Origin of the sequence: Cognatiluteimonas telluris, from assembly GCF_011320095.1 — a bacterium.
Lineage (GTDB): Bacteria > Pseudomonadota > Gammaproteobacteria > Xanthomonadales > Xanthomonadaceae > Cognatiluteimonas > Cognatiluteimonas telluris.
Genome location: NZ_JAANOY010000003.1, coordinates 1 through 57,671 on the forward strand (window position 1 = coordinate 1; position 57,671 = coordinate 57,671).

Here is a 57,671-nt window from a genome sequence, read left to right on the forward strand (position 1 = left end):
GAAACATCGGTGACTAGAGTACAGACGTGTGTTCATCCGATCTTGCCGGCCGCGGCGCCAGTGCCGGCACCGGCGCCGGCGCGCGCAATCCACCCGCCGGGCGCGGCCGTCGCGAGCGGCCATGCGATGGCCACCGACGCTGGATTGCAGATCCTGCGCGCAGGCGGCAATGCCTTCGATGCCGCCGTTGCGGTGTCATCGACGCTCTCGGTGGTCGAACCAATCAGTTCGGGCCTTGGCGGCGGCGGCTTCTTCCTGATGCACGATGCGAAGACCGGCAAGGACATCTTCCTCGACGCCCGCGAGGTGTCGCCCGAATCGGTGACGCCGAAGGTCTACCTCGACGCCCACGGCGCGCTGGATCCGAACCGCTCGCAGAATGGCCCGTGGTCGGCGGGCATTCCCGGCCTCCCTGCCGCGCTGGTGGAGCTGGCCGGCAAGTACGGCAGGCTGCCGCTGAAGACGACGCTGGCGCCCGCCATCCGCATCGCACGCGAGGGTTTCCCGGTCTATGCGCGGCTGGAAAAGGGGTACGCACAACGGCGCGCCGTGATGGAGCGCTACCCCGGGACCCGCGCGGTTTACCTGGCCGACGGCGATCCGCCGCGGGTGGGCGAAACCTTCCGCCAGCCCGATCTTGCGCGCACGTTGGAACTGCTGGCGGACAAGGGATTCGACGGTTTCTATCGCGGCGACATCGCCGACAAGCTGCGCCGGTCGGTGCACGACGAAGGCGGTCAGTGGACCGCGGCCGAACTGGCCGGCTACCGCGTGCGCGAACGCGCGCCGCTCCGGTTCCGCTACCACGACTGGGACATCACCACCGCGCCGCCGCCTTCCTCGGGTGGCGTGGCGCTGGCGGAGATCCTGCAGATCGCCGCCGGCTGGGACCTGCATGAACTCGACCCTGCCCATCGCGTGCACATCCTGGTCGAAGCGATGCGGCGCGCGTATCGCGATCGCACGATCTACCTCGGCGATCCGGATTTCGTCGACGTGCCGATCGAGCGCCTGATGAGCCCGCTGTACGCCGCCGGCCTGCGGGCGACGATCCATCCGGACAAGGCGACGCCAAGCGCACTGCTGTCCGCACAGCCCGCGCCGCTGGAGGACGACGAGACCACGCACTTCGCGATCATCGACCGGGAAGGCAATCGCGTGTCGGCGACGCAGACGGTGAACCTGCTTTACGGCTCCGGCCTGGTGGCGCCGGGCACCGGGGTGCTGCTCAACGACGAGATGGATGATTTCGCGCTCAAGCCGGGCACGCCCAACGCCTTCGGCGTGATGGGATTTGCCGCCAACGCGCCCAAGCCGGGCAAGCGCATGCTCAGTTCGATGTCGCCGACGTTCATGGAATCGCCAGACAAGGTGATCGCCCTCGGTGCGCCCGGCGGCAGCCGGATCATCACCGAAGTGCTGCTGGGCATCCTGGGCTACGACGATGGCCTGTCCGCGCAACAGGTCGCCGCGCTGCCGCGCTTCCACCACCAGTGGTGGCCGGATGTGATTTCGGCTGAAGCCGGGGCGCTGGACCCGAGTACGGTCGCGGCGTTGCGGGCGATGGGCCACGCGGTGAATGCGGGCGAGCCGCCCTGGGGCAACCTGCAGACGGTGGAATGGGACCGGCGCAGCGACACGCTGTCCGGCGGCAGCGATCCGCGCAATCCGATCGGCAGCGCGGGAGTGTTGTTGCAGCCTTAGTTTTTGCTGCGGTCTTCCTTAAGCAATAGCGACGGCACCTCGTCCTTCGGACGTCGCCAGATCAAGCCCAAGGCTTTCGCGCTTCGCGCGAGTGACGTTTGTCGTGGCAAAAGTCACCAAAACCGTTTGCTCCTGACAGCCGCCGGGACGGTGAAGCCGTCCCGGCGCCCTGCGCGTCTCGGCACGGACGGCACGGCGCCCAAACTCGCTGCGCTCAAACATGGGCGCCTCTGCGGCCGCCCGCGCCTGCGATGCTCGGCGGCCTTTAAGTCGCAAGAAAGCAACGGCAGGGCGGGGCAAGAGCAGACAAAAGCCGGCAACGCGGGAAAGAGCAGGAGATAGCAGGGCAGGGTGGGACCTGGGCCGCGCGAGCGACTTGCAGGCGCAAGGGCCAGCAGGATTGCGCTGGACTTCGTCGCGATCGCTTCATGCTGGTGCGGCGGGGCGGCGCTAGAATCGGGCGATGAAACTCTGGTCGATCCTGGGCAATTCGCAGAAGCTCGATGGCGGGGCGATGTTCGGCAATGCCCCGCGTGCGGTGTGGTCGGGCTGGATCGCCCCCGATGACCAGAATCGCATCCCGCTGGCCTGCCGCGCGCTGCTCGCCAGCCCTCTCAATGGCAAGACGGTACTGTTCGAAACCGGCATCGGGGCGTTTTTCGAGCCGAAACTGCGGGCACGCTACGGCGTCGTCGAAGACCGGCATGTGTTGCTGGATTCCCTGCATGCGGCGGGGTTTTCGCATGAAGACATCGACGTCGTGGTGCTGTCGCACCTGCATTTCGACCATGCCGGCGGGTTGCTTGCGCCGTGGCAGGAGGGCCAGCCGGCGCGACTGCTGTTTCCCAATGCGACGTATCTCGTCAGTGCGCGGTGCTGGGAACGCGCGCGACATCCGCATGCGCGCGATCGCGCCAGCTTCATCCCCGAATTGCCGGCATTGCTCGAAGCCAGCGGCGGGCTCGAGATCGTCGAAGGCGACCATTCCAACGCGCTGGGCGAGACCGTGCGTTTCCACTACAGCGACGGGCATACGCCCGGCCTGATGCTTTCGGAAATCGTCGGCCCCGAGCGCGTGGATGGCGAGGATCACGGCGGCGTGGTCTTCTGCGCCGATCTGATTCCCGGGCGGCCCTGGGTGCATGTGCCGATCACCATGGGCTACGACCGCAGCGCGGAATTGCTGATCGACGAGAAGCGTGCGTTCCTGGAGGACAAGCTCGCGCGCAACGTGCATCTGTTTTTCACCCACGATCCGGAATGCGCCCTGGCGCAGGTGGTCCGCGACGACAAGGGGCGGTTTTCCACCACCCACGAGATGGCGGAACTGCACGCCAGGGCGCTGGCTGCATGAAGCCCGCGGCGTGGTTTGCCGCTGCGGTCCTCATCAGCCTGTGCTTGCCCTCCACGGCGCGGGCGCAGGACGTGCCGCTGGGTGCGCCACAGCCGGCGCAATCGGTTCGCGATCCGGAATTCGGCGTGGTTGCGCGCCACTTCGGCCTCGAGCGCCGGGTCGAGATGCTGCAATGGCAGCGTCGGCAGGCAGGCTATTGGCGCGTGTGGAGCGAGCAGCCGATCGATTCGACACGCTTCGATGTCGATCGCCGGAATCCACCCGCGATCCCGCTGCGCAGTCGGCGCTGGCTTGCGGCTGCGATCACCGTCGACGGCAAGCCGCTGGATCCGGCGGTCATCACGTTGCTGGGACGCTGGCAGGCATTCCGCCCGAGTTTCTCGGCGCTTCCGGGTAATCTCGCCGCGACCTTCCAGCCGGAGGGCGATGGCCTGGGAAGTGCGGAGAACCCCCTGGAGCCGCGCATCGGGGACTTGCGGGTGCATTGGCGTGAACTGATCCTGCCGCCGCTGGACGGCCGCATCGAACTGCGCGACGGGCGCTGGCAACTGCGCTCCCGACCGCCGTCTGCAGCCATTGCCGCAGCGGATACCGATGTCAACGAATCCGTACCCACTGACGCGCCATCTCAGCGTCGCTGGTGGTGGCCAGCCGCGATCGCAGCCTTGCTACTCTGCATCGCCGCGCTGGTCGCGTGGCGCCGTCGTCAACCCCGCTGAGGCCCCCATGCCCCGCATCGCATTGCTGTTCGCTTCGCTGCACGTGTTGCTGATGCTGGTGCTGCTCGCGCGTATCTCCCGGCATCGGCATGGCCAACGCATCGGATTGGGCGATGGCGGCGACCAGGTCCTGAACCGCAAGATCCGCGTGCATGGAAATTTCATCGAACACGCGCCGATCGCGTTGCTGTTGCTGGCGCTGCTCGAACTGGCCGGGTTGCCGGCCGGCTGGCTCTGGGGATTCGGCAGCGCGCTGCTGCTCGGACGCGTCATGCATGCGATCGGCCTGTCGCGCACGGGCGGCTACAGCGTCGGCAGGTTCTTTGGGACCGCGCTGACCTGGCTGGTGCTGCTGGCCATGGCGGTGGCCGGGGTGTGGCTCGCCGTTGGGTGAGGGGGGGGAGCCAGGGTTTACGTCCGAAGAGCTCGCGCCTGGAGGCGCTCCTGCCAGCTAGCGCAGGTTGCGCGGTGCCGCTTTGGTAGGAGCGGCTTCAGCCGCGAGTTCCCGCGAGGCATGAAAAAGGCCGGGAATCCCCGGCCTTCTCCCCGCAAGGCGCGCGTCAGGCGGCTGCAGCCTGTTGCTGGCGCGGGCCCTCGAGCAGCGAGCGCCGGACCAGGTCGACCATCAGCTGCAGCTCGTCCTCGCCGATCGCGAAATGCGGGGTGAAGCGCAGCGAATTGGCGCCGCCATGGATCACGCCCATGCCACGTTCGCGCAGCCATTCCTCGGTCGAGCCGGTGCCATAGCCCTTGAACTGCGGTGCAAGCTCGCAGGAGAACAGCAGGCCGGTGCCCTGGACCTTGGTGATCAGGCCGCCGAGTTCGGCCTTGAGCGCTTCGAGCATCGCAATCGCCTGCTGGCCGCGCGTGCGGATATTGGCGCGCAGCTCCGGGGTGATCTGCTCCAGCACCGCGCAGGCGACGTCGAGCGCGCGCGGGTTGGTGGTCATGGTGTTGCCGTAGACGCCCTTGCGATAGAGGCCGGCGGCGTGCTGGGTGACGGCGAGCACCGACAGCGGGTACTGGCCGGCGTTGAGCGCCTTGGAATAGGTCTCCATGTCGGGCGCCTCGATCCCTTCGAAGCCGGGGTAGTCGACGATCGACAGCACGCCATTGGCGCGCAGGCCGGCCTGGATCGAGTCGACCAGCAGCAGCGAGCCATGCGCCTTCGTCAGTTCGCGCGCCGCGTTGTAGAACGCGACCGGGACCGAACGGCCGGGATCGCCTTCGCCCATCACCGGTTCCAGGAACATCGCTTCGATGAACCAGCCGTTGCGCTCGGCATCGCTGAAGATCTTCTTCAGCGCGTCGACGTCGTAAGGCTCCACGGTGAGCATGCTGTCCTCGCCGCGGAAGCTGGCCAGGTGCTGGATGTAGGTCTTGCGTGAGGAGTCGGAGAAAAGCGCCGGGCGCTCGGTGCGGCCGTGGAAGCTGCCCTTCACCACCAGCCGCTTGATCGTGCGGCCCGCATGGCGGCCGCCGGCGTCGGTCATCAGCTTGGAGTTGACGTCGGCGATGCGCGAGGCGAGCGACACCGATTCGGAGCCCGAGTTCAGGCACAGGAACTTCGCATACGGACAGCCGCCGCGGCTGTGTCCAACCTCGGCGCGCAGTGCGCGGTCGAAGCGCAGCTGCGACAGGTTGGGGGTCATGATGTTGGCCATCACCTGCGGTTTGGCCATCGCATCGAGCACCCGCCTGGGCGTGTGGCCCAGGCCGAGCATGCCGTAGCCGCCCGAGTCGTGGAGCACCGCGCCATTGAGGGTGACGATCCAAGGGCCGCGCGCGACCAGCGCGACATACGGGTTGACCGTGTCGTCGGAATAGAAATTGACGTAGCCGCCCTGGATGCGATGCGCCTGCTCGATTTCGTCCAGGTCCAACAGCTCGGGGAATTCGGCCGCGACGCGCGCGTGTTCGGCGACGGCGGCATCGACCGCTTCCACCAGGTCCGGATGACTGGCGGCGAAGCGCTCCAGGGTGGCGTCGTCCAGGCCGGAGGTGCGGCGGGCACCGGTGTGGGCGCGCAGCGGCGCCAGGCGGGCGGCAAGGCCGGTTGCGTGGGTCATGGGATCCTCCGGTGCTGGAACGGGTGCTGGAACGGCGATGCCCTCTATTATCCGGATCGAATCGTCGATAGACAGCGGCAATCCGCGCGGAATAACATCGCGTTTCGGCGATCTGCCGAAGGCGGGACAGCACAATGCCGATCACCCCGACCGACCAGCAGCTCCTGTCGCTGCTTCGCGAGAACGCCCGGGCCCCGACCGCCGAGCTCGCCCGACGGCTGGGCCTGTCGCGTACGACCGTGCAGAGCCGGATCGAGCGGCTGGAGCGACAGGGCCTGATCACCGGCTACACCGTGCGCGTCAGCGACGAGGCCGAGCGCGGCCACATCCGTGCCCACATCATGATCACCGTGCTGCCGCGGCAGATGGCGGCCGTGGTCCGCGCGCTGCACGCGATGCCGCAGGTGCGCACGCTGCATTCGGTCAGCGGCCCGTTCGACCTGGTCGCGCTGGGGGTGGTGCCGGGGATCGGCGAGATGGATGAACTGACCGACCGCATCGGTGCGATCGAAGGCGTCGAGCGCACCACCTCGTCGATCATCCTGTCGGCGAAATTCGAGCGCTGAGGATCCGCGGAGCGACGTCGCCCGGGTAAGCGCAGCGCACGCGGGACGCCTTGCAACCCGCCCCGGATGTGGCTGCGCCTTATCCGGGCTACTACGGGTCATGTCGTAGCCCGGGTAAGTGCAGCGCACCCGGGGTGCTTTGCAATCCACCCGGATGCGGCTGCGACCTTACCCGGGCAACTACAATCCGCGGTTCCCATCGCGCCGCCGAAATCCGTGAAGAAGTCCGACTTCCACTACGCGTTGCCGCCCGAGCTCATCGCCCAGGCGCCGCTGCCCGAGCGCTCGGCGAGCCGTTTGCTGGTGGTGCCGCCGGCGCCAATGCCCTTGGGTGACCTCGGAATCCGTGACCTGCCGCCGTTGCTAGAGCCCGGCGACCTGCTGGTGTTCAACGACACCCGGGTGATCCCGGCGCGCCTGCACGGCGCCAAGGCCAGCGGCGGGCGCGTGGAAATCCTGATTGAGCGGCTGCTGCCCGGAAACGAGGCGCGCGCGCAGATCGGCGCCAGCAAGACGCCGCGGGCCGGCAGTCGGATCCAGCTCGATGCCGGCGGCGAGGTCGAGGTGCTCGGTCGCGAGGGCGAGTTCTACCAGTTGCGCTTCCACGTCGAAGGCGCGCTGGAGGACTGGCTGCAGCAGGCCGGCCAGTTGCCGCTGCCGCCGTACATCCATCGCGCGCCCGGGGCCGAGGATGCGTCGCGTTATCAGACGGTCTTCGCACGCGCACCGGGCGCGGTGGCGGCGCCGACGGCGGGCCTGCATTTCGACGAAGCCCTGCTCGCCGCCCTCGCCGCGCGCGGGATCGAATCCGGCCACGTGACCCTGCATGTCGGCGCAGGCACCTTCCAGCCGGTCCGGGTCGACGACCTCGACCAGCACCGCATGCACAGTGAATGGCTGAACGTGGACGCCGACCTGGTGGCGAACGTGCGCCGCACGCGCGAACGCGGCGGGCGCGTGATCGCGGTCGGCACCACGGTCGTGCGCGCGCTGGAAAGCGCGATGCAGGGCGGCGAACTGCGGCCTTACGCCGGCGATACCAGCATCTTCATCCTGCCAGGCGTGCGCGTGCGCAGCATCGACGCGCTGCTGACCAACTTCCACCTGCCGGAAAGCACGTTGCTGATGCTCGTCTCTGCCTTCGCGGGCAAGGAGCGGATCTTCGAGGCGTACGCGCATGCGATCGCGCAGCGCTACCGTTTTTTCTCGTATGGCGACGCGATGCTGCTGTTCCCCCAGGCGGGGCAGGGGGCGTCGGCATGAGCCGCATGGCCTTCGAACTGCTGGGCACCGATGGCGCCGCGCGCCGCGGGCGCATGACCTTCCCGCGCGGCACGGTGGAAACGCCGACCTTCATGCCGGTCGGCACTTACGGCTCGGTCAAGGGCGTGCTGCCGGAACAGCTGCGCGCACTGGGCGCCGAGATGATCCTCGGCAACACGTTTCACCTGTTCCTGCGGCCCGGGCTCGACGTCATCGAAGCCCACGGCGGCCTGCATGGTTTCACCGGCTGGGACGGGCCGATCCTGACCGACTCAGGCGGCTTCCAGGTGTTCTCGCTGGCGCACCGGCGCAGGATCAGCGAGGCCGGCGTCACCTTCAATGCACCGACCGACGGCTCGACTGTCTTCCTGGGCCCCGAGGAAAGCATGCGCATCCAGCGCGTGCTGGGCTCGGACGTGGTGATGATCTTCGACGAATGCCCACCGGTGCAGGTCGACGGCGCGCCGGTCGGCGCTGATGTCGTCGCCCGGTCGATGGAGTTGTCGCTGCGCTGGGCGCAGCGCAGCAAGCGCGCGCACGAAGGCAACGACGCCGCATTGTTCGGCATCGTCCAGGGCGGCGTGCACCGTGACCTGCGCACGCGATCGGCCGAGGGGCTGAAGGCGATTGGTTTTGATGGCTATGCGATCGGTGGCCTGGCAGTGGGTGAAACCGAGCAGGAGCGCAACGCCACCCTCGACCACACCGCGCCGCAGCTGCCGGACGACCGGCCGCGCTACCTGATGGGCGTCGGCCGCCCGGAAGACCTGGTGGAAGCCGTCGCCCGTGGTGTGGACATGTTCGATTGCGTGATGCCCACCCGCAACGCGCGCAATGGCCATTTTTTCACCAGCACCGGGGTGGTGCGGATCCGCAACGCGAAGTACGAGCGCGACCTGCGCCCGATCGAGGAAGGCTGTGGCTGCTACACCTGCCGCCACGGCCATACCCGCGCCTACCTGCGCCACCTGGACCGCTGCAACGAGATGCTGGCGCCGATCCTGGGCACCCTGCACAACCTCTGGTACTACGAAGCGCTGATGGCGAGGATGCGCGACGCGATCGGGCAGGGAACCTTCGCCGCCTTCCGCGACTCCTTCCACGCCGCCCGCATCGCCCGGTCCCCGCAAGGGGCGTAGGGCAGGGCTTGGGCGGTGGCCCCGCCGCCCCCACTCCTCCATCCGGCGCCCGCCGAGCCTCATTCCAGGGGCGGAACGCGAGCGCCGGCATGGCATAATTCCCCGTTAATTAGCGACCGGACCTATCGATGACCCTGCTCGACCTGCTGATTCCGCCCGCCTACGCGCAGGCCGCCACCGCCCCGGCTCCGGGCGGCATGTTTGGTGGCGTGGGCGGCATGCTCCTGCCGCTGGTCCTGATCGGCGTGATGTATTTCCTGATGATCCGCCCGCAGATGAAGCGGCAGAAGGAACACCGCGCGATGCTCGACAAGCTCGGCGTCGGCGACGAGGTGATCACCAATGGCGGCATCGCCGGCGTGGTGCGTGAGATCGGTGACAGCTTCCTGCTGGTCGAGATCGCCGCCGACACCCGCGTGCGCGTGCAGAAGGGCGCGATCGCCACTGTTCTGCCCAAGGGCTCGTTGAAGTCCGCCTGAGCGTTTCCTCTTTTCCACTGATGCGCCGGCCCGGCCGTTCCAGGCAGCGGGCCGCGCGTGGGGTTCCGTGATGCTCGTTTACGGTCGATCGAAGTACATCATCGCGCTGCTGGTGTTGTTGTTGAGCACGCTGTATTCGCTGCCCAACCTCTATCCGCAGGATCCCTCGGTCCAGATCACGCCCAACCGTGGCGCCAAGGTCGACGCCGCCTTCCAGGCGCGCGTCGCCGACGCGCTCAAGGCGGCCGGCGTCACGCCGAAGAAGATCGAAATCCAGGGCGGCGGCGAACTGCTGGTGCGGCTGCCCACGCCCGATGCGCAGATCCGCGCCTCGGACGTGCTGCGCGACGCGGTCGGCAGCAACTACGTGGTCGCGCTGAACCTCGCCTCGACGGTGCCTGGCTGGCTGCGCGCGGTGGGCGCAAGGCCGATGCTGCTGGGCCTGGACCTGCAGGGTGGCGTCCACTTCCTGATGCAGGTCGACCAGAAGGCCGCGCTGCAGAAGCGCTTCGAGTCCTACGCCGAAGACCTGCGCGTGCTGATGCGCGAGAACCGCGTCCGCTACGAGTCGGTCGAGCGCAAGCCCGATAACTCGATCGTGGTGACGCTGGCCCCGGGTGCGGCGATCGCCGATGCCCAAGCACTGGTCGCCAAGAACATGCCCACGCTGGGCACCGAGGTCGCCGGCAACAGCATCGTGGTGCGGGTGCCGCAGTCGGAGATCGACAAGATCACCACCGATGCGATCGAGCGCAACGTCGGTACCCTGCGCAACCGCATCAATGAGCTGGGCGTCGCCGAACCGGTGATCCAGCGCCAGGGCAACGACCGCGTGGTGGTCGAGCTGCCCGGCGTGCAGGACACCGCGCAGGCCAAGCGCATCCTCGGCGCCACCGCGACGCTGGAATACCGCGGCGTGGTCGAAGGCAACGCCTACGACGCCGTGGCCAGCGGCAACATCCCGCCCGAAGCACGCGTGTATTACCGCAAGGAACTGGGCCCGGACGGCAAGCCGGTGCCGATCCTGCTCAACAAGCGCGTCATCGCCTCGGGTGAGCAGCTGGTCGACGCCAAGTCGGGCTACGACTCGCAGTCGGGCACCCCGATGGTGTCGATCACGCTCAACGGCGTCGGCGGCCAGCGCATGTTCGACTACACCAGCCAGAACGTAGGCAAGCCGATGGCTGTGGTGTACATCGAGCGCATCCCCGAGGTGAAGAAGGTCAACGGCCAGGAGGTCAAGACCATCCGCACCAGCGAGCAGGTGATCAACGTCGCCACCATCCAGGGCGTCTTCAGCAAGCAGTTCCAGACCACCGGGCTGGAAAGCCCGAAGGAAGCCGCGGACCTGGCGCTGCTGCTGCGCGCCGGCGCGCTCGCCGCGCCCATGGACTTCGTCGAGGAGCGCATCGTCGGCCCCAGCCTGGGTGCGGAGAACATCCAGCGCGGCGTCGAGGCGGTGGGCTATTCGTTCCTGTTCGCGCTGGTGTTCTTCCTCATCTACTACCGCATGTTCGGCATCATCACCTGCCTGGCGCTGCTGCTGAACCTGCTGGTCGTGCTGGCGATCCTGTCGTTCATGGGGGCGACGATGACCTTGCCGGGACTTGCCGGCATCGCGCTGACGGTCGGCATGTCGGTCGACGCCAACGTGCTTATCAACGAACGCATACGCGAGGACCTTCGGCTTGGATTGCCGCCATTGACGGCGATCTCGGAAGGCTACAAGCGCGCGACCGGCACCATCATGGACGCCAACATGACCACCATCCTGGCCGGCGTGGCGCTGTTCGCCTTCGGCACCGGGCCGGTCAAGGGCTTCGCGGTGACGCTGATCGTCGGCATCGTGACCTCGATGTACACGGCCGTCTCGGTCTCGCGCGGCATCGCCGCATTGATCTACGGCCGCCGGCGCAAGCTGCAGTCGATCGCGATCTAAGGGAACGCACACGATGAAACCGTTCAACCTGTTCCCGTATGACAGCAACATCGACTTCATGCGGCTGCGCTACATCTCGATCGGCATCGCCACGGCGATCATGGTGATCGCGATTGGTGCGATGGCACTGAAGAGCTTCAACTTCGCACTGGATTTCACTGGCGGCACCGTCACCGAGCTGAAGTTCGCCAAGGCCGCCGATGTCGACGCGATCCGCCAGCGGCTGGCCGCGGGCGGCTTCGAGAACGCGCAGGTGCAGCGCTTCGGCTCCAGCAGCGACCTGCTGGTGCGCCTGCAACCCAAGGGTTCGGCGACCGGCGGCACCGCGGCCAGCCGCACCGCCGAGGATGTGGTGCGTGCGGTGTCGACGCCGGAGAATCCGGCCAAGGTGACCAAGAGCGACTTCGTCGGCCCGCAGGTCGGCAAGGAGCTGGCGCTCAACGGCGTGTATGCGCTGTTGTTCGTGCTGCTGGGGTTCCTGGTCTACATCTCGATGCGATTCGAGCTGAAGTTCGCGATCGCGGCGATCATCACCACCCTGCACGACGTGATCCTGGTCTGTGGCTGGTTCGCGGTCAGCCGGCACGAGTTCGACCTGACCGTGCTGGCCGGAGTGCTGGCGGTGATGGGCTTCTCGATCAACGACACCATCGTGGTGTTCGACCGCGTCCGCGAGAACTTCCGCGGCATGCGCGTGGCGCCGATCGAGATCATGAACAAGTCGGTCAACCAGACTCTGTCGCGCACGATCATCACCTCGTTCGTGGCGTTCCTGAGCATGCTGGCGCTGTACCTGTTCGGCGGCGCCTCGCTGCGCGGCCTGGCCGAAGCGCAGATCATCGGCGTGCTGATCGGCACCCTGTCATCGATCTTCGTCGCCTGCCCGCTGCTGCTGCTGATGCACGTCACCAAGCAGGACCTGATGCCGAAGGCGAAGGACGAGGCGGCGCTGGCAAGGCGCCCCTGAGATCCGCGAAAAGCAAAAGGCCACGCATCGCGTGGCCTTTTTTTTGCCCGCTTGGAGAAGCGGCTTCAGCCGCGAGCTCTTGCAGCTCCGTGGCAAGAGCCCGGGAGCTCGCGGCTGAAGCCGCTCCTACGAAAAAAGCCGCTCCTGCGAAACAGGCCGGCGTCAGGCGAAGCTTGCGGCGTAGCCCGAACCCACGATGGTCTTCTGCAGCGGCTCGACCAACTTCAGGCCGCCGGCGATGACCTGGTTGCCGGCGGTCGGGGTGACATCCATGCGGCCCAGCGAGGCGCCGCGATAGTCACAGACACGGCCACCGGCTTCGCGCACCAGCAGCACGCCCGCGGCGATGTCCCAAGGCTGCAGGCCGGCTTCGAAATAGCCGTCCGCGCGTCCACAGGCGACCCAGGCCAGGTCCAGCGCGGCCGAACCGGTGCGGCGGATGTCCTCGGCGTCGCGCAACAACTCGCGCACGCATTCGAGCTGGGATCCCGCGCGGGCGCGTTCGCGCGGCGGGAAACCGGTGATCAGCATCGCGCCGGACAATTCCCTGCGCTCGCTCACGCGCACGCGCTTCTCGTTGAGCACCGTGCCCGAACCCTTGCTGGCGGTGAACAGTTCATTGCGCAGCGGATCGAACACGACGCCGTGCTGCGGCTCGCCGTTCTCCACCAGTGCGATCGACACGCACCAGTGCGGGATGCCGTGCAGGTAGTTGCTGGTGCCGTCCAGCGGATCGATGACCCAGGTGAAGCGGCCGCCGTCGCGCACGCCCTTGAGCTTGCCGCCTTCCTCGCCGAGGATCGCGTAGTCGGGGTTGGCGCGCTTGAGTTCCTTGATGATCTCGGCCTCGGCGAGGCGGTCGACCTCGCTGGCGTAGTCGAAGCGGTCCTTCTCGACCACGTCGATCGCATCGAGCCGGTTCATGTGCCGCAGCAGGATGTTGCCGCCGGCGCGGGCCGCCTTGACCATGACATTGACGGCAGGCTTCTGCATGACGCGACGGACTCCGGGCGTTGGGTTTCTGGGCGATGGAAAGAGCAGGCCGGCCCGAAGCCGGGCGCGGAGTTTACCATTGCCGCCATGAGCGACCTTTCCCCGGCGCCGCCATGGGCGCCCACGCCCTTCGCGCGCCTTCGCATCGTGCTGGTGGGCACCCAGCATCCAGGCAACATCGGTTCGGCCGCACGGGCGATGAAGACGATGGGGCTGGCGCGCCTGGTGCTGGTCGACCCGTCGCGCTTCCCGCACGCGGAAGCCGACGCGCTCGCGGCCGGTGCCGACGACGTGCTCGCCGCGGCGCAGGTCTGCGACACCCTGGCCGAAGCGCTGGCGGACTGCCACCTGGCATTGGGCTGCACCGCGCGCAGCCGGCGCGTGCAGCTCACCGAGCAGCCGCCGCGCGAGGCCGCGACGCGCGCGCTCGGCGCGGCGAGGGCCGGGTCCGAGGTCGCGCTGGTCTTCGGCCGTGAGCGCACCGGGTTGACCAACGACGAGCTGCAGCTGTGCCACGGCGCGGTGCACATCCCGGCCAACCCCGACTACGGCTCGCTGAACCTGGCCGCCGCCGTCCAGGTGCTGGCGTACGAGTTGCGGATGGCGCTGCTCGGCAGCCAGTCCGGGCAGGCCACGTCGCGGGACGAGCCGGCGGCGGCGCATGCCGAGCTTGAGGGCCTCTTCGCGCAGCTGGGCCAGGCCCTGGACGAGATCGACTTCCACAAGGGCCGGGCGCCGGAGTCGGCGATGCGCAAGCTGCGCCGGCTGTTCCTGCGCGCGCAACTGGACACCCGCGAAGTGCGCCTGCTGCGCGGCATCCTTGCCGATGTCCAGCGCATGGCGCGGCTGGCTGGGCAGGCCCAGGCCCGCGACGCAAGCGCAGCCTCCGGGGCGCTGTCCGAAGACCCGCGGATCGGCTAGGCTCGCCGCTGCCTTGCACGCGAGCGGGACTTCCTTGCGCCATATACGGATACGCCTCCTGGCCTGCCTGTTCGGCCTGGCCGTCAGTGCGCTGGCGCCGGCGTTTGCCGCTGGGGATCCGCATGTCCTGGTCCTGGGCTGCGTGAGCGACGACCCCAAGGCCGATTACGCCCAACTCAAGCCCCTGCTGGACTACGTGGTGCCGCGCATGGCCGATGTCGGCATCCGCGAGGGCCGCTTGTTGATGGCGCGCGACATGCAGCAGATGGGCAGTTACCTGCGCAGGGGGCGCGTCGACTGGGTCACCGGAAGCGTAGGCGCGGGTCTCCAGTTGCAGACGCGCGCCGACGCGACTCCATTGCTGGCCAGCGAGCGCAATGGCCGCGCCCGCGACCATACGGTGTTCTTCGTGCGCCGCGACAGCGGCCTCGCCGGCCTGCGCAACCTGCGCGGGCACAGCATCGCGTTCACCGACGCTCGCACGACCGGCTCGTACTTCGTCCCGGCGATGCAACTGCTCGATCGCGGCATGTCGCTGCAACGGCTGCTGTCGCCGATGGACCGCCCGGACGGGCGTTCGGTCGGTTTCGTGCTGGGTGGATCCGACCTCAACATCGCGACCTGGGTCAGCCGCGGACTGGTCGATGCCGGTGCGATGGGACAGGCGGACTTCGACAATCCACTGCTCACGCCGACCAGCCTGCGGCGCACGCTCAAGGTGATGGAAACCAGCCCGGATTATCCGTTGGCGATCGAAGTCACCCGCCCGGACCTGGACCCCAGGGTGCGGGATCGCCTGCGCGAAGTGCTGCTGGCCGCGTCGCTGGATCCTGATGCGCGCGAGGCCTTGCTGCAATTCGCCGGCACGACGCGCTTCCTCGTGATCGACCCGCCGACTGCCGTGGAGTTGGCCCGTCTGCGCGCGGGCATCGACCGCGTGCGCGCGGAGGTCGAGTGAAGTTGACGCGCCAGCTCCAGGGCCTGCACGCCCGCTTCCTGATCCTCGTCGTGGCAACGCTGGTGCTGATGCTGGCGGTGGTCGGGGTGATGCTGCAGCGCCAGTCGGGCGTGCAGCAGGAGATGGTCGGCGTCAGTCGCGCCTCGATGCGCACGCTGGTCAGCAACCGGCTGCGCCTGCATGGGGAAGCGGCGGTCGTGCAGCTGGCCGATGCGCTGACCAACCCGCTTTACTACCTGGACCTGGATGCGATCGGCGCGATCACCCGCAACGCCAGCCGCCAGCCGGACGTCGCCTACGTGATCGTCTACGACACACGGGGCGACATCATCCAGGAGGGCAGCGGCGCGGTGGCTGCCTACAGCGAGTCGATGCACGATCCGCTCGCGTACGAAGCATTGCAGGCACCGGGGCTGCACGTGCAATGGACCGACCGGGTGCTTGATATTTCCAACCCGATCCAGGTCGGTGATGCACGACTGGGTGGCGTGCGGGTCGGCTACTCGCTGGCATCGATGCGTAGCGACGAGTCGCGCGCGACCCAGTCGCTGGCCGCGCGGCTGCGCGAGATTGGCGCCAACGACCTGCTCTGGGTGGCGGCGTTGCTGGCGATGCTGGTGGCCCTGGGCGGGCTGGCGAGCCTGGTGTTGCAGCGTGCGCTGGTGCGTCCAATCCGGCAGCTGGCCGCGGTGGCGCACGAATTCGAGAGCGGCAATTACGGCGCCGTGGTCCCCGAAAGCAAGCGGCAGGACGAGATCGGTGAACTGGTGCGTGCCTTCGGGCGCATGGGTACCAGCGTGGCGCGGCACGACCGCGACATCCGGCGCATGGCTTACACCGATGCCCTCACAGGGCTGGCCAACCGGCTCGCGTTCCGCGAAAGCCTCGACCAGCGGCTGCTGCAGTTGCGCGGGGTGGGACGGCAGCTGGCACTGCTGTTCGCCGACATCGACGATTTCAAGCGCATCAACGACACCCTCGGACACGATGTCGGCGACGAAGTCCTGTTGCGCTTCGCCAACCGCATCCGCACGGCGGTCGAGCGCTACGGCAGCAACCACGCGCTGCTGGCGCGCTTCGGCGGGGATGAATTCGTCATCCTGCTGGAGGCAGGCGACGGACCCGGGGGCGACGCACGGACGCTGGCCAGCGCACTGGCCGAAACGCTGGTGGAGGAGCTGGCGCGGCCGATCCTGGTGCAGGACCGGCAGGTGTTCCTGGGCACATCGATCGGCATCACCTTGTTCCCGGATGACGCCACTGGCTCGACGATGCTGATGAAGAACGGCGACATCGCGATGTACCAGGCCAAGGTCGCCGGCAAGAGCTGCTACCGCTTCTACAGCCGCGCGATGGACCAGGCGGTCGAGCGCCGGGTACGGATGGAGCAGGACCTGCGCGGCGCGTGGGAGCGTGGCGAACTGAGCGTGGCCTACCAGCCGATCCTGCGACTGGAGGACCGCAAGCTCGTCGGGGCCGAAGCGCTGCTGCGCTGGCAGCATCCCCAGCAGGGGTTGATCGCACCCTCGGTGTTCATCGATGTCGCCGAACAGACTGGCCTGATCGAAACCATCGGTCCTCAGGTGCTCAGCGCCGCCTGCCGCGATGCGATGCGCTGGCGCAACGAATTCAGCAAGGGCGAGGGGCTGTTCGTCTCGGTCAACGTGTCTCCGCGCCAGTTGCGTACCGGTGCCTTGCCCGACCAGGTCGCCAGCATCCTGCGCGCGACCGGCCTGGCCGCGCCGAACCTGCACCTGGAGCTGACCGAAACCGCGGTGATCGGCGATGAGCTGCTGGCCAGCACCTTGCTTGCGCGGTTGCGTGCCACGGGCGTCAAGGTGTGGCTGGACGATTTCGGCACCGGGTTCTCCGGGCTGAGCCATTTGCGCCGCGTTCCGATCGACGGGGTCAAGATCGACAGGAGTTTCGTTGCCGACGTGTTGCGGGACCCGGACGACCTGGCACTCACGACGGCCATCATCGCGATGGCGCATTCGCTCGGGATCACGGTGGTTGCCGAAGGTGTCGAGCAGGAAGGCCAATTCAACATCCTGCGCGATCGCGGCTGCGACCTGGCGCAGGGCTTCCTCATGGGCAAGCCGCTGACCATGCAGGAATTCACCAGGCTGCTGGCCTAGCGCGCTGGCAGCAGCAGTCAGGATGCAAGCCGTTCGACCACGCGGGCGGCGCGGAACCGTGGCTGCGGGACGCTGCGGGGCAAGGGTCGCCGCGGAAGGCTACGAAAACACCGTCGCGAACCAGCGCATCGTGACCGCGGCCAGGTTGCCGGACAGCACGCCGAAGACCACGATCGCGGTGCTGCCGGCGATCCACCCAGCCAGCACCAGCACGCCGTCGCGTTCCAGCAATGCCAGCGCGAAGACCAGCAGCAGCGCACCGAACAGGTAGTTGGTCAACGGGATCGGCAGCGACAGCAGCAGGCCGAGCAGCAGCAGCACCAACCCGGTGAGCATCGTGGCCGCGCGTGTATCGATCAGTTGCGGCAGTCGTGGCCGCAACAGCGATTCGATCCGTGCCAGCCATGGCGAGAGCAGGCGGTCGAACCGTGCCAGTACCCGCCGGTGCGGGCCACGGCGCGAGACGAATTTCGGTAGCCAGGGCCGGTGCAGGCCCGCCAGCAGCTGGATGCCGATCAGCATCACCAGCGGGCCGCTGACCGCGCCACCGACCGGCACCGGGATGAAGGCCGGCAGGGTGGCGATGAACAGCAGCATCCCGAATGCGCGCCGGTCCAGCCCGGACAGCAGGCTCTGCAGGCTCAGGATCTCATCGGGATCGCCGGATGCGAATCCGTCCAGCAGCGCGCGCACGCCCGGTTCGCGCGCGGGGGGCGCGTGCTCAGCCACCGCTGCCGTGGTCGGCATCGGCCGCGATCACGCGCTGCAGCAGCAGCTTGTCGATGCGCGGACCGTCGAGGTCGACCACTTCGATGCGCCAGCCGTCCCAATCGAAGTGCTCGGCGGCATGCGGGATGCGCCCGAAGTGCGCGATCACCATGCCGGCGGCGGTGTGGTAGTCGTAATCGTCCTCGCCCGGCAACGCCCGGCCACCGAGCAGGTCGCGCAGGTCGTCGACCGGGAGCGAACCGTCGACCAGCAGCGAACCGTCCTCGCGCTCGACCACGAGCGCCTCGGCATCGGCGCTCTCGCCGGACTGCATGCGCCCGAGCACGGCGCCCATCAGGTCATTGAGCGTGACCATGCCGGTGACGTCGCCGTATTCGTCGACCACCAGCGCCAGCGACTGCTGCTCCTCGCGGAAGATCTCCAGCAGCTTCAGCGCGTGCGTGGACTCGGACACGAAGACCGCCTGCTTGAGGCTGGAAAACAGCTGCGGCTGGGTCTGGTCTAGGCGGTCGAGCAGGGTCTTGACCTCGAGCACGCCGAGCACGTCGGAGTCGCTGTCGCGATACACCGGATAGCGCGAGTACGGCGTCTGGCGCATCGTCGCGAGGTTTTCCTCCAGGCTTGCGCCGGCGTCGAGCCAGGCGATGCGCGTGCGCGGGGTCATCATGCTGTCGGCGGTCCGGTCGCCCAGGCGCATGACCCGGTGCATCATGTTGCGCTCGTCCGAATCGATCACGCCCTGCTCGTGGCTTTCGCTCACCAGCATGCGGATTTCCTCTTCGGTGATGGTCGAATCCCCGCCCTTGTCCAGGCCCAGCAGCCGCATCACGCTGCGGGTGCAGAACGACAGCGCCAGCACCACCGGCTTGGCCGCCTTGGCGAAGAAATCCATCGGGTAGGCGACCGCGGTGGCGATCTGCTCGGGCCGCAGCGTGCCGATGCGCTTGGGCACCAGTTCGCCGACCAGCCCGAACAGGAACAGCATCACCAGGAAGCCGGCGGCGAAGCCGATCTGGCCGGCATAGGGCGCCAGCAGCGGCACCTGCTTCAGCGGCTCGGCGATCTTCTCGCCCATCGATTCGCCGCCGAAGTAGCCGATCAGCAGGCTCAGCAGGCTGATCCACAACTGCACCGCGGACAGGAAGCTTTCGGGATGCTCGGCCAGGTGCAGCGCCTTGCGCGCGGCGCGGCTGGTTTCGGCCAGGTGCTTGAGCCGACTCTTGCGCGAAGTCAGCACCGCCATCTCCGACATCGCGAAGAAGGCGTTGCACAGGATCAGGACCAGGACGATCAGCAGCTGGAGCACGCGCTGCGCTCCGGTTGCGGGGGGCGACCGAGCTGGAGACGCGCGGATCGCGGGCAGGGCGCGGCCGGCGACGCCGGGTCGACGGGGCGCAACGGCATTGCGGCGGGGGAGGGGGAGGCGTCGTCCATGGTTCGCGCCGGAGCGCGCCGGCATCATATCGCGGCCCGGCGGGCCCGGCCGCGATGGCCGCCAGGGGCGGGGAGGGATGACGGCGCAATGAAACCGTCACATTCCCGACATATCCTTGCCGCACTTTCTTCCGGGGCCGCCCATGTTTTCCCTGCAGACGATCTTCGGCCAAGGCAAGCAGTTCTTCGCGCTGCTCGACGAGGCGGCGGTGGCCGCCCACGACAGCACCAAGGCCTTGCACGAGATGCTCAAGGCACCCGAGCGCACCCCCGGGCTGGAGGCCTTCAAGCTGGCCCGCCAGCGCGAGCGGGTGGCCGCGGACAAGATCAGCCAGGCGCTGGTCGACAGCTTCATCACCCCGATCGAGCGCGAGGACATCGAGGCGCTGGCCTCGGCCCTGTACAAGATCCCCAAGCAGGTCGAGCGCTTCGCCGACCGCTATGCGCTGGCGCGCCACCGGCTGGACGGCATCGACTTCGCGCCGCGCGCGGCGATGCTCGAGCAGGCCGCCGGCGTTGTCGTGGAGATGGTCGAGGAACTGCGGCACATGGGCCTGGAGCGCATGAAGCAGCTCAACGACCGCCTGCGCGTGCTCGAGGCCGAAGCCGACCGGCTGATCCTGGAACTGCACCGCGACATCTATTCCGGGCGGCTTGATGCCGGCGAGATGTTCCTGCTCAAGGAGTTCTTCGAGATCCTGGAAAAGGCGATCGACCGCTGCCGCGAGGCCGGCGTGGTCGCCTACCAGATCGTGCTGAAGAACAGCTGAGACGCCGGCGATGCTGACCCTCGTGCTGGTGGTCGTTGCGACCGCGCTGCTGTTCGAATTCATCAACGGCTTCCACGACACCGCGAATTCGATCGCGGCCTCCGTCGCCACCAAAGTGCTGTCGCCCGGCCAGGCAGTGATCCTGGCGGCGGTGATGAACCTGTTCGGCGCGCTGACCGGCACCGCGGTCGCGGCGACGATCGCCACCGGCATCGTCAACACCGACATCGTCGACCCGGGCCTGCTGGTGATGTTCAGCGCGCTGCTCGGCGCGATCGGCTGGAACCTGATCACCTGGTGGCTCGGCCTGCCGTCGTCCTCGTCGCATGCATTGATCGGTGGCCTGTGCGGCGCCGCATTGTCGGCTGCCCACAACAACTGGGACGCGCTGATCTGGTCGCGCGACTTCGGCAGCTGGACCGCGAACAAGGGCCTGGTGTGGAAGGTGTTCCTGCCGATGGTCGCCTCGCCGATCGCGGGCTTCCTGCTCGGGCTGTCGATGATGGTGTTCCTGTGGGCGGTGATTTCCGGCATGTCGCACGCCGGGGGCGTGTTGCGACGGCTGGCGCGGCCGCGCTGGGTGAATGCGTTCTTCGGCAAGGTGCAGATCCTGTCGGCCGCCTACATGGGCTATGCGCACGGCCACAACGATGCGCAGAAGACGATGGGCGTGATCGCGCTGACGCTCTATGGCGCCGAAGCCAGCGGCGCGCTGAAGGACCTGCCGGGCTGGTTGTCCTTCATGCATCCCGGCGCGCATTCGGGCAGTGGCGTGGCGCTGTGGATCGTGTTCACCTGTGCGGTGGTGATGGCCGCGGGTACCGCGTCGGGTGGCTGGAAGATCATCAAGACCCTCGGCCACAAGATGGTCAAGCTGCATCCGATCCATGGTTTCGCCGTCGATACGAGTTCGGCGACGATCCTCACCATCGCCGCGCATTACGGCATGCCGGTGTCCACCACCCACAGCGTGTCAACCACGATCATGGGCGTGGGCTTCGCCAAGAATCCGCGCCAGCTCAAGCTCACCGTCATCGAACGCATCGTCTGGGCGTGGATCCTGACGATTCCCGCGGCAGGCGGCATGGCGTATGGATTGCTGAAGCTGTTCGAAGCGATGGGCTGGCATTAAGCGGGATCGGCGGCCGCGGGGACGGCTGTCGTTCGGCAGGTGCGGCTGTTCTTGGCAGGCGCGGCTGCTCTTGGGAGGAGCGGCTTCAGCCGCGAGCTTCTGTTCCAGGCAAAACATTGTTCGAGGCGCGGGTCAAAAGCTCGCGGCTCAGGCCGCTCCTGCCGGGGCAAGCTGTTTCGACGCATCGCGTCGGCCACGCGCTCGGCTACAACAGGTCGCCGCCGGCCGACAGCGCGCGCTCCATGCGATCGCCCAGGCCACCGATCTCCAGTACCAGCCGGTCGACTTCGGCCGAGGTCAGGCCCTCGTAGGGCCGGTTCTCGCACAGCTGCAGGTAGGGCACGCCGTCGAGGTCGCCGATGGCCAGGTAGCCGACGCGGCTTTCCCAGTTGAACCCCAGCGCGCGGCGGCAGTCGATGCCGGTGGTCGGCGCCACCGCGGTGCTCACGCGCAGGAAGCAGCGCGAATCGTCGTCCTGCAGTTCCGACAGGAAGATCGCCTGGTGGCGGCGGCCGTTGTCCAGCGACAGCTCGACGCAGACCACGTAGGGCTCCTGCATGGTGATGCGGAACGCGCTGGTGGCCAGGTGGCCACGGATCTTCTCGAAGTTGTCCATGGACGGTCTGTTCGCGGGGGAGGGCGGCTATCCTAATCCGGATGGGCAAGCGGGGTGACGATCCAGCGCCGGGCGATGCCGATTCCGCGGTCGATCGGCTGCTCGCCGCCGTGCGCGCGATTCCGCGCGGGCAGGTGGCCGGCTATGGCGAGGTCGCCCGTCGCGCCGGCTTGCCCGGGCGCGCGCGACTGGCCGCCCGCGTGCTGAGCACGAATACCGACCCGACACTGCCCTGGCACCGGGTGTTGCGCTCCGATGGCCGGATCGCGTTCCCGGTCGGCTCCGAGGGTTTCCTGGAACAGGGCAGGCGCCTGCGCGCCGAGGGCGTGACCGTGCGCGAGGGGCGCGTGCGGATGCCCGCGCGCCCGCTGGACCTCGATGCCGAGGTCTGGGGCGTGCGCTGACCCTTCGCGCACGCACCTGGCCGGTATCATGGCGGCTGCACGCCACTGGATCGCCGTCGATGTTTTCCAACATGCCCCCCGTCACCAAGGCGTTGCTGATCGCCAACGGCCTGGTGTTCCTGTTGCAGCTGGTGCTGGGCGACGCGACCTTCGTGCCCTTCATGCTGTGGCCGCTGGGCGGCGGCGATGTCCTGGGCGCCGGCAATCCATTCACCACGCCGGGCTTCATGCCGTGGCAGCTGCTGACGTACGGCTTCCTGCATGGCAGCTTCGCGCACGTCGCCTTCAACATGCTTGCGCTCTTCATGTTCGGTGCGCCGCTCGAATACACCTGGGGCAACCGGCGCTTCCTTGCCTATTACCTGGTCTGCGTGGTCGGTGCGGGCCTGTGCCAGCTGGTGGTCGCGTCGTGGGTCGCGCGCAACGGCGGCGCGTTCTATCCCACGATCGGTGCCTCCGGCGGCGTGTTCGGCCTGCTGTTCGCCTACGGGATGCTGTTCCCGAACCAGCGCGTGATGCTGCTCATCCCGCCGATTCCGATGAAGGCACGCACGCTGGTGATCGTCTACGGCGCGATCGAGCTGCTGCTCGGCGCGACCGGCCTGCAACCCGGTGTCGCGCATTTCGCCCACCTGGGCGGCATGTTGTTCGGCTGGTTGCTGATCCGCTACTGGCGCGGGCAGCCACCGTTCGGCAAGGGCGGCGGTGGCCGTAGGCGGCCGCGGATCGTGCGCTGAGCGCGGCTACCACCCGCGTTTTCCCGGAGCGGCTCCCGGCGCGCTTTTCAAGCACATCCGGTGGCCTGGACACCGGTCCGCGCCCTGGCTTGGCGGCAGGCGCGCGGGCAGCCTGCCGCTAGAACCCATCTGTGGAATCGAGCGCATCAGCGCCAGATCGATACCTGCTCGCTGGTCGATCGCTGCATCGGCGTGCCGGACTTGCAGGAGAACGCGCTGCCGAACGCCGGTTCGTTCGCCAGCGGGCCGTTGGCGCGCCATTGGCCGGGGGCATGCATGTTGGAAGACGACATCGCCAGCGCGACGTCGCTGGACATCTGCTGCGGCCATAGCCGCGCCCAGCCCTGGAAGAACGCCTGCCTGCCGGCGCTGGCGAGCGTCGGCTGCGCGGTGGTCAATGCATCCCAGGCCAGGTCCACGCCGGCAAGGTCGGCGGCGTTTTCATCGCGCGTGCGGCGGCCGTCGACCTTCAGCCCGGTCAGGCCGGGCCAGGCGTAGGCGCCGTATTGCGACACCAGCTTCGCGCTGCGCGTTTCCCAACCGGCGGCGTCGACCGGCGTCCACCAGTCGCGCACGTTGCCAGAGGCATCGACCATGCGCCCGCTGGCATCGAATCCGTGGGTGAGTTCATGCCCGACCAGCGCACCGAAGGCGCCGTACTGCGCGGCCGGATCCTGCGCCATGTCCAGCACCGGCGCCTGCAGCATCGCGGCGGTCACGATCAGCCGGTTCTGCGGGATGTCGTAGGCCAGCGCCGGTTGCTGGGGCAGCACGTCCCAGCGGCGGTCGGCGTTGTCGCGGCCGATGCGGCGCATCTCCTCGCGATGGCGCCAGGTGGATGCGATCAGCATGTTGGCACCGAAGCTGCCGCGACCCATCGGCTGCACGCTGTAGTCGAGATCGCGCGTCGGCGCGCCGACTTCGATCCTGAGCCTGGCCAGCTTGGCCTTGGCCTCGGTCTTGGCCTGCGGGCTCATCCAGGTATTGCGGTCGATTCCGCGGCCAAGCGCATCGCGCACCTGGCCGGCGATCTCGACCGCGCGCGCCTTCGTTGCCCCCGGAAGATAACGACCGACGTACTCGCGCCCCAGCATCGGTCCGGCGGCAAGGTTGATCGCATCGAGTACCTGCTGCTGGCGTGGCGCCGGCGCCGTTTCCCCACGCAGCACCTGGCCGCGGAAGGCGAAGTCGACGTCACGCCACGCCTTGGAGAGGTATGGCGCCATCGCCGCGCCGACCTGGTAACGCAGGTAGGTCTTCCATTGCGCGGGCTTGAGGCCGTCGACCAGCGCGTCGAGTTGCGCGAACAGCTGCGGATTGGCCAGCGACACCGCGTCGTCGCTCACGCCCTGCGCCTTGAGGAAATCCCCCAGTTGCAAGTGCCGGTACTGCTTGCCCAGCGTGCTGGTCGCGACCTGGGCGTAGTTGGCGCGGGGGTCGCCGAGCGTGGCCAGGGGACGCGATGCCTGCGCGATGCGCGTTTCCAGGTCGAGCACGGCCTGGGTGGCGGCCTTGAGCTGGTCAGGCTTGCTGCCGGTGAGGGCAAGGATCCTGGAGACGTAATCGGTGTAGCGGGCGAGGAGCGCGCGGGTGTCGGCATCGGTGCGCGTGTAGTAAGCCGGATCGGGCAGGCCCAGTCCTCCCTGGCTGAAATAACCCAGGTGGCGCGAAGGATCCCGGAGGTCGACGTCGGCGCTGAAGTTGAAGGCGACCGGGATCCCGACCTGGTGCAGCGCGGCGATCGCCGCCGGCACGTCCTTGCTGCGGCGGATCGCATCGATGCGCGACAGCAGTGGCGCGATCGGCGCCGCGCCGTCGCGCTCGACCGCCGCTTCATCCAGGCCGCTTGCCCAGAAGTCGCCGAGCAGTTTCGCAACGCCTGCCTGGGTGCCCTGCATGTCGGCGTTGAGCAGGTCGATCTGTTGCTGCTGTGCATGCTGCGCCAGCACCCCGAGCGCCGACTGCATGCCCGAGCCGGCGACCGCATTCGCCTTCAACCAGTCGGCATTGGCCTGCGAGTAGAAGTCGCTGCAGGCAAGGCTGGTCGAAGGTCCCCTGGAACTGGATTTCTTCCTTGACTTCGCCAGCGCGACATTCATCGACAGGCTAGCCACCAGGACCAGGCAGAGCGCGAGGGAAAGCGGGCGCGGAGTCGGCATCGTTGGAGGTCGTTCGTTGGGATCGGCCGAGTGTAGCAAGCGCGCCTGCGCGGACGATGAACCGGGATCGCGTTCCGCTGGTTACGAAAAGCCCGGTTTCCCGGGCTTTTCGTTCGTTGCCAGCGGCGCGGCCGGAATGCGCCGTCTACCAGATCACTACCCGCTTGTCGTCGGCGCGGACCATCGCATCCCCGGCCTTGCAGCTGAATGCCCGGGCGAACGCCGGCATGTTGGACGGCGCGCCGATGGCGCGGAAATCCGGTGGCGCGTGCTCGTTGGTGTTGACGATCACCTTCAGGTAATCGGGCGTGTATTTGCTGCGCCAGACGGTGGCCCAGTTGATGAAGAAGCGCTGGTCGCGGGTCAGCCCGTCGGTCATGGGATCGGGGCTGTCGGCGGTAGCTTTGTGCATCGCATCGAAGGCGGTGTTGATGCCGCCGAGGTCGGCGATGTTTTCGCCCAGCGTCAGCTTGCCATTGACATGCAGGCCGGGCGCCGCCTCGTAACCGTTGAACTGCTTGACCAGCTTGTCGGTACGCGAGGCGAAGCCCTTGGCATCAGCCGGCGTCCACCAGTTCTCGAAATTGCCCGTCGGCCCGAAGCGGCTGCCCTGGTCGTCGTAACCATGCGTCATCTCGTGCCCGATCACCGCGCCGATGCCGCCGTAGTTGGCCGCGTCGTCGGCCTTGGGATCGAAGAACGGTGGCTGCAGGATGGCGGCCGGGAAGACGATCTCGTTCTGCAACGGGTTGTAGTACGCGTTGACCGTCTGCGGGCTCATGCCCCACTCGGTGCGATCCACCGGCTTGCCGATCTTGCCGATGTCCCACTTGTAGTTGAACTCGTTGGCAGCCAGCACGTTTCCGATGTAGCTGTCGCGCGAGGTCTCGAGCCCGGTCCAGTCGCGCCATTTGTCCGGATAACCGATCTTCGGCGTGAACGCGGCCCACTTGGCAAGCGCTTTTTCCTTGGTCTCAGGACTCATCCAGTCCAGCTTCTCGATCCGCGCCTTGAGCGCGTCGCGCAGGTTCTGCACCAGCGCTTCCATCCGCGCCTTGGATTCGGGCGGGAACGCGACCTTGACGTACGTCTGCCCCAGCGCCTCGCCGACGTTGCCGCCGATGGCGCGAAGCACGCGTTTGGAGCGTTCCTTCTGCTCCTTCTGGCCGCGCATGGTCTTGTTGTAGAACTCGTAGTTCTCCTGCGAGAAGGCGTCGGCCAGGTAAGGCGAGGCTTCGTCGACGGCGTGGAAGCGCAGGTAGGCCTTCCAGTCCTCCGCCGGCACCTCGGCAAGCATGGCGTCGACCTTCTGGAAGAACTTCGGCATCGCCAGCGAGAACATCGCTGGTTGCGGCACGCCCTGTGACTGGAAGAACGTCGTCCAGGGGAAGTTCGGCGTCAGCTTGTCGGCGGCCGCGGGGGTCATCGGGTTGTAGTAGATCGATACGTCGCGCTGCATCTCCTCGCGCGACTTCGACGCCTTCGCCAGTTGCGTCTCGAATGCGATCACCGACGCCGCCTGCTTCGCGGCATCGGCCGACGGCACGCCGGACAGCTCCAGGACCTTCGCGATGTGCGCCTGGTAGGCCTGGAGCTTGTCCTTCTTGTCCTTGTCGAAGTAATAGCCGCGGTCGGGAAGGCCGAGCCCGCGCTGCGTGGCAAAGGCGATGTTCATGGTCGAGTCCTTGAAGTCGGGACCCGCGCCGAAGTCGAACAGCGTGTTCTCCCCCTTGGCCGAGCTGGTGCGCAGGTAATCGGCGATGGATACCTTGTCGGTGAGCGCATCGATCGCAGCCAGGCGGTCTCCCAGCGGCGCGATCCCCTGCGCGTTGATCCTGGCCTCGTCCATGCCGGTCGCCCAGAAATCACCGACGAGCTTCTCAGCGCCGGTCGCGCCGGGATCGGCGGCCGCCTGTTCGGCGAGCTGGTGCTGCACGGCCACCGAGCGCTCGTCGAGCATGTCGAAGGCGCCCCAGCTGGAGCGATCACCCGGGATGTCGTTCGCCGCCTGCCACTTGCCGTTGACGTAGCCGCCGAAATCGGCGCAGGCATTCTTGCTGGTGTCCAGGTCGCTGGCCTGGAAGCGGTTCACGGGCGGCAGGCGGCTTTCGTCCAGGGTCGGCACGCGCGCTGTGGCCGGCATCGCGGCGCTTGCGCCGGCCGTCGGCTGGTCGGCCTTTTCCTGCTTCGGGCAGCCGGACAGTGCGAGCGAGGTGAGCAGGGCGATGGCGAGCGTCGTGGGTTTGATCGCGTGGGTCATGGTGATTCCGGTGGCGTGCATGGCACGGGTGAATGTGGGTCGTTGGCTGCTACGTGAAACGCGGGTCGCGGAAATCCCGCGAGGGGTGATGGCAGCGCGCCCGTGACGGCCGCAAGGCATGGCCGCGCGCGGCGGCATGCCATCGCGGTGCGCTACAGGCCGGCGGTCACCAGATGGTGACGCGCCGGTCGCCGGGACGGACCATCGCATCGCCGGCCTTGCACCGGAACGCCTGCGCGAACGCTGGCAAATTCGAGGGCGCGGCGATCGCGCGGTACTGTGCTGGCGCATGCGGGTCCGTGTTCAAGCGCACCAGTTGGGCCTCGTCGCGGATGGTGCCGCGCCAGACCCGTGCCCAGTTGAGGAAGAAGCGCTGGTCCTGCGTGTAGCCGTCGATCTTGGAGGCCGCTTCGTCGGGATTGGCGACGAGCGCGGCCTGCAGCGCGTCGTAGGCCGTGGCCAGGCCGCCGAGGTCGGCGATGTTCTCGCCCAGCGTCAGCTTGCCGTTGACGTGCTTGTCGGGATGCGCGGCCAGCGGTGCGTAACCGTCGAACTGCGACACCAGCCTGCCCGTGCGCTCGTCGAACGCACTGCGGTCGGCGGCCGTCCACCAGTTGACGTTGTTGCCTGCGCCGTCGAACTGGCTGCCCTTGTCGTCGAACCCGTGGCTCGCCTCGTGGCCGATCACCGCGCCGATGCCGCCGTAGTTGATCGCGTCGTCGCCATCGGCATAGAAGAACGGCGGCTGCAGGATCGCGGCGGGGAAGTTGATCGTGTTGGTGCTGGCGCTGTAGTAGGCGTTGACCGTCTGCGGGGTCATGTGCCATTCCATGCGATCGGTCGGCTTGCCGATATGGTCCAGGTCATAGCGATTGTTGAACGCCCGCGCGGCGCGCATGTTGGCGAAGTAGTCGCCCGGCCTGATGTCCAGCCCATCCCAGCCGCGCCAGTTGTCCGGATAGCCGATTTTCGGCAGGAACGTGCTCCATTTGGCCAGGGCCTTCGCCTTGGTTTCGGCGCTCATCCAGTCCAGGTGCTCGATGCGCGCCTTGAGCGCATTGCGCACGTTGTCGACGAGTTGCTGCGCGCGCGCCTTGGCCTGCGGTGGGAAGTACTCGCGCACGTAAAGCTGCCCCAGGCCTTCACCCATGCCGTGGTTGACGGCGTCGAGCACGCGCTTCCAGCGGGCCCGCTGCTCCGGCTGGCCGTCGAGGGTCCTGCCCCAGAATCCGAAAGAGGCCTCCTGGAAAGGCTTGGACAGGTACGGCGCGGCATCGTCGATCGCATGGAAGGCGAAATAATCGCGCCATTGCGCCACTGGAACGTCGGCGAGCATCGCATCGAACTCGGCGAAGAATTTCGGCTGCGACAACGAAAAACCGTCGACGACGGGGACGTCGAGGGCCTTGAAGAATCCAGCCCATCCGAAGTGGGGCATCGCCGCATCGGCCTCGGCGACGCTGACGAAGTGGTATCGGTTCTTCGGATCGCGCAGTTCCACCCGCGACAGCGAGGCTTTCGCCAGCCGCGTCTCGATGCCGAGGACCGCGTCGGCCTTAGCCCGGGCCTGCACCGCGGGGACGCCCGTCAGCTCGAAGCTGCGTGCGATGTAGTCGAGGTACGCCTTGCGGATGTCCGACTTGTCGTCATCGCTGTAGTAATCCGGCGTCGGCAGCCCGAGGCCGCCTTGTTCGGCGTAGGCGATCTGCCTGGTCGCGTCCTTGAAGTCAGCTCCTGCGCCAAAATCGAAACCGGGGTTTTCGCCCCGCGCGAACGCCGTGCGCAGCCATGCCGTGACGTCGGCCCGGGTCCTGAGCGCGTCGATGGCGGCAAGCTCGGGCTGGATCGGGGCGGAGCCTGCCCTTTCGATCGCGGCTTCATCCATGCCCGAACGGTAGAGCCAGCCGATCTTCTGTTCGATCGATCCTGGACTGGCGGCATCGGCACCGGCGTCGGCCTTGTCGACCAGGACGTGCTGCGCGTCCAGGCTCTGTTCGGCGAGCGCGTCGAATGCGCCCCAGCGGGAGCGGTCGGGCGGAATGGGATTGGCGGCCACCCACTTGCCGTTGACGAAGCCATTGAAGTCGCTGCAGGCACTGACGCCAGCATCCAGGTCGGCGACGTCGAAGACGGGCGTGGCGGCGTTCGCCCCGGTCGCGCGTGCCGCGCTGTTGCCGGACAGGCACAGGGCCAGCGCCGCGGCAAGCGCCAGCGGTCGAAAGATCGGTGTGGTCATTGGAGTCCTGTCGGTCGCGGCCTGCGCGATAAAAAAAAGCAGCCGCCACGGTGCGGCTGCAAGGGGAGGGCGGCGCATGCGGCATCGCGCCGCATGCGCTACGCGCCTTGGCGCCCGCTGTTTACCAGATCACCACGCGCTGGTCATCCGGTCGCACCATCTTGTCGCCGGACTTGCACTGGAACGCCTGCGCGAACGAAGGCTCGTTCGACGGCGCGCCGATCGCGCGGAAGTTCGCCGGCGCGTGCGGGTCGGTGTTCAGCCGCACCTTGAGTTCTTCCGGACGGAAGTTGCGGCGCCACACCGTGGCCCAGTTGAGCCAGAAGCGCTGGTTCTCGGTGTAGCCGTCGATCTTTTCGTCCGGCGACTTGCCGGCATCGGCCAATGCCTTCTGCAGCGCGTCGAACGACACGGTGGTCCCACCGAGGTCGGCGATGTTCTCGCCCAGCGTCAGCTGGCCCTTGACGTGGATGCCGTCGATCGACACGTAGTCGTCGAACTGCTTGACCAGCTTGGCCGTGCGCGCCTCGAACCCCTTCTTGTCGGCGGCCTGCCACCAGTTGGCGAAGTTGCCCTTGGCGTCGAACTGGCTGCCCTGGTCGTCGTAGCCATGCAGCATCTCGTGGCCGATCACCGAGCCGATGCCGCCGTAGTTGAGCGCGGGATCCGCCTTGGGATCGAAGAACGGCGGCTGCAGGATCGCGGCCGGGAACACCACTTCGTTCTGCTGCGGGTTGTAGTAGGCGTTCACCGTCTGCGGCGTCATGCCCCACTCGGTGCGGTCGACCGGCTTGCCGACCTTGCCCATCATCCAGTCGTAGTTGTACTTGGTGGACGACAACACGTTCTGCACGTAGCCCTCGCGCGAGGTCGCCAGGCCATCCCAGCTACGCCACTTGTCCGGATAGCCGATCTTGGGCATGAAGCTCTGCCACTTCTCGATCGCCTTGGCCTTGGTCTCCGGGCTCATCCAGTCGAGCTTCTCCAGCCGCGCCTTGAGCGAGGTGCGCAGGTTGTCGACCAGCTTGGTCATTTCCGCCTTGGACTCCGGCGGGAAGTACTGCTTGACGTACATCTGGCCCAGCGCTTCGCCCACGCCACCCTCGGTGGTGTCGAGCACGCGCTTCCAGCGCGGCTTCTGCTCCTGCTGCCCGCGCAGGGTCTTGCCGAAGAAGTCGAAGCGCTCGTCGGCGAACGTGTCCGACAGGTACGGCGCCATGCCGTCGATCGTGTGCGCGCGGAAGTAGGCCTGCCACTGCTCGGCAGGCACGTCCTTGATCATCTTGTTGAACTCGGCGAAGAACTTCGGCTGCGACAGCGAGAAACCGTCGACGTTGACGCCCTGCGCCTTGAGGAACTCCGACCACGGGAAGTTCGGCGACGCCTTGTCGGCATCGGCGACGCTGACGAAGTGGTACTGGTTGTTCGGGTCGCGCTGCTCGATCGGCGACAGCGACGCCTTGGCCAGGCGCGTCTCGAACGCGAGCACGTCCTTGGCCTGCTTGTCGGCGTCGGCGGCGGCGACGCCGGCGTTCTGCAGCTGCCTGCTGACATGGGCGACGTACGCATCGCGGATTTTCTTGTAGCTGTCGTCGCCGGCCTTCGGGCCGTCCTGCAGGTAATAGGCCTTCTCCGGCAGCGCCAGCCCGCCCTGGTCGGCGTAGGCGATCATCAGCTGCGAGTCCTTGAAGTCGGCGTTGGAGTAGAAGTTGAAGCCGTCGCCGAGGCCCTGGGCGAAGGACTCGCGGATGTACTGCGCGATGTCGGCCGGCGTCTTGAGCGTGTCGATCCGCGCCAGCATCGGCTGGATCGGGGTGATGCCGGCGGCGTTGATCTTCGCGGCGTCCATGCCGGTGGCGTACATGTCGCCGACCAGCTTCTCGACGCCGGTGTTGTCGGTCTTCGCCGCGGCGGCCTCGGCCAGCTGCTTGCTGGCGGCGAGCGAGCGCTCGGTCAGCATCTCGAAGCTGCCCCAGGTGGTGCGGTCGGCGGGGATCGGGTGCGCGGCGAGCCACTTGCTGTTGACGGCTTCGGCGAGGTCGTCGCAGATGTTCTTCGAGGGATCGATGTCGGACACCGCGAACGCCGAGGTCGGCGGCAACTCGGCGGCGGGGGGCGCGGGCGTGGTGGCCGCGGGCGCGACGGCGGCCGCCTCCGGCCCGGTCTTCTGCTGCGGGCAACCGGCCAGCGCGGCGGTGACGGCGAGGGTGAGCAACAACACCTGTGGCTTGCGAACGATCACGTTAGGACTCCGGCCCGGTGGGCAGCAGTGGAGGAGAACCGGCGGGTGCGCCGGGGAATGTCATGGCGAGGGGTGCGCGCGGGTCCCGCCCGACGCATCCGTCGACTGTAGCGTTGCCACCCCGGTGAAGGGGGTGTCGAAGGTCATGTCACGACGCTAATGGAATCTTCACGTGCACGGAAAACCAGCAGAAAAGCCCGTGCTAACGTGGCCCGGTTCGCCGGCGGCGGTCGCGGGCCACCTGGGAGGCGACATGCGCGTGCGATTCCACGGGGCGGCGGGCGAGGTCACCGGCTCCATGCATGAGGTCGAAGCCGCGGGACGGCGCCTGCTGCTCGACTGCGGGATGATCCAGGGCGACCGCCACGCCGAAGCCCGCAACGTCGCCGACTTTCCCTTCCCATTGCAGGGGCTCGACGCGCTGGTGGTCAGCCACGCCCATATCGACCACATCGGCCGCGTGCCGCTGCTGGTCAGGCGCGGCTTCAAGGGACCGATCTACGCGCAGGCCGCGACCGCCGACCTGATGCCGATCATGCTGCTCGACTCCGCGTCGCTGGCCGAACAGGATGCCGAGCGCGACAACGCGCATCGCCGGCCGGGCGAGCCGGAGGTCCAGCCGCTTTACACCCGCGACGACGTCGACGCGGCGATGCGCCTGGTCAAGCCGCTGCCCTACGACACGCGCACGACAGTGTTTCCGGGCATCGACCTGGTCTTTCACGATGCCGGGCACATCCTCGGCTCCTCGATCGTGGAGTTGCACGCCGACGACCGCACGCTGGTGTTTTCCGGCGACCTCGGGCCCAAGGGCACGCCCATCCTGCGCGATCCGGAAACCGTCACCCACGCCGACCTGGTGCTGATGGAATCGACCTACGGCGACCGCAATCACAAGGATCGCGCGGAGACGATCAGCGAACTCGGCGACATCTTCGAAGCCGCGTGGCGCGACAAGGGCAACGTCTGCATCCCAGCGTTCGCGGTCGGCCGCAGCCAGGAGTTGCTGTACTGGTTCGCGATGCACTGGGACGACTGGCAGCTGTCGCGCTGGCAGATCTTCCTCGACAGCCCGATGGCGGCGAAGGTGTCGGCGGTCTACGCGCGCCACCAGGGGCTGTTCGACACCGACGCGCAACGGGTATGGAAGCAGCGCCCCGATCCCTTCCACCTTCCCAACCTGCGGATGACGCGGACGCGCGACGAATCGATGGCGATCAACCGCATCCAGTCCGGCGCGATCATCCTGGCCGGCAGCGGCATGGCCAATGGCGGCCGCATCCTGCACCACTTCATGCAGAACATCTCGCGGCGCGAATCGCACGTCGTGTTCGTCGGTTACCAGGCCGAAGGCACGCTGGGCCGGCGGCTGGTCAACGGCGCGCCGTGGGTGCGGATCCACGGCCGCGATTTCCGCGTCAATGCGAAGGTGCATACCGTCGGCGGCCTGTCGGCACATGCGGACCAGCGCGGACTGATGGAGTGGTATGGCGGCTTCGAGGATCATCCGCCGCTGGTACTGGTGCACGGCGAGGACAAGGGGCGCGAGGCGCTGGCCGGCGAGATCGGCGAGCGCGACGGCATCGAAGTGCAGCTGGCGAGGCCGGGAATGGTCATCGAGGCCTGAGAAGGCCAGCGGCGATGGGGCATGACCATCTGCCCATGGCCGCGGGCCGGCCGTCGCCCGTAGGATGCCCCCACGCCCGCCCGGGCCTTCGGGGAACATCGATGCTCGTCATCCGCGGTCTGGACAAGACCTACGCCAACGGCGTGCATGCCCTGCACGACGTCAACCTGGACATTCCGCGCGGCATGTTCGGCCTGCTCGGACCCAACGGCGCCGGCAAGTCGTCGTTGATGCGCACGCTGGCGACGCTGCAGAGCGCCGATCGCGGCAGCGCGTCGCTCGAAGGTTCGAATGGGGAAACCATCGACGTGCTGCGCGACAAGGACACCGTGCGCCGACAGCTGGGCTACCTGCCGCAGGATTTCGGCGTCTATCCCAAGGTCAGCGCCGAGGACCTGCTGGAACACTTCGCGGTGCTGAAGGGCCTGACCGCACGCAAGCCGCGCCGCGAAGTCGTCGACGGCCTGCTGCAGCAGGTCAACCTGTGGGAGGCGCGCAAGCGCAAGCTCGGCACGTATTCCGGTGGCATGCGCCAGCGCTTCGGCATCGCGCAGGCGCTGCTGGGGAATCCGCGCCTGGTGATCGTCGACGAACCCACCGCGGGCCTCGACCCGGAGGAGCGCAACCGCTTCCTCAACCTGCTCGCCGAGATCGGCGAGAACGTCGCGGTCATCCTCTCCACCCATATCGTCGAGGACGTGACCGACCTGTGCCCGACGATGGCGATCATGAACAAGGGCCAGGTGCTGCTCACCGGCAGGCCCAACGACGCGATCGACGCGCTCAGCCAGCAGGTCTGGCGCAAACAGGTGCCCAAGGCCGCGTTGCCCGATTACGAAGCGCGGTACACGGTGCTTTCAACACGGCTTGTCGGCGGGCATCCGGTGATCCACGTTTTCGCCAGCGCCAAACCCGAGGCGGGTTTCGAACTGGTCGCCCCGGACCTGGAGGACGTGTACTTCCAGCGCCTGCGCCTGCAGGCCCGGCATGCCGCGCAAGCGCACGCCTGACGGAGCGCCGGCATGATCCTCGAGTTCTTCCGCTTCGAGCTGCGCCAGCAGCTCCGCTCCCCGCTGCTGTGGCTGCTGGCGGTGCTGTTCGCGCTGCTGGGCTTCGGTGCCAGCGCCAGCGATGCGGTGCAGATCGGCGGCGGCATCGGCAACGTGTATCGCAACGCGCCCAGCGTCATCGCCACCTGGCTGACGGTGTTCACGTTGATCGGGATGCTGGTCATCACGATCTTCATCAGCGGCGCGCTGCTGCGCGACTTCGAGCTCGGCACGTCGGAACTGTTCTTCGCCAGCCCCATCCGCCGCCGCGACTACCTGTTCGGGCGCCTGGGCGCGGCGCTGCTGGCGAGCCTGGTGGTGTACCTGGTGATCGCGCTGGGGATGTTCATCGCGCAGTTCATGCCGTGGATCGATCCGGCGCGCCTGGGGCCGGTTTCGCTCAAGCCGTACCTGTGGACGTTCGCGGTGTTCGTGATCCCCAACCTGCTGTTCACCGGCGCATTGCTCGCGCTGCTGGCGGTGACCACGCGCAACATCCTGTGGGTCTACATCGGCGTACTCGGGTTCATCGTGCTCTACGGCGTCAGCGGGGCCTTGACGCGCGACCTGGACAGCGTCTGGATCGCGACCCTGGTCGAGCCGCTGGGCCAGCGCGCGCTGGGGCGCACGATGCGCTACTGGTCGGCGGAGGAGCGCAACACGGGATTGCCGGCGATCGCCGGTTACATCCTGGCCAATCGTGCGCTCTGGACGACGGTGGCGCTGGCTTTGTTCGCGGCGACCTTCGCCCTGTTCCGCACCGGGCGCAGCGGGACCGGGCGCCGCTGGGGGCGCAAGGCACGCGCGGCCAAGCCGGATGCAGGCACCGCCGTCGCCTCGAAGGGCGGGATCCGGCGCATCGAGCCGGTGTTCACCCCCGCCACGCCCTGGCGGCAGTTCCTGCGCCAGTTGCGGTTCGACAGCGTCGGCGTGCTGCGCAGCGTGACCTTCCTGGTGATGCTCGTCTTCGGTATCGCCAATTTCATGGCCAACGCGCTCAACGCGCAGATGCTGTACGGCACCAAGATCTATCCGGTGACCTCGCAGATGCTGGTGGCGTTCCAGAACAGCATGGGGCTGTTCCTGGTGATCATCGTGCTGTTCTATTCGGGCGAGCTAGTGTTCAAGGAGCGTGGCGCGCGCATCAACGATGTCAGCGATGCGCTGCCGGTGCCCAACTGGGTACCGCTGGCGGCGAAGTTCGCGACGTTGGTGCTGGTGGTGCTGGCGTTCGAGGCGGCCGGTGCGCTGGCGTCGGTCGCGATCCAGCTGGGCAAGGGCTACACCCACATCGAACCCGGCGTGTACGTCGGCACGCTGCTGCTGCAGTCGGTGGGCTTCATCCTGATGGGCGGGCTTGCGTTGTGCCTGCAGGTGTTCACCAACAACAAGTTCATCGGCTATGCGCTGGTGATCCTGGTGCTGGTGCTGCAGGCGGTGCTGGGCACGCTGGATTTCACCCACAACCTCTACAACTTCGACGGCTGGCCGAATGCGCCGTATTCGGACATGAACGGCTTCGGGCATTTCCTGCTGCCGCAGTTGTGGTTCAAGGCCTACTGGGGTTTGTTCGTGCTCGCGTTGTTGCTGCTGGCCTCGGTGCTGTGGGTGCGCGGCACCGACGCCGGTGCGAAGCAGCGCTGGGCGCTGGCCAGGCAGCGCCTGCAGGGCCGCAGCGGGATCGCGCTTGCGGCCAGCGTCGTGGCGTTCGTTGCGGTCGGCGGCTTCCTGTTCTGGAATACCAACGTCCGCAACGATTACATCCCGCCGGACAGGCAGCTCGACCTGCAGGCGCGCTATGAGCGTGACTTCGGCAAATACAGGGACCTGCACCAGCCCAAGGTGCTGGCGGTCAGCACCGACGTCGACCTGCATCCGGAAACGCAGTCGATGCGCGTGCACGGCGTCTATCGCGTGCATAACCCGTACGCGACGCCGATCCCCGACGTCCACGTCCAGGTCGCCGACGACAGGACCCTCACGGCCATCGACCTGGGCGGCGCGAAGCTGGCGCTCGACGATCGGCTCCTGGGCTATCGGATCTACCACCTCGACCGGCCGCTGCAGCCAGGCGAGCAGCGCGACGTCGCCTTCGACCTGGACTTCCATCCCACCGGGATCAGGAACGAAACCGCGCAGCACCAGATCGTGGGCAACGGCACCTTCATCACCAGCCAGATGTTCCCGATCTTCGGCTACCAGCCGCAGGGCGAGATCCAGGATCGCAACGAGCGCCGCAAGCGCGGCCTCGGCGAGCCTACGCGGATGCCGAAGCTGGAGGACACCAGGGCCTGGGCCAACAATTACCTCACCGACGACGCTGACTGGATCGACTTCAGGTCGACGATTTGCACCGCGCCGGACCAGGTCGCTCTGTCGCCGGGCTACCTGCGAAAGGCGTTCACCCGCAACGGCCGCCGCTGTTTCAGCTACGCGATGGACCGGCCGATGCTCGACTTCTACTCCTTCCTGTCGGCGCGCTGGCAGGTGAAGAAGGGCGCCTTCCGCGACATTCCGATCGAGGTCTATTACGACGCAAAGCACCCCTACAACGTCGAGCGGATGATCCAGGCCACGCAGAAGTCGCTCGCGTATTACGAGGCCAACTTCACCCCGTACCAGCACCACCAGGTGCGGATCCTGGAGTTCCCGGGCTACGACAGTTTCGCGCAGAGTTTCGCCAACACGATCCCCTACTCGGAATCGGTGGGCTTCATCGCCGACCTGCGCGACAAGGACGCGATCGACTACGTGTTCTACGTCACCGCGCACGAGGTCGCGCACCAGTGGTGGGCGCACCAAGTGATCGGCGCCAACGTCCAGGGCGCGACGGTGCTGTCCGAGTCGCTGGCCCAGTACTCGGCGTTGATGGTGATGGAGAAGGAATACGGGCGCGAGAAGATGCGGCGCTTCCTGAAGACCGAACTGGACCGGTATCTCTCGGGTCGTAGCGGCGAAGCCATCGAGGAACTGCCGCTGTACCGGGTCGAGAACCAGCAGTACATCCATTACCGCAAGGGTTCGCTGGTGTTCTACCGGCTGCGCGAGGAGATGGGCGAGGCGGCCCTGAACCGTGCGCTGCACAGGTTCCTGGTCGACTGGGCGTACAAGCCGCCGCCGTACCCGACCACGTTGGACCTGCTGAAGTACATCCGCGCCGAAGCCAGGCCGGACCAGCAGGGCCTGATCACCGACCTGTTCGAGAAGATCAGCTTCTACGACGACCGCGTGGTGGATGCGACCGCGAAAAAGCGCGGCGACGGCAAGTACGTGGTCACGCTCAAGCTGCATGCCGCCAAGCGCTACGCCGACGGCAAGGGCAAGGAGACCGCGGGCAGGCTGGACGACTGGATGGATGTCGGCGTGTTCGCGCGCGGTCCCTCGGGCAAGGAAGCCGACGAGAAGGTGCTGTACCTCAAGCGCCACCACATCACCAGCGGCGATCCCGTCATCACAGTGGTCGTCGACCAGGCGCCGTATGAGGCCGGCCTGGATCCCTACAACAAGCTGATCGACCGGGTGTCGGACGACAACCGCAAGCGGGTGACGGTGCAATAGCGCGGACGTGCGAAGGCAGCGTCAAGATGGCGGCGAGGCAATACCTGGCCCGGGTCAGGCGACGCGGGCGGATTGCGAAGGTCCCGGGTGCGGCCTGCGGCCTTGCCCGGGCTACCAGGGGTGACATGGCGTGATTGGCACCCTCCGGGGGCTGGTCTATGGTGCCGACTCACACACTGGTGGGAGCACATGATGCGCATCCTGTCGCTGCCGTTGTCGGCATTGCTGGTCACCTTGCTGTCGGGAAGCGCGTTCGCCGCGGGCCAGGCCGCGGCGCCGTCAGGCGATGGCCCCCAGCATCCGGAACTCTCCGCGATCGCCAAGGCCGTCTCGCCGCAGTCGCTGCACGAGATCGACGCCGCGCTCGTCGGTTTTGGCACCCGCAGCACCCTGTCCGACACCCGGTCCGACACCCGCGGCATCGGCGCCGCCCGGCGCTGGGTGAAATCGCGCTTCGAGGCGATCTCGAAGGATTGCGATGGCTGCCTGCAGGTCGTCACGCCATCGCAGGTCTTCACCGGCAAGCGGACCCCGCCCGAAGGCGTCGAGGTCATGGACGTGGTCGCGATCCAGCGCGGCACGAGCGACCCTGATCGCGTGATCGTGATCACCGGGCACCTGGATTCCCGTCGCACCGACGTCATGGATGCGACCGGCGATGCGCCTGGCGCCAACGACGATGCCTCCGGCGTCTCGGCGCTGATCGAGGCCGCGCGCGTGCTCAGCAAGTACAGGTTCCCGGCGACGCTGGTGTTCTCCGCCGATTCGGGCGAGGAGCAGGGGCTGTACGGCGGCAAGGTGATCGCGCAATACGCGGTCAACCACGGCTGGAAGGTCGAGGCCAACCTCAACAACGACATCGTCGGCAGCCCCAACGGCGGCGATGGGCAGAGCGATCCGCATACGGTGCGGGTGTTCTCCGAAGGCACCAAGAGCAACGAGACGCTGGAGCAGGCGCAGTACCGGCGCTATCACGGCGGTGAAATCGACTCGCCGTCACGCAACCTCGCGCGCTACATGCAGGGCGTGGCGGATCGCTACCTGGAGGATTTCCGCGTCCGCGTGGTGTACCGGACCGACCGCTACGGCCGTGGCGGCGACCAGGTGGAATTCCTCGCCCGGGGATTCCCCGCGGTGCGGGTGACGGAATCGCATGAGGACTACACCCACCAGCACCAGGACATCCGCACCGTGGACGGCGTGCACTACGGCGACACCATCGAGCATGTCGACTTCGACTATCTGGCCAACGTGACCCGCCTGGATGCGATCACGATGGCATCGCTGGCGATGGCGCCGGCGCCGCCATCGGGCGTCGCCATCCAGGGCGAAGTCGCCTACGACACCACCGTCTCGTGGAAGCCGGTGCCGGGAGCCAAGCGCTATCGCGTCTGGTGGCGGGAGACCACCGCGCCGCGGTGGGAGCATGCGCGCGACGCGGGCGACGCGACCTCGCTGAAGCTGCCCGGCATCAACATCGACGATTATTACTTCGGTGTGTCGTCGGTGAGCGCCGATGGCTGGGAGAGCCCGGTGGTGTTCCCGGGGTTTGCGGGCAGTTTCGAGCGGTCTCCCGCGGCGCCGGAAACGGACTGACGACGGCCCGCGTGCCGGGCGCGCGGCCGCCCGGCGACACTGGAGGGCGGAAAACGGCAGCGTCGCTGGATCCCCGCCCTTGCGGGGATGACGGTGTCGTCCAGCGTTGGTCCAGCCAGCGCGAGGTCAAGGAGCGGCCGCAGCTGAACGGACCCCCGGTACGACTGGCGCATTCAGCCGTCTTCGCGTAGAGTCCGCCTCGTTCTGCGCACGGCTGATCCGTTTTCCTAGGTAAGCCTGCCGCCGGGTCGAAGTTTCCAACATCGACCATCGCGGCCTTCTCCCCGCACGCCTTTCGTCGCGCAGACACGGCCCGGAACATCCGGCGCCGTCAAAAAGACCACTCGCAGCGCGGTTCAAGGAACGCTCCGGGTAATGCTCGCATCGCACGTCGTGCGCTGGTCCCGGACCAGTCATGCCGCTGTCGTGCGGGCTGCAGAACGGAGCTCCACATGACGTTTGAAACCCTCGGGCTTTCGCCCGCGCTGCTGCGCGCGCTCGCCGAAAACAGCTACACCACGCCCACCCCGATCCAGTTGGAAGCCATTCCGCTGGCGCTGGCCGGCCACGACCTGCTTGGCGGCGCCCAGACCGGCACCGGCAAGACCGCCGCGTTCTCGCTGCCCCTGCTGCAGCGGCTGTCGAAGGAAACCCCGCCCAACGGCCCGCGCAAGCCGCGCGCGCTGATCCTGACCCCGACCCGCGAACTCGCGGTGCAGGTCGCCGACAGCATCAAGACCTACGGCCGCCACCTGCGCCTGAACGTCACCAGCATCTACGGTGGAGCAGGCATGGGCCCGCAGGTCGACCACCTGCGCCGTGGCACCGACATCCTCGTCGCCACGCCGGGCCGCCTGATCGATCACCTGGAGCGCGGCAGCGCCAAGCTCGACGCGATCGAGATCCTGGTGCTGGACGAAGCCGACCGCATGCTCGACATGGGCTTCCTGCCGGCGATCAAGCGCATCCTCAACCGGGTGCCGAAGGAGCGGCAGACGCTGCTGTTCTCGGCGACCTTCGAGGAGCAGATCAAGTCGCTCGCGATGGAATTCATGCGCGATCCCAAGCAGGTGCAGGTCACGGCGAAGAACACCATCGCCGACACCATCGTGCATCGCGCGCATCCGGTCGACGGTTCGCGCAAGCGCGACCTGCTGATCGACATCCTGACCAAGCGCCACACCGACCAGGTGCTGGTGTTCGGCAAGACCAAGCACGGCTGTAATCGTCTGGCCGAGCAGCTGGAAACCGCCGGCCTGAAGGCCGTCGCGATCCACGGCAACAAGAGCCAGGCGCAGCGGCAGAAGGCGCTGAACCTGTTCAAGGCCGGCAAGGCGCGCGTGCTGGTGGCGACCGATGTCGCCGCGCGCGGCCTGGACATCCCCAACCTGCCGCTGGTGATCAACCACGACCTGCCGATGGTCGCGGAGGATTACATCCACCGCATCGGCCGCACCGGCCGCGCGGGCGCGCAGGGCGAGGCGCTGTCGCTGGTGTCGCCGGAAGAAGGCGGCCTGCTGCGGCAGATCCAGCGCATGCTGAAGGTCGACCTGGTGATGGACGTCGTCGACGGCTACGCGCCGAGCAAGCCGATCCGGCTGGATACGCCGATCCCGCGCAACGGTGGCGGGCAGCGCGATGGGCAGCGTCCGCCGAGCCGTCCCGGCAGTCGTCCGCACGGGCGCCCGGCCGCGCGTACCTCGCATGCCGGTCCCAAGCAGCGGTCGGGTGGCGGGCAGGGCGCCTACGCCGGTCGGCGCGATACGCGCGCCTGATCACGTTGCAACTGCGATGTATGCGAAGGCCGGCACTGCCGGCCTTTCGCTTATCTGCGACCCAGACCGCAGTTCGCCGCGCGCGCCGCGGCAACACGCGCCACCGGCGCTACGCTGCGCGATGTTCAAGGACGAAGCCGGCCAGGGCGCTGCAGGGGTGCGCGTCGCCGGATCGAAACGGATCGCGCACAGGCAGGTGCCACGCGTGGGCAGTCAGTTCGTTCCCGCGGTCCGGGCCGCGGATGCCATCGCTCCCCATCACTTGCGGGCGCGCCGCTACCGGTTCGCCGGCGTTGCGCGTTGCATGGGCTGGATCGTGCTGCTCCTGGCGGCCGCGCTGGCGCGCGATGCATTCGCGGCAGGCCCCACGGGCAGCTATGCCTTCCGCAACTATGGCGCCGACCAGGGCTTGCGCAACCAGGCGGTGACCTCGCTGGCGCAGGATGCCGACGGCTTCCTCTTCGTCGGTACCGAGGACGGCCTGTTCCGCTTCGATGGCAGCGCGTTCCAGCGGGTGGGCGAAACCGACCTTCCCAGCCAGGGCGTCACCCTGCTGCGCGCGGGCCCGCACGGCATCCTCTGGGTGGCGACCGAGAAGGGCGTGGTCGCATGGCGCGGCACGGCGCGCGCCCCGCACGTGCGCGGCGTGCTGCTACCCGGGCGGCAGGTGCTGGGCCTGGGCGGGTCGGCCGACGGTACGCTGCTGGCGTCGACCACCACCGGGTTTTTCGAAGGCCGCGACGGGCGCATGGCCGCCGTCGCCGATGTGCCGGCGCAAGCCGGTGCCTCCTGGCGCTCGGCCGATGGCCATGATGCGTACTTCGCCGTGGGCGAACGCCTGTACTGGCGGCATGACGGCCATTGGCGTTCGCGCGGCATGCCCGCCGCGGCGATCGACGAAGCCGTCCAGGCCATCGTCCGCGACCCGCGCGGTCGGATCTGGCTGCGCGGCCGGCAGATGCTGCTGCGGCTGGCCACGTTCGATGGCGACTACGAAAACCTGACCGCCACGCTACCGGGCGCGGCGGTGCAGAAGGGCGAACTGGTCCTCGACCGGTCCGGGCGGGTGTGGGCGCCGAGCAATCGCGGCATCGCCTGTTTCGATGGCGATCGCAGGCTGCTGTTCGATGTCGCCCACGGGCTGCCCAACGAGTGGGCGACCACCGTGCTGGTCGATCGCGAAGGCAGCTTGTGGGTCGGCAGCGAAGGCGTGCAGCAGGTGCAGGGACGCCTGGCCTGGAGCGCCTTCACCCGTCGCCAGGGCCTGCCGTCGGACACGGTCTGGGGCGTGTTCCGCGATCGTGCGGGGGTATTGTGGGCGGCGACCAACCGGGGCGTCGCGCATGCCGACGACCGCGGCCACTGGACCGCGCTGCCGGGAACGCAGCAACGCTCGTTCTACGCCTTCGCCGAAAGCCCGCAGGGCGAGCTGTGGATCGGTGGCAACAGCGGCCACGCCAGCCACAACACGTTGCTGCTGCGGGCGCCGGGCACGTCGACGTTCGTATCGGTGCCGCTGGCCAGCGCCGACGGTCCGAGCACGATCAACAGCATGGCGTACGGACCCGACGGCGCGCTGTACATCGCGACGATCGCCCATGGCCTGCACCGCGTCGTGCACGGAACCCGCGGTTACGACTTCGCGCAGGTCGCGCTGCCCGGTGGCACGGCCGACGAACAGGTCAACCAGCTGGCGCGCGACGGCAAGGGCCGCCTGTGGGCCGCCGGCATGCGCGGACTGGCGCTGTTCGACGGCCACCGCTGGCGTCGCCTGACGACCCGCGACCGGTTGCGCGAAGACGCCATCGAAACGCTGGCGGCGGCCGGCGACGACGCGATGTGGATCAGCTACTGGAATGTCGACGGCCTGAGCCGGGTGCGCGTCGATGCGGCCGGTGCCATCGCGGTGGAGCAGGTCAGCGGCCCGGATGCGCTGGTCGGCGACACGATCTACTCCTCCGGTCCGGCCGCGGGCGGCGGTCTGTGGCTGGGCACCGCGATGGGCGTCAAACGCTGGCGCGATGGACGCGTCGAGCGCTTCGGCCGCGCCGAGGGCCTGCCGGGCGACGATGCGGCGGCCAATGGGTTCTGGGCCGATGCCGATGGCGATGCCTGGTTCGGCATGGCCAACGGGTTGGCGCATTTCAGCGTGCACACCGACCGGGGTACGCCCCCGCCGCCGACGACCTTCATCCAGTCGGTGCAGGACGCGCGCGCCCGCGAACTGAAAGGGTCCGGCGAAGTCGCGTGGCGCGACCGCGCGTTGACGTTCCACTTCGCCGCGCTCGGTTTCCTGGACACCGCCGACCTGCAGCGCGAGGTGCGGCTGCTCGGGTTCGAGGACGGTTGGCGCCAGACGTCGGTGAGCGAGGCGCGTTATACCGGCCTGTTGCCGGGGCGCTACCGCTTCCAGGCGCGGGCACGCTATGGCGATGGCCGCTACGGCAACGTCGCCACCCGCAGCATCGTCGTGTTGCCGCCGTGGTGGCTGACGTGGTGGTTCATCGCCATCGCCGTGGTCTCGCTGGTGCTGCTGGCGATGGCCGCGATGCGCTGGCGACTGGCGCGGCTGCGCGAAAGGAACCTCGCGCTCGAAGCGCTGGTCGATGCGCGCACCCGCGACCTGCAGGTGGCGAACGCCGCGCTGGAGGAAGCCAGCATGGTCGACCCGCTCACCGGCCTGAAGAACCGCCGCTACCTGTCAGTGTTCATGCCCGAGGAGCTGGCGCGCTGCCTGCGCCAGCGGTCGCTGGCGCGCGCGAGCGCCGGCAGGGGCGACGATCCCGGCGACCGCAACATCGACCTGTGCCTGCTGATGCTGGACCTGGACCACTTCAAGCAGGTCAACGACACCCATGGCCACGGCGCCGGCGATGCGGTGCTGCGGCAACTCGGGCGCCTGCTGCTGGCGACCTGCCGCGATTCGGACGTGGTGGTGCGTTGGGGCGGCGAGGAATTCCTGATCCTGGCCCGCAACGCCGACCGCCACCAGGTACAGGCGATGGCGGCGCTGGTGTGCGAAGCGGTGCGCACGCACCCGTTCGTGCTCGACGACGGCACAGTGCTGCGCCGGACCTGCTCGCTGGGCTTCACTGCATTCCCGCTGCTGCCCGGCGCGCCGGAACGCTTCGGCTGGGAACAGGCGGTGGAACTGGCCGACCAGTGCCTGTACGCGGCCAAGAGCAGTGGTCGCGATGGCTGGGTCGGTTGCCTGTTGCAGGATGACGGCAACGATGTCGCGGTCGGGCAGGACATCGTCGGATTCGGTCGCGGACGGATCCTCGATTCACGCGGCGACGCCGATGCGGTGGTGTGGAAGGCAACGGCGCGGGCGAGCTGAGCACGCGGGACGGGGACGGCCGCAACGCGACATCTTCGCTCGCGCGGCGCCCCGTCGCCGCCAGCGTCAACCGGCGGCGGCGAGTTCGCGCAGCTCCAGCGCGCGATCGTGGCCGAGGTAACGATGGATGCCCGCGCGCGCCAGGTACAACAGCGGGATGAGCGCGATCGCGGCGAGCATCTTGTAGGCGTAGTTGAGCGTGCCCACCGCCAGGAACAGTGACGTCGGCCAGTGCTGCGGCCCGATCACGAATGCGATGTAGAGCACCACGAAGCTGTCCACCACCTGCGACACTGCGGTTGAACCCGTCGCGCGCAACCAGGCATGGCGATCGCCAGTGTGGCGGCGGATGCGATGGAACACGCTGACGTCGATCAGCTGGCCGATGATGAAAGCGATCAGCGAACCCCAGATCGTCCACAGTCCCTGCCCGAACACGGCGGCGAACGCGGCCTGGTAATCCGGCACGCCCTGGTCCTTCACCACCGTCACCCACCATGCGGCCGGCGCCAGGTGGATCGCGACGAACGCGAACGCGAATCCGTACACGATCAGTCCCGCCGCCAGCCAGCTGATGAAACGCACGCCGCGGCGGCCGTAATACTCGTTGACCGTGTCGGTCATGATGAACACGATCGGCCACAGCAGCGTGCCGGCGGTGAAGTTGAGCGAGCCGGTCTGGCCGAACAGGTTCCACTGCAGCGGTGCGATGCCGAGCGTGTCCTCCAGCGCGAAGATCTTGACGCCGATGAATTCGGCCAGCACGGCATTGACGCAGAAGAACGCCGCCAGGCCGATGAAGAGCAGCGTGCTGCGGTCTTCCAGGGGACGCGCGCCCGTCAAAGCCGTACTCAAGCCGTGCCCTCGATCGCATCGCCCGCGGCACGTGGCGCATGCACCGAGAAGGGGATCGAATCCGGCGCCACCGCGCCGCCGGAAATGATGAAGCTCATCGCCTGGTCGACGGTCCAGTCGGTGGGCGTGAGCTTTTCCACCGGCACCACCTCGAGGTAGCCGGAAGTCGGGTTCGGCGTCGTCGGCACGTAGACCGCCGCAAGTTCCCGGCCGGTGCCCTGCTCATGCAGGATGCGGGTGACGAACCCGACCGACTTCATCTCGTTGTGCGGGAAGTCGATCAGCACCACGCGCTGGGTACCGTCGGGTTGCGTCTGCAGGATGTCCAGCAGCTTGCGCGCGCTGCCGTAGATCGTGCTGGCCAGCGGGATGCGTCCGACCAGCGCCTCGAACCAGCGCAGCAACCGCTGGCCGACGACGCGCCGGGCCATCAGCCCGGACAGCATGATCACCGCCAGCGTCGCCAGCAGCGCCAGCGCGGTCTGTACCCAGGCCTGGTCAGCCCAATGCCAGGCCGCATGCATTTCGGCAATGTTGTGCAGCAATGGGCCGATCAAAGGCCGGCTGGCGTCCGACAGCAGCACGAACACGAACTTGACCACCACCCAGGTCAGCCAGATCGGCAGCAGGGTCAGCAGTCCGGTGATGAAGATGCGCTGGAGGCTGGCGCGAGGCGGACGTGGTGCGGGGAGGGCGGGCGTTTGCATCGGCGGATTGTAGGGGCTGCGCGTGCCTGGTGAATGCGCGACGACAGCGATGCTGCGCTGACTGGACGCACGGGGTAGGAACTTCATCGCCAGCATCAGATGCGAGACGGGGATGCAACGCGCCCCCAGGCGATCGAAACAGCGACTGCGCCCGGCGCGGCGATCACGCGAATGCCTGGATGTCGCCCAGGCGATGGATTGAAACCCGCCCTACGGATCCCTGACCAGGCGGAAGCCGACATCGTCGTAGCCGCGTTGGGAATCCAGCGGCCGCATGCCGGATGCGCCGCGCCAGCTATGGCCGGCGCTGATGCGCTGGCTGCAGTCCGGGCCGCAGTTGCCAAGCCATTCGGAGACCGGCTTCGGGCCCCTGGTGCCGGGCAGCGCGCGTGCTTCGGTCACCGTGGGTAGCCGGTAGTGGCGGCCGGTGCGCTGGCTCAGCCAGCGTGCATAGGCCTGCGCGTCTTCCCACGAGACGCAGACCACCGGGTGCTGCGTCGACTGCTCGAAGCCCGGCGACTTCCAGGAGCGCGGCGCGACGATGCGCAGCAACGACACCCGCTCGCGGCACAGCGCCGCCTCGCGTCCGGTGGCATCGGCGAAGCGCGCGTAATCGCCGCGGCTGACGTCGTGCTGGCTCACCGCGATGATGCGGTCGTCGATCCGCGCCAGCCGGGTGCCATCGTCGTCGATCGTGGATCCGGGTTGGGGCAACCGCTGTGCCTTGGCTGCCATCGCCGACAGGGTGGCGGGGTCGACGCCGAGCGTGCGCGCACTGTCGACCACCTGCAGCGCACCGGCGCGATCGAGCTTTTCAACCGCCCGGTCCAGGCGTGCCTGCAGCGCCGTGCGGTTGCGGGCCCGGAAACGTGCCATCGCCGGGCTCGCCGCCTGTCGCGTCTGCGTCGCCAGTGCGGTGGCCTGCTGGACGTAATCGCGCGCGCGACGGTCGTCGCCATTGCGGATATGGCGTTGCGCTTCATCGCCCAGGGCGTCGATCAGGTGCCCCGCCACGACCGGCACCAGCTGGTAGGCAGGGTCGGCCTTCCACGCGGCCAGGATGCTTTCGAACGCATTAGCGCCCTCCGGTGCGGTGAGGTTGCGCGAGGCAAGTTGCTGTTCGGCCGCGATCACGTAGCGCTCCGCGGGGGAAATCGGCAGCGGCCGCAGCATGGATGAGCCCGGGTCGGCGATGATCGATGCCCCGGGGACCGCCCCGGGCGTCGGCAACGCAGGGTCGCTTTCGGCGGCCGGGCCCGGCGTGGCGCGGAAGAACGTCCCGGGACCGGGTTGGCCTTGCCGCAGCGCCAGTCCGGTGGCCCCGGCCGCCAACACGACCACGCCGATCCAGGCGGTCCTGGGCCAGCGCCGGATCGCGGCCATCGCCCGGTGCGAGGTCCCGGTCACCCGGCCCAGGGCCTGCCCGCTGCGGCGGGGCACGCGTTCGAGCGCATCGCGCATCTGCTGGGCGCTGCGATAACGCTGCGACGGCGACTTCGCCAGCGCGCGATCGAGGAAGCGCTGCCAGTGGCGTAGGTGGCGCGGCAAGCGCGGAATGGGATCCTGCGCGTGCATCACCGCCATCGACAACGCATCGCCGGCCAGGAACGGCAGCTGGCCGGTGAGCATTTCCCAGGCCAGCACGCCGACCGCGTAGAGATCGGCGCGGGCGTCGACGTCCTCGCCGCGCGCCTGTTCGGGCGCCATGTAGGCGGTGCTGCCGACCGCCATGCCGGCGGTGGTCACGCGCGGGCCGAAGCGGCGCAGGGCGATGCCGAAGTCCGCCAGCAGCGGCCGCTCGGCTTCGTCGAAGAGGACGTTCTCGGCCTTGACGTCGCGGTGCACCACGCCGCGCGCATGCGCGTAGTCCAGTGCGGCCAGCAGTGCCTGCAGGATCGCGCGGACGCGGGCGTGCCCGTTTTCCTCGCCATCCTGGACGAACTCGCGCTGGCCCAGGTGGCCATGGGCGAGGAAGGGCATCGCGTAATAAGGCAGCCCGTCGCGGGTGCGGCCGATCTCGAAGATGCCGACGATGTGCGGGTGCTCGAGCCGGGCGATCGTGCGTGCTTCGTTCTCGAAGCGGCGCCGGCTGACCTCGTCGGCGAGCGCCTCGGGCAGCATCACCTTGATCGCGACTTCGCGCTCGAGCGACGCCTGCTCGGCCAGGTACACGATCGACATGCCGCCATGCCCGATCACCCGCGTGAGCCGGTAGCCCTGGATCTGCGGCAGCCCCTCTTCGGGCTCCTGCGATGGGACGTGGTGTTCAGTCAAGGCAGTGGACATGGGACCCCGGGGCAGGCCCGAGCATACGCCGAGCGGCCGGATTGGGTGAATGGCGGATCGGCCGCGGACGCAGGGTGAAAGGCCTCGCGCCGCCGTGCCGGCATGGCTCACACCAGCAGCACCGACGCCATCCTGCGCCGATAGCGACCGACGAGGTCTTCGTCGTCGAGGATCCGGAAGGCATCGATCAGCGCCCGCCTTGCCAGGCCGTCGTCGAAGTCGCGGTTGCGTCGCAGCATTTCGAGGAACTGCTCGAGCCCGGCGGCGGCGTCGCCTGACACGATCTGCTGCACGCCAAGCAGGTAACGCGCCCGCAGGTCGTCCGGGTTGGCCTGGATCGCCGTCTGCAGCACCTCCGCCGGCGGCGCGTCCCGAAGTTGGGTGGCGAAACCCAAGCGGGCGCGGGCACGCACCGCGCGGTCGTCCGTGGACAGGTTCGCCGGCAGGGCATCGAGCAGTTGCGTCGCTTCCTGGGCATGGCCGGTGGCCAGCAGGGCCAAGGCGAGGTCGAGCTTGAGGCTGTCTTCGTCCGGCGCCGCCTCGATCGCCTTGCGCAGTCGCAGCACTTCGGCATGCGGATCCAGTGGCGGGGCCTCGGCGGCGGGACCCGGCTCGGGCGCCGGCGCCGGTGCGATCCCGTGGTGGGCGAGGAACTCGCGCAGCTGGCCTTCGGGCAGCGCACCGGGAAATCCGTCCACCAGTTGCCCGTCCTTGACCAGCATCACCGTCGGCACCGAGCGGATCTGGAATGCGGCGCCCAGCTGCTGCTCGGCGTCGACGTCGACCTTGGCCAGGCGGAACGCGCCGTTGTAGTCGTCGGCGAGCTTTTCCAGCAACGGCCCCAGTTGCTTGCACGGCCCGCACCAGGTTGCCCAGAAGTCGACCAGCACCGGGGTCTCCAGCGACTTCTTCAGCACCTCGGCTTCGAAATTGGCGACGGTGGCGTCGAAGGCGTGCGGGCTGGGGTGGGAGGCGTCAGGGGCTTCGGTGGCGGGAAACATGGCGTGGAATCCGTGGGTCAGGGGCGGGCGGCGGCGTTTCGGCGCGGTCCGCGGGACCGTGCACGCTAGCATCGCCGGGATGAAGAGCGAATCGGCGCGGCAGCCCTGGCTTGCCGCGGCGGGCTCAGCCGTAACGCAGCTTGAGTACCAGGATCGTCGCCGCCAGCAGCAGGGTGATGGCGTTGGCGACGATCATCGGCCAGGAGCCGAGCACCAGGCCATAGCCGAGCCAGAAGCCGACGCCAGTGGTGAACACCAGGTACATCGGCAGCGACAGGCTGTGGGTGTCGCGCGTACGCACGATGCGCAGGGCCTGCGGCACGAACGAGACCGTCGTCAGGATCGCGGCGACGGTCCCCATCCATTCGCCGTTCACCTCTGGCGCACACTTGCGGGCATGGACCGCCCGTGCGCGTCCACCATCCGGTTGGTCGCGTTCACGGCACCGCCGGCTGCTGGCCGTGCAGCTTGTAGACGTGGCCGCCCTTCATGACGAAATCCATGTGTTTCATCAGCGCGATGTCGGCGGTCGGGTCGCCGTGGACGGCGACGATGTCGGCGTACTTGCCGGCCGCGACGCTGCCGACGTCGGCCTCCATCCGCAGCAGCCTGGCCGCGTTGCGGGTCGCGGCCTGCAGCGCGAATGAGGCTGGCATTCCCGCCTGCACCATCAGTTCGAACTCATGCGCGTTGTCGCCATGCGGGTACACGCCGGCATCGGTGCCGAAGGCGATCGGCACGCCGGCGCGGTAGGCCTTGCCGGCGGTCGCCAGGATCCTCGGCCCGACCTGCATCGCCTTGGCGGCGACCTGCGGCGGGTAGTAACCCGGGATCTTCGCTTTCTGCGCGACGTAATCGCCGGCGATGATCGTCGGCACGTACCAGGTACCGTGCTGCTTCATCAGCTTCATGTCGGCGTCGTCCATGAAGGTGCCGTGCTCGATGGAATCGACCCCGGCGATCACGGCGCGCCGGATGGCTTCGGCGCCGTGCGCGTGCGCGGCGACCGCAAAACCGTAGTCGTGGGCGGCAGCGATGACCGCCTGCAGTTCCGGCATCGTCATCTGCGCGTTGTCGACGCTGCTGCTTTCGTCCAGCACGCCGCCCGAAGGCATGATCTTGATCAGGTCGGCGCCCTCCTTGTAATGCTGGCGCACGGCCTTCCACGCGTCTTCCGGGCTGTCGATGATGCCGATCGCCGGACCGGGATCTCCGGCGAGGTCGGCGCGATAGCCATCGGTGCCGTCCGCGTGGCCGCCGGTGGTGCCGATCGCACGCCCGGCGCTGAGGATGCGCGGGCCGTCGACCAGCCCAGCCTTGATCGCATTGCGCAGCGCGATGGATTCGTTGTTGCCGTCGCCCAGGTTGCGCACGGTGGTGAAGCCGGCCAGCAGCGTGCGCCTGGCGTAGACCGTGCCGCGGATGGCGTAATCGGCTGGGTTGAGGCGGAACTGGTCGGAGTAGGTGGTGGCGCTGAACTGGTCGGTCAGGTGCACGTGGCTGTCGATCAGTCCGGGAAGGCAGGTCGCATCGGACAGGTCGATTTCAAGCGCGCCCGCTGGTGCCGGACTGCGGCCGGCCTGGACCGAGGCGATGCGCTCGCCGCTCACCACGATGCTGGTCTGCCCTTGGATCCGGCCGCTGGCGGAATCGAACAGATGCCCGCAACGCAGCACGGTCGTCACCGGCGTTGCCGGCGCGTCCGCCTCCCGGGCCAGCAGGGCGCCCGGGAGCAGGCAGGCCGCAAGCAGCAGGGCAGGGCGTGGCAGTGGGATGCGCATGGAGCCTCCGGTGGCGATGTGGGTGCAATGGTTGGCGATGGTCGCGTGCAGGATCAGGCGGCGACGACGCTGGCATCGACGACGCGATTGCGGCCTTCGGCTTTGGCCCGGTAAAGCGCGGCATCGGCGCGTTCGAGCAGCGCCGATGGCGTCAGCGCATCGGGCGACAGCATGGCCAGGCCGATCGATGCGGTGCAAGGCCCGAGCGTGTGCCGCAGGTGCTGCACCGTCGTCGCCGCGATCGCCTTGCGGATCTGCTCGGCGCGCAGACTGGCATCCTCGGCGGTGGCCTCGATCAGCACGGCGGTGAATTCCTCGCCGCCATAGCGGCAGGCCAGGTCCTCGGCGCGGACGTTGGCCTGCAGCGCCTGCGCGATGGCGGCCAGCAGCGCATCGCCGGCGGCGTGGCCGTTGCCGTCATTGAACGACTTGAAGTGATCGATGTCGATCATCAGCACCGCCAGCGGCAAGCCCCGGCGCTGGCAGCGCGAGACCTCGCGCTGCAGGCTTTCATCGAGATAGCGGCGGTTGAACAGGCCGGTCAGCGGGTCTCGCAGCGACTGCATGCGCAGCGACTCGCGCAGCTGCAGGTTCACCAGTGCCAGGCCGAGCTGCTCGGCGATGCTTTCCACCAGCAACTGCGCCTGCGTCGGGTCCCGGTCCGGGCCACCGTTGACGTGCAGCAGGCCCAGTGCGCTGCCTTGCGCCGAGAGTGGGACGCATAGCGACCAGCTGTGCGCCGCGGCACGCTCGGCCTGGATGTGCTCGCAGGCGATGCCGTTGCCGATGTCCGCCACCAGGTAAGGGCGGCCGCGACGCAGGGCCCAGCACTGCGCCGGCTGCATGACGTCCTCGCTCGGGACGACGGGGGCGCCGAATGCGATCGCCGATTCGGCGAGGTCCTGCGAGGCGCGCAACAGGTAGCAGCGGCCGCCAATGCCGGGCACGAGCTCGGCGACCACCTTGCCGGTGACGCGGAAGGCTTCCTCCAGGTCCTGGCAGCTCTGCAGCAGGCTCGCATAGCGCGCGAGCGCGCCGCGCTGCTCGGACACCTGGGCCAGCTCGGCCAGCGAATGCTCGAGCGCGCCGGCGGCGTCGCGGGTCTCGCGTTCGAGCTGGCGGCTGCGCTGCGCTTCCCGCTGCAGGCCGCGCAGCAGTAAAGCCAGGGTGAGCAGCGACAGCAGCGTGCCGCCGGCGATAAAGGCCACCAGCACGCGAGCCTGGGTCGCGCTCTGCGCGCGACGCTGCGCGAGCAGCGCCTGCTCGGCATCGAGCATGTCCTGCTGCAATACGTCGATCCGCGCCATCGCCCGCGCGCCGGCGGAGAGCGTCCCCGGCGTCGCGTTGCCCAGCTCCGCGTCCTCGATCAGGCGGCGGCTGAAGGACAGCCGCTGGGAGGTCAATTCACGCACTTGGCGCAGGCGCGCGACCTGGGATGGGTTGTCTGCGACCAGGCCCGACAGCACCTCCAACTGGCGGGCGATCCGATCCTCATGGCGGTGGAACTCGGCGCGCATCGTCGGACTCGTGGTGAGCCGAAAGCCGCGCGCCGCCGATTCGGCTGCGCGCATGGCGGCGTTGTAGTCGTGGAGGCTGGCGATGACGTGGAAGGTGTGCTCGACCATGCGCACGCTGGTCGCGGCGCGATCGATGCTCACCAGGGTCGCCACCCCGACCGTCGCCAGCAACGCCAGCGCCAGCAGCGACATCGCCAAGCGGATCCTGCGCGTGCGTAGCGGGGTGGGCGGCATGGTGGCGGCATCGGACCCGGGGCGGACCATGCTACCGCGCCGGTCTCCCGGGTCGCCCCGGGCGCTGCGATTGGCGGTTCTTGTGCGCTGCGGTAGGCTGCACGGTCTTTCCCCGCTGCATGCGTGCCGTGTCCACCGAGCCTGTCGCCTACGATCCCGTCGCCGTCGAATCCGCCGCACGCGGCTTCTGGGAGCGCACCCACGCCTTCGCGGTGACCGAGGCCCCCGCCCGGCCGAAGTTCTACTGCCTGTCGATGCTGCCGTACCCCTCCGGCGCGCTGCACATGGGCCACGTGCGCAACTACACCATCGGCGACGTCATCAGCCGCTACCAGCGCATGACCGGCAAGAACGTCCTGCAACCGATGGGCTGGGACGCGTTCGGCCTGCCGGCCGAGAACGCCGCGATCAAGCACCACACCGCGCCCGCGAAGTGGACCTACGCCAACATCGGGCACATGCGCGCACAGCTCAAGACCATGGGCTACGCGATCGACTGGAGCCGCGAGTTCGCCACCTGCCGGCCCGATTACTACGTGCATGAACAGCGCATGTTCGTGCGGCTGATGAAGCAGGGCCTGGCGTATCGCCGCAATTCGGTCGTCAACTGGGATCCGGTCGACCAGACCGTGCTCGCCAACGAGCAGGTGATCGACGGCCGCGGCTGGCGCTCTGGCGCGGTGGTGGAAAAGCGCGAGATCCCGCAATGGTTCCTGCGCATCACCGACTACGCGCAGCAGCTGCTCGACGGCCTCGACGACCTGCCGGGCTGGCCGGAATCGGTCAAGACCATGCAGCGCAACTGGATCGGGCGCAGCGAGGGGCTCGAATTCGCCTTCGACATCGCCGGCAGCGATGACACGTTGCCCGTGTTCACCACGCGGCCGGACACGCTGATGGGTGTCACCTTCGTCAGCATCGCCGCCGAACACCCGCTGGCGTTGCGCGCCGCGCAGGACGATCCGGCCCTGGCCGCGTTCATCGCCGAGCTGCGGCAGGGTGGCGTGTCCGAGGCCGAAGTCGAAACCCAGGCCAAGCGCGGCATGGATACCGGCCTGCGTGCGATCCATCCGATCAGTGGCGAGCCGCTGCCGGTCTTCGTCGCCAACTTCGTGCTGATGAATTACGGCACCGGCGCGGTGATGGCGGTGCCCGGCCACGACCAGCGCGACTGGGAATTCGCCCAGGCCTACGACCTGCCGGTCCGCATGGTCGTCGTGCCGCCGCCGGTGCGCGACGCCATCGAGGAGATCGGTCGCGACCTCGGCAATGGCAGCGATCCGATGCGCTCCGCCCTGGGCGGGAGCGGATCGATCGACAGCTACGACACGCGGGCCGCGGTGCAGGTGGTGGACGCATTCGAGCGCCGCATCGCGCAGGACAGCGCCTATACGGAGCGCGGCGTGCTGGTGAATTCCGGCGAGTTCGACGGCATGGACTTCCAGCAGGCGTTCGACGCCATCGCCGCGCGCTTCGAGGCACAGGGCCGCGGTGCGCGACGCGTCAACTACCGCCTGCGCGACTGGGGCGTGAGCCGCCAGCGGTATTGGGGCTGCCCGATCCCGGTGATCTATTGCGCGTCCTGCGGCGCGGTGCCGGTGCCGGAGGAGCAGCTGCCGGTGGTCCTGCCCGAGGACGTGCAGTTCATGGGCACCGGCTCGCCGATCAAGGCCGATCCGCGGTGGCGGCAGACGACCTGTCCGCAGTGCGGCGGCGCGGCCGAGCGCGAGACCGACACCTTCGACACCTTCATGGAGTCGAGCTGGTACTACGCCCGCTACACCTCGCCAGGCGCGCACGACATGGTCGACGCGCGCGCGAATCACTGGCTGCCGGTCGACCAGTACATCGGCGGCATCGAGCACGCGATCCTGCACCTGCTGTACTTCCGCTTCTTCCACAAGCTGCTGCGCGACCAGGGCCTGGTGCACAGCGACGAGCCGGTGCGCAACCTGCTGACGCAGGGCATGGTGATCGCGGAGACCTTCTACCGCGACGCCGGCGACGGGCGCCGCGAGTGGATCAATCCGGCCGATGTCGACGTCGAGCGCGATCCACGCGGCCATGTCGTCGGTGCGAGGCTGCGCGCGGACGGCCAGCCGGTGCACATCGGCGGCACCGAGAAGATGTCGAAGTCGAAGAACAACGGCGTCGACCCGCAGTCGATGGTCGACAAGTTCGGCGCCGACACCGTGCGGCTGTTCTCGATGTTCGCCGCTCCGCCGGAGCAGTCGCTGGAGTGGAACGAGGCTGGCGTCGAAGGCATGGCGCGCTTCCTGCGCCGGTTCTGGCGCGAGGTGACCACGCATGCAGGCCAGCCGGATCATCCGGTGGTCGATCGCGCCGCGCTGACCCCGGCGCAGAAGACCCTGCGCCGCCAGCTGCACGAGACCATCGCCAAGGTCGGCGACGACTACGGTCGAAGGCACAGCTTCAACACCGCGATCGCGGCGCTGATGGAGCTGCTCAACCACGTCTCGAAGTTCGACGACATGTCCGACCAGGGCCGCGCGGTGCGCCACGAGGCGCTGGAAGCGATGGTGCTGCTGCTCAACCCGGTGACGCCGCACGTGAGCCATGCGCTGTGGCAGGTGCTGGGGCATGGCGAATCGCTGATCGAGGATGTCGCGTTCCCGCAACCCGATCCCGCGGCGATGGTGCGCGACGCGCTCACGATCGCGGTGCAGGTCAACGGCAAGCTGCGCGGCACGATCGAGGTCGCGCCCGACGCCGATCGCGCCGTGGTCGAAGCGGCCGCGCTCGCCGAGCCGCATGTGATGAAGTTCCTGGAGGGACAGGCGATCGCCAAGGTGATCGTCGTGCCCGGGAAGATCGTCAACATCGTCGCGCGCTGAACGCCCCCGTTCTGCGTCCGCTCCGTCGCCCGTGCTTGTCCGCCGCCGCCGCCTCCCCCAGACTCCCGACATGACCAGAACTTCGACCATGCCCTCCCTGCCGTGGCTGTCCGCGCTGGCATTGCCACTGCTGCTGGCGGCCTGTGGGTTCCACCTGCGGGCGCCGCTGCAACTGCCGGCGGATCTGGGTCCGCTGCGGGTGGTGTCCCGCGATCCATACAGCCCGCTCGCGCAGTCGCTGTCCGAAGCCATGACCCGCGCCGGTGCGGTACCGGCGCCTGAACCCGTGATCGTGGCTCCGCCGACGGACGGTTCCACCGCGGCGGCACCGGAGCCGCCGGCTCCGGTGGCCACCCTGCGCGTGGTGTCGGAGCGCTGGGGCAGCAAGCCACTGTCGGTCAACCAGCGAGGGCGAGCGCAGGAATATTCCCTGCGTTATGCCGTGGTATTCCAGTTGACCGGAGCCGATGGCCGTGAGCTGGTGCCACGCCAGGTGATCGAATTGTCACGCGATTACATCTCGGTCCCGAACAACTCGTCGGGCACGGAAGGCGAGCGCGAGATCCTGTCCAAGGAAATGCACCGGGACATGGTGGTCGCCATCCTGCGCCGGATCGATGCCGCCTTGAGCGCGCCCCGGACGCCGGTGGAACCATCGACCACGCCGTCGACGGACGGGACGGGAACGGAGGCAACGACCCCGCTGCCGTCAGCGCCTGACGCATCGGCTCCGGACGAACCGGCCGCCGTGCCACCGCCGGCCGCCGAGCCGCCGTCCACGCCCTGACATGGACATCAAACCGGACCGGCTGGCGGCGCAACTCGAGGCCGGTCCGCTGCGTCCGGCATGGCTGGTTGCCAGTCCCGAACCGCTGCTGCTGCTGGAAGCCGCCGACGCCATACGCGCCGCGGCTCGCGCCCAGGGCATCAGCGAGCGCGAGATCTTCGAGGCCGAGGGGCACCAGCGCGAGCCGGACTGGAAGGCGATGGAGGCCAGTTTCCGCGCGCCGAGCCTGTTCGCCACCCGTCGTCTGGTCGAGATCCGCCTGCCCACCGGCAAGCCGGGCAAGGAAGGCGAGAAAGCCATCATGGAGTTCTGCGCCGATCCGCCCGCCGACGTCTGCCTGCTGGTGACCTGTGGCGAATGGAGCATGAAACACGGCGGCAAGTGGAGCCAGGCGGTCGGCCAGTGCGGGGCGACGGTCATCGGCTGGGCGGTGAAACCGCATGAACTGGCTGACTGGATCGATCGCCGCCTGCGCAGCCGGGGTCTCAGCGCCGATCGCGATGCGGTGCAGCGCCTGGCCGAACGCGTCGAGGGCAACCTGCTGGCTGCCGCGCAGGAAATCGACAAGCTCGCGCTGCTCAGCGACGGCAGCCCGCTCGACGCGCAGCGGATGGATGCGCTGGTCGCCGATGCGGCGCGCTTCGATGTCTTCCGCCTGCTGGATGCCGCCATGAACGCCCAACCGGCGCTGGTATCGCGGATGCTCGCCGGCCTGCGCGGCGAAGGCGATTCGGTGCTGGCGTTGCTGGGGATGGTCATCCGGGAACTGCAGCGC

The 57,671-nt window shown here is 68.2% G+C and carries 41 protein-coding genes and 2 pseudogenes (1 of these 43 running past the window's edge); 27 read left to right on the forward strand and 16 right to left on the reverse strand.

The window, feature by feature from the left end; translation table 11 throughout:
- Positions 1-39 precede the first annotated feature (39 nt).
- The 4 genes from ggt (at position 40) to G7B67_RS03175 (ending at position 4,171) form a co-directional block, all read left to right on the forward strand.
- Positions 40-1,704, forward strand: a complete 1,665-nt coding sequence (gene ggt, locus G7B67_RS03160; protein WP_243412236.1) for a gamma-glutamyltransferase — start codon at positions 40-42, stop codon at positions 1,702-1,704.
- Positions 1,705-2,167: 463 nt separating this feature from the next.
- Entirely contained in the window at positions 2,168-3,058 is an 891-nt protein-coding gene (locus G7B67_RS03165; protein WP_166207732.1) for an MBL fold metallo-hydrolase, read from the forward strand.
- Entirely contained in the window at positions 3,055-3,777 is a 723-nt protein-coding gene (locus G7B67_RS03170) for a TMEM43 family protein (protein ID WP_166207735.1), read from the forward strand. The genes G7B67_RS03165 and G7B67_RS03170 overlap by 4 nt, the downstream gene beginning before the upstream one ends.
- A 7-nt stretch (positions 3,778-3,784) precedes the next feature.
- Positions 3,785-4,171: an MAPEG family protein gene (locus tag G7B67_RS03175; RefSeq protein ID WP_166207738.1), complete on the forward strand. Its 387-nt coding sequence runs from the start codon at positions 3,785-3,787 to the stop codon at positions 4,169-4,171.
- Positions 4,172-4,337: 166 nt separating this feature from the next.
- Here G7B67_RS03175 and G7B67_RS03180 read toward each other — a convergent pair whose 3' ends face one another.
- On the reverse strand, positions 4,338-5,846 hold the full coding sequence (locus G7B67_RS03180) for an aminotransferase class III-fold pyridoxal phosphate-dependent enzyme (protein WP_166207741.1): 1,509 nt from the start codon (positions 5,844-5,846) through the stop codon (positions 4,338-4,340).
- 134 nt (positions 5,847-5,980) lie between these two features.
- On the opposite strand from G7B67_RS03180, the gene G7B67_RS03185 reads away from it, so the two are divergent.
- The 6 genes from G7B67_RS03185 to secF all read left to right on the forward strand — a co-directional run bounded on the left by G7B67_RS03185 (position 5,981) and on the right by secF (position 12,199).
- Positions 5,981-6,412, forward strand: a complete 432-nt coding sequence (locus G7B67_RS03185) for an Lrp/AsnC family transcriptional regulator (RefSeq protein ID WP_166207744.1) — start codon at positions 5,981-5,983, stop codon at positions 6,410-6,412.
- A 216-nt stretch (positions 6,413-6,628) separates the two neighbouring features.
- Positions 6,629-7,675 (forward strand): tRNA preQ1(34) S-adenosylmethionine ribosyltransferase-isomerase QueA, encoded by a 1,047-nt coding sequence (gene queA, locus G7B67_RS03190; RefSeq protein WP_243412225.1) that lies wholly within the window; start codon positions 6,629-6,631, stop codon positions 7,673-7,675.
- On the forward strand, positions 7,672-8,814 hold the full coding sequence (gene tgt / locus G7B67_RS03195) for a tRNA guanosine(34) transglycosylase Tgt (RefSeq protein WP_166207750.1): 1,143 nt from the start codon (positions 7,672-7,674) through the stop codon (positions 8,812-8,814). The genes queA and tgt overlap by 4 nt, the downstream gene beginning before the upstream one ends.
- 128 nt (positions 8,815-8,942) lie before the next feature.
- A complete protein-coding gene (gene yajC, locus G7B67_RS03200) occupies positions 8,943-9,293 on the forward strand; it encodes a preprotein translocase subunit YajC (RefSeq protein ID WP_166207753.1) in 351 nt (116 codons plus the stop codon).
- Positions 9,294-9,363: 70 nt separating this feature from the next.
- The gene (gene secD / locus G7B67_RS03205) at positions 9,364-11,232 is read left to right on the forward strand and encodes a protein translocase subunit SecD (RefSeq protein WP_166207758.1); all 1,869 of its coding nucleotides are present in this window, start codon (positions 9,364-9,366) and stop codon (positions 11,230-11,232) included.
- A gap of 13 nt (positions 11,233-11,245) precedes the next feature.
- Entirely contained in the window at positions 11,246-12,199 is a 954-nt protein-coding gene (gene secF / locus G7B67_RS03210) for a protein translocase subunit SecF (RefSeq protein WP_166207761.1), read from the forward strand.
- A 162-nt stretch (positions 12,200-12,361) separates the two neighbouring features.
- Here the strand turns inward: secF and G7B67_RS03215 are convergent, their stop codons facing one another.
- Positions 12,362-13,192 carry an inositol monophosphatase family protein gene (locus tag G7B67_RS03215; RefSeq protein WP_166207764.1) on the reverse strand — a complete coding sequence of 277 codons (831 nt, stop codon included), beginning with the start codon at positions 13,190-13,192 and terminating at the stop codon, positions 12,362-12,364.
- 87 nt (positions 13,193-13,279) lie between these two features.
- Between G7B67_RS03215 and G7B67_RS03220 the strand changes: the two genes are divergently transcribed.
- The 4 genes and pseudogenes from G7B67_RS03220 to G7B67_RS13610 all read left to right on the forward strand — a co-directional run.
- Positions 13,280-14,113: an RNA methyltransferase gene (locus tag G7B67_RS03220; protein WP_166207767.1), complete on the forward strand. Its 834-nt coding sequence runs from the start codon at positions 13,280-13,282 to the stop codon at positions 14,111-14,113.
- Positions 14,114-14,147: 34 nt separating this feature from the next.
- A complete protein-coding gene (locus G7B67_RS03225) occupies positions 14,148-15,071 on the forward strand; it encodes a phosphate/phosphite/phosphonate ABC transporter substrate-binding protein (protein WP_243412226.1) in 924 nt (307 codons plus the stop codon).
- 611 nt (positions 15,072-15,682) lie between these two features.
- A pseudogene (locus tag G7B67_RS13605) lies at positions 15,683-16,393 on the forward strand (diguanylate cyclase domain-containing protein); the annotation flags it as partial.
- Between the two features lie 72 nt (positions 16,394-16,465).
- Positions 16,466-17,209, forward strand: a pseudogene (locus G7B67_RS13610) (putative bifunctional diguanylate cyclase/phosphodiesterase); the annotation flags it as partial.
- A 99-nt stretch (positions 17,210-17,308) separates the two neighbouring features.
- Here G7B67_RS13610 and G7B67_RS03235 read toward each other — a convergent pair.
- Both G7B67_RS03235 and G7B67_RS03240 read right to left on the reverse strand, forming a co-directional pair.
- Positions 17,309-17,956, reverse strand: coding sequence for an exopolysaccharide biosynthesis protein (locus G7B67_RS03235; RefSeq protein WP_166207772.1), 648 nt, complete (start codon positions 17,954-17,956; stop codon positions 17,309-17,311).
- The gene (locus G7B67_RS03240) at positions 17,931-19,244 is read right to left on the reverse strand and encodes a hemolysin family protein (RefSeq protein WP_166207777.1); all 1,314 of its coding nucleotides are present in this window, start codon (positions 19,242-19,244) and stop codon (positions 17,931-17,933) included. Before G7B67_RS03240 ends, G7B67_RS03235 begins: the two co-directional genes overlap by 26 nt.
- 271 nt (positions 19,245-19,515) lie before the next feature.
- Between G7B67_RS03240 and G7B67_RS03245 the strand changes: the two genes are divergently transcribed.
- Positions 19,516-20,142: a DUF47 domain-containing protein gene (locus G7B67_RS03245; RefSeq protein WP_166207780.1), complete on the forward strand. Its 627-nt coding sequence runs from the start codon at positions 19,516-19,518 to the stop codon at positions 20,140-20,142.
- Positions 20,143-20,152: 10 nt separating this feature from the next.
- Positions 20,153-21,274: an inorganic phosphate transporter gene (locus G7B67_RS03250; RefSeq protein ID WP_166207783.1), complete on the forward strand. Its 1,122-nt coding sequence runs from the start codon at positions 20,153-20,155 to the stop codon at positions 21,272-21,274.
- 205 nt (positions 21,275-21,479) lie between these two features.
- Here G7B67_RS03250 and G7B67_RS03255 read toward each other — a convergent pair whose 3' ends face one another.
- Positions 21,480-21,890, reverse strand: coding sequence for a hypothetical protein (locus G7B67_RS03255; protein WP_166207786.1), 411 nt, complete (start codon positions 21,888-21,890; stop codon positions 21,480-21,482).
- Positions 21,891-21,931: 41 nt separating this feature from the next.
- Between G7B67_RS03255 and G7B67_RS03260 the strand changes: the two genes are divergently transcribed.
- Positions 21,932-22,294 carry an MGMT family protein gene (locus tag G7B67_RS03260; RefSeq protein ID WP_166207789.1) on the forward strand — a complete coding sequence of 121 codons (363 nt, stop codon included), beginning with the start codon at positions 21,932-21,934 and terminating at the stop codon, positions 22,292-22,294.
- A 59-nt stretch (positions 22,295-22,353) separates the two neighbouring features.
- Positions 22,354-23,031 (forward strand): rhomboid family intramembrane serine protease, encoded by a 678-nt coding sequence (locus G7B67_RS03265; protein WP_166207792.1) that lies wholly within the window; start codon positions 22,354-22,356, stop codon positions 23,029-23,031.
- Positions 23,032-23,177: 146 nt separating this feature from the next.
- Here G7B67_RS03265 and G7B67_RS03270 read toward each other — a convergent pair whose 3' ends face one another.
- From G7B67_RS03270 to G7B67_RS03285, 4 genes are all read right to left on the reverse strand, one after another.
- Positions 23,178-25,190, reverse strand: a complete 2,013-nt coding sequence (locus G7B67_RS03270) for a M13 family metallopeptidase (protein ID WP_166207795.1) — start codon at positions 25,188-25,190, stop codon at positions 23,178-23,180.
- Positions 25,191-25,335: 145 nt separating this feature from the next.
- Positions 25,336-27,450: a M13 family metallopeptidase gene (locus G7B67_RS03275; protein WP_166207798.1), complete on the reverse strand. Its 2,115-nt coding sequence runs from the start codon at positions 27,448-27,450 to the stop codon at positions 25,336-25,338.
- 166 nt (positions 27,451-27,616) lie between these two features.
- Entirely contained in the window at positions 27,617-29,686 is a 2,070-nt protein-coding gene (locus G7B67_RS03280; RefSeq protein ID WP_166207800.1) for a M13 family metallopeptidase, read from the reverse strand.
- 121 nt (positions 29,687-29,807) lie between these two features.
- Positions 29,808-31,928 (reverse strand): M13 family metallopeptidase, encoded by a 2,121-nt coding sequence (locus G7B67_RS03285; RefSeq protein ID WP_425482405.1) that lies wholly within the window; start codon positions 31,926-31,928, stop codon positions 29,808-29,810.
- A 253-nt stretch (positions 31,929-32,181) separates the two neighbouring features.
- Between G7B67_RS03285 and G7B67_RS03290 the strand changes: the two genes are divergently transcribed.
- From G7B67_RS03290 to G7B67_RS03315, 6 genes are all read left to right on the forward strand, one after another.
- The gene (locus tag G7B67_RS03290) at positions 32,182-33,555 is read left to right on the forward strand and encodes an MBL fold metallo-hydrolase RNA specificity domain-containing protein (RefSeq protein ID WP_166207803.1); all 1,374 of its coding nucleotides are present in this window, start codon (positions 32,182-32,184) and stop codon (positions 33,553-33,555) included.
- 101 nt (positions 33,556-33,656) lie between these two features.
- Entirely contained in the window at positions 33,657-34,565 is a 909-nt protein-coding gene (locus tag G7B67_RS03295; RefSeq protein WP_166207805.1) for an ABC transporter ATP-binding protein, read from the forward strand.
- A gap of 12 nt (positions 34,566-34,577) precedes the next feature.
- Positions 34,578-38,162 (forward strand): ABC transporter permease/M1 family aminopeptidase, encoded by a 3,585-nt coding sequence (locus G7B67_RS03300; protein WP_166207808.1) that lies wholly within the window; start codon positions 34,578-34,580, stop codon positions 38,160-38,162.
- A 192-nt stretch (positions 38,163-38,354) separates the two neighbouring features.
- Entirely contained in the window at positions 38,355-39,758 is a 1,404-nt protein-coding gene (locus tag G7B67_RS03305) for a M28 family metallopeptidase (RefSeq protein WP_341480458.1), read from the forward strand.
- Between the two features lie 452 nt (positions 39,759-40,210).
- Complete coding sequence (locus tag G7B67_RS03310) at positions 40,211-41,533, forward strand: DEAD/DEAH box helicase (RefSeq protein ID WP_166207814.1); 1,323 nt, start codon at positions 40,211-40,213, stop codon at positions 41,531-41,533.
- A gap of 304 nt (positions 41,534-41,837) precedes the next feature.
- Positions 41,838-44,873 carry a ligand-binding sensor domain-containing diguanylate cyclase gene (locus tag G7B67_RS03315; RefSeq protein ID WP_166207817.1) on the forward strand — a complete coding sequence of 1,012 codons (3,036 nt, stop codon included), beginning with the start codon at positions 41,838-41,840 and terminating at the stop codon, positions 44,871-44,873.
- Between the two features lie 66 nt (positions 44,874-44,939).
- Here the strand turns inward: G7B67_RS03315 and G7B67_RS03320 are convergent, their stop codons facing one another.
- The 7 genes from G7B67_RS03320 to G7B67_RS03350 form a co-directional block, all read right to left on the reverse strand.
- A complete protein-coding gene (locus G7B67_RS03320; protein ID WP_166208234.1) occupies positions 44,940-45,716 on the reverse strand; it encodes a queuosine precursor transporter in 777 nt (258 codons plus the stop codon).
- Between the two features lie 8 nt (positions 45,717-45,724).
- Positions 45,725-46,435, reverse strand: coding sequence for a DUF502 domain-containing protein (locus G7B67_RS03325; RefSeq protein ID WP_166207820.1), 711 nt, complete (start codon positions 46,433-46,435; stop codon positions 45,725-45,727).
- Between the two features lie 210 nt (positions 46,436-46,645).
- Entirely contained in the window at positions 46,646-48,721 is a 2,076-nt protein-coding gene (locus tag G7B67_RS03330) for a bifunctional serine/threonine-protein kinase/formylglycine-generating enzyme family protein (protein WP_207780858.1), read from the reverse strand.
- Positions 48,722-48,828: 107 nt separating this feature from the next.
- Complete coding sequence (trxA, locus tag G7B67_RS03335; protein WP_166207823.1) at positions 48,829-49,722, reverse strand: thioredoxin; 894 nt, start codon at positions 49,720-49,722, stop codon at positions 48,829-48,831.
- Between the two features lie 124 nt (positions 49,723-49,846).
- Entirely contained in the window at positions 49,847-50,083 is a 237-nt protein-coding gene (locus G7B67_RS03340; protein ID WP_166207826.1) for a SemiSWEET transporter, read from the reverse strand.
- 76 nt (positions 50,084-50,159) lie between these two features.
- Entirely contained in the window at positions 50,160-51,503 is a 1,344-nt protein-coding gene (locus tag G7B67_RS03345) for a metal-dependent hydrolase family protein (RefSeq protein ID WP_166207829.1), read from the reverse strand.
- Positions 51,504-51,556: 53 nt separating this feature from the next.
- Positions 51,557-53,254 carry a sensor domain-containing diguanylate cyclase gene (locus G7B67_RS03350; protein ID WP_166207832.1) on the reverse strand — a complete coding sequence of 566 codons (1,698 nt, stop codon included), beginning with the start codon at positions 53,252-53,254 and terminating at the stop codon, positions 51,557-51,559.
- A 119-nt stretch (positions 53,255-53,373) separates the two neighbouring features.
- On the opposite strand from G7B67_RS03350, the gene leuS reads away from it, so the two are divergent.
- The 3 genes from leuS to holA form a co-directional block, all read left to right on the forward strand.
- Positions 53,374-56,109 carry a leucine--tRNA ligase gene (gene leuS / locus G7B67_RS03355; protein WP_166207835.1) on the forward strand — a complete coding sequence of 912 codons (2,736 nt, stop codon included), beginning with the start codon at positions 53,374-53,376 and terminating at the stop codon, positions 56,107-56,109.
- Between the two features lie 70 nt (positions 56,110-56,179).
- Positions 56,180-56,896, forward strand: coding sequence for an LPS-assembly lipoprotein LptE (locus tag G7B67_RS03360; RefSeq protein ID WP_243412228.1), 717 nt, complete (start codon positions 56,180-56,182; stop codon positions 56,894-56,896).
- 1 nt (position 56,897) lies between these two features.
- Positions 56,898-57,671, forward strand: partial view of a DNA polymerase III subunit delta gene (holA, locus tag G7B67_RS03365; RefSeq protein ID WP_166207838.1) — the 5' portion only. Its footprint extends 264 nt past the window's final position; 774 of the gene's 1,038 nt are visible here — the first part of the coding sequence; its start codon is at positions 56,898-56,900; its stop codon lies off the right edge, out of view.

Excerpts from the sequence above, each read along its gene's own strand:
- G7B67_RS03165 (WP_166207732.1), top strand. The coding sequence starts at position 2,168 with ATGAAACTCTGGTCGATCCTGGGCAATTCGCAGAAGCTCGATGGCGGG.
- G7B67_RS03170 (WP_166207735.1), top strand. The coding sequence starts at position 3,055 with ATGAAGCCCGCGGCGTGGTTTGCCGCTGCGGTCCTCATCAGCCTGTGC.
- G7B67_RS03175 (WP_166207738.1), top strand. The coding sequence starts at position 3,785 with ATGCCCCGCATCGCATTGCTGTTCGCTTCGCTGCACGTGTTGCTGATG.
- G7B67_RS03180 (WP_166207741.1), bottom strand. The coding sequence starts at position 5,846 with ATGACCCACGCAACCGGCCTTGCCGCCCGCCTGGCGCCGCTGCGCGCC.
- G7B67_RS03185 (WP_166207744.1), top strand. The coding sequence starts at position 5,981 with ATGCCGATCACCCCGACCGACCAGCAGCTCCTGTCGCTGCTTCGCGAG.
- tgt (WP_166207750.1), top strand. The coding sequence starts at position 7,672 with ATGAGCCGCATGGCCTTCGAACTGCTGGGCACCGATGGCGCCGCGCGC.
- yajC (WP_166207753.1), top strand. The coding sequence starts at position 8,943 with ATGACCCTGCTCGACCTGCTGATTCCGCCCGCCTACGCGCAGGCCGCC.
- secD (WP_166207758.1), top strand. The coding sequence starts at position 9,364 with ATGCTCGTTTACGGTCGATCGAAGTACATCATCGCGCTGCTGGTGTTG.
- secF (WP_166207761.1), top strand. The coding sequence starts at position 11,246 with ATGAAACCGTTCAACCTGTTCCCGTATGACAGCAACATCGACTTCATG.
- G7B67_RS03215 (WP_166207764.1), bottom strand. The coding sequence starts at position 13,192 with ATGCAGAAGCCTGCCGTCAATGTCATGGTCAAGGCGGCCCGCGCCGGC.
- G7B67_RS03220 (WP_166207767.1), top strand. The coding sequence starts at position 13,280 with ATGAGCGACCTTTCCCCGGCGCCGCCATGGGCGCCCACGCCCTTCGCG.
- G7B67_RS03235 (WP_166207772.1), bottom strand. The coding sequence starts at position 17,956 with ATGCCGACCACGGCAGCGGTGGCTGAGCACGCGCCCCCCGCGCGCGAA.
- G7B67_RS03245 (WP_166207780.1), top strand. The coding sequence starts at position 19,516 with ATGTTTTCCCTGCAGACGATCTTCGGCCAAGGCAAGCAGTTCTTCGCG.
- G7B67_RS03250 (WP_166207783.1), top strand. The coding sequence starts at position 20,153 with ATGCTGACCCTCGTGCTGGTGGTCGTTGCGACCGCGCTGCTGTTCGAA.
- G7B67_RS03255 (WP_166207786.1), bottom strand. The coding sequence starts at position 21,890 with ATGGACAACTTCGAGAAGATCCGTGGCCACCTGGCCACCAGCGCGTTC.
- G7B67_RS03260 (WP_166207789.1), top strand. The coding sequence starts at position 21,932 with ATGGGCAAGCGGGGTGACGATCCAGCGCCGGGCGATGCCGATTCCGCG.
- G7B67_RS03265 (WP_166207792.1), top strand. The coding sequence starts at position 22,354 with ATGTTTTCCAACATGCCCCCCGTCACCAAGGCGTTGCTGATCGCCAAC.
- G7B67_RS03270 (WP_166207795.1), bottom strand. The coding sequence starts at position 25,190 with ATGCCGACTCCGCGCCCGCTTTCCCTCGCGCTCTGCCTGGTCCTGGTG.
- G7B67_RS03275 (WP_166207798.1), bottom strand. The coding sequence starts at position 27,450 with ATGACCCACGCGATCAAACCCACGACGCTCGCCATCGCCCTGCTCACC.
- G7B67_RS03280 (WP_166207800.1), bottom strand. The coding sequence starts at position 29,686 with ATGACCACACCGATCTTTCGACCGCTGGCGCTTGCCGCGGCGCTGGCC.
- G7B67_RS03290 (WP_166207803.1), top strand. The coding sequence starts at position 32,182 with ATGCGCGTGCGATTCCACGGGGCGGCGGGCGAGGTCACCGGCTCCATG.
- G7B67_RS03295 (WP_166207805.1), top strand. The coding sequence starts at position 33,657 with ATGCTCGTCATCCGCGGTCTGGACAAGACCTACGCCAACGGCGTGCAT.
- G7B67_RS03300 (WP_166207808.1), top strand. The coding sequence starts at position 34,578 with ATGATCCTCGAGTTCTTCCGCTTCGAGCTGCGCCAGCAGCTCCGCTCC.
- G7B67_RS03305 (WP_341480458.1), top strand. The coding sequence starts at position 38,355 with ATGCGCATCCTGTCGCTGCCGTTGTCGGCATTGCTGGTCACCTTGCTG.
- G7B67_RS03310 (WP_166207814.1), top strand. The coding sequence starts at position 40,211 with ATGACGTTTGAAACCCTCGGGCTTTCGCCCGCGCTGCTGCGCGCGCTC.
- G7B67_RS03315 (WP_166207817.1), top strand. The coding sequence starts at position 41,838 with ATGGGCTGGATCGTGCTGCTCCTGGCGGCCGCGCTGGCGCGCGATGCA.
- G7B67_RS03325 (WP_166207820.1), bottom strand. The coding sequence starts at position 46,435 with ATGCAAACGCCCGCCCTCCCCGCACCACGTCCGCCTCGCGCCAGCCTC.
- G7B67_RS03330 (WP_207780858.1), bottom strand. The coding sequence starts at position 48,721 with ATGTCCACTGCCTTGACTGAACACCACGTCCCATCGCAGGAGCCCGAA.
- trxA (WP_166207823.1), bottom strand. The coding sequence starts at position 49,722 with ATGTTTCCCGCCACCGAAGCCCCTGACGCCTCCCACCCCAGCCCGCAC.
- G7B67_RS03340 (WP_166207826.1), bottom strand. The coding sequence starts at position 50,083 with ATGGGGACCGTCGCCGCGATCCTGACGACGGTCTCGTTCGTGCCGCAG.
- G7B67_RS03345 (WP_166207829.1), bottom strand. The coding sequence starts at position 51,503 with ATGCGCATCCCACTGCCACGCCCTGCCCTGCTGCTTGCGGCCTGCCTG.
- G7B67_RS03350 (WP_166207832.1), bottom strand. The coding sequence starts at position 53,254 with ATGCCGCCCACCCCGCTACGCACGCGCAGGATCCGCTTGGCGATGTCG.
- leuS (WP_166207835.1), top strand. The coding sequence starts at position 53,374 with ATGCGTGCCGTGTCCACCGAGCCTGTCGCCTACGATCCCGTCGCCGTC.
- G7B67_RS03360 (WP_243412228.1), top strand. The coding sequence starts at position 56,180 with ATGACCAGAACTTCGACCATGCCCTCCCTGCCGTGGCTGTCCGCGCTG.